General features: G+C 52.4%; 52 protein-coding genes and 5 tRNA genes (2 of these 57 cut by a window edge). 32 read left to right on the forward strand and 25 right to left on the reverse strand.

Annotation, left to right across the window (positions count from 1 at the left end; all coding sequences use genetic code 11):
* The 4 genes from iroB to J4650_RS06250 all read left to right on the forward strand — a co-directional run.
* Positions 1-21 carry the 3' end of a salmochelin biosynthesis C-glycosyltransferase IroB gene (gene iroB / locus J4650_RS06235; protein WP_023993720.1) on the forward strand. Its footprint begins 1,095 nt before the window's first position, so the window shows 21 of its 1,116 coding nt (coding positions 1,096-1,116); the start codon falls outside the window, past its left edge; its stop codon occupies positions 19-21.
* A gap of 80 nt (positions 22-101) precedes the next feature.
* Positions 102-3,758: a salmochelin/enterobactin export ABC transporter IroC gene (gene iroC, locus J4650_RS06240; protein WP_023993719.1), complete on the forward strand. Its 3,657-nt coding sequence runs from the start codon at positions 102-104 to the stop codon at positions 3,756-3,758.
* Positions 3,759-3,867: 109 nt separating this feature from the next.
* Positions 3,868-5,112, forward strand: coding sequence for an esterase family protein (locus tag J4650_RS06245; protein WP_023993718.1), 1,245 nt, complete (start codon positions 3,868-3,870; stop codon positions 5,110-5,112).
* A 31-nt stretch (positions 5,113-5,143) separates the two neighbouring features.
* The gene (locus J4650_RS06250) at positions 5,144-6,079 is read left to right on the forward strand and encodes an alpha/beta hydrolase (RefSeq protein ID WP_023993717.1); all 936 of its coding nucleotides are present in this window, start codon (positions 5,144-5,146) and stop codon (positions 6,077-6,079) included.
* A 41-nt stretch (positions 6,080-6,120) separates the two neighbouring features.
* Here J4650_RS06250 and J4650_RS06255 read toward each other — a convergent pair whose 3' ends face one another.
* The 3 genes from J4650_RS06255 to pipB2 form a co-directional block, all read right to left on the reverse strand.
* Entirely contained in the window at positions 6,121-8,295 is a 2,175-nt protein-coding gene (locus J4650_RS06255; protein WP_001747679.1) for a TonB-dependent siderophore receptor, read from the reverse strand.
* Positions 8,296-8,826: 531 nt separating this feature from the next.
* Positions 8,827-9,159 carry a hypothetical protein gene (locus tag J4650_RS06260; RefSeq protein WP_077463764.1) on the reverse strand — a complete coding sequence of 111 codons (333 nt, stop codon included), beginning with the start codon at positions 9,157-9,159 and terminating at the stop codon, positions 8,827-8,829.
* A 174-nt stretch (positions 9,160-9,333) separates the two neighbouring features.
* Positions 9,334-10,386: an SPI-2 type III secretion system effector PipB2 gene (pipB2, locus tag J4650_RS06265; protein WP_001667622.1), complete on the reverse strand. Its 1,053-nt coding sequence runs from the start codon at positions 10,384-10,386 to the stop codon at positions 9,334-9,336.
* Between the two features lie 518 nt (positions 10,387-10,904).
* Here pipB2 and J4650_RS06270 point away from each other — a divergent pair.
* Both J4650_RS06270 and J4650_RS06275 read left to right on the forward strand, forming a co-directional pair.
* Positions 10,905-11,834, forward strand: a complete 930-nt coding sequence (locus tag J4650_RS06270) for a VirK family antimicrobial peptide resistance protein (RefSeq protein WP_000178732.1) — start codon at positions 10,905-10,907, stop codon at positions 11,832-11,834.
* 293 nt (positions 11,835-12,127) lie between these two features.
* Positions 12,128-13,024, forward strand: a complete 897-nt coding sequence (locus J4650_RS06275; RefSeq protein WP_000701511.1) for an antimicrobial resistance protein Mig-14 — start codon at positions 12,128-12,130, stop codon at positions 13,022-13,024.
* 720 nt (positions 13,025-13,744) lie between these two features.
* On the opposite strand, the gene J4650_RS06280 is transcribed toward J4650_RS06275, so the two are convergent.
* The 3 genes from J4650_RS06280 to tctD all read right to left on the reverse strand — a co-directional run bounded on the left by J4650_RS06280 (position 13,745) and on the right by tctD (position 16,967).
* The gene (locus J4650_RS06280) at positions 13,745-14,758 is read right to left on the reverse strand and encodes a HoxN/HupN/NixA family nickel/cobalt transporter (protein WP_001059351.1); all 1,014 of its coding nucleotides are present in this window, start codon (positions 14,756-14,758) and stop codon (positions 13,745-13,747) included.
* Positions 14,759-14,890: 132 nt separating this feature from the next.
* Positions 14,891-16,306, reverse strand: coding sequence for a sensor histidine kinase (locus tag J4650_RS06285; protein WP_000872338.1), 1,416 nt, complete (start codon positions 16,304-16,306; stop codon positions 14,891-14,893).
* The gene (gene tctD, locus J4650_RS06290; protein ID WP_001237934.1) at positions 16,293-16,967 is read right to left on the reverse strand and encodes a transcriptional regulator TctD; all 675 of its coding nucleotides are present in this window, start codon (positions 16,965-16,967) and stop codon (positions 16,293-16,295) included. The genes J4650_RS06285 and tctD overlap by 14 nt, the downstream gene beginning before the upstream one ends.
* A 154-nt stretch (positions 16,968-17,121) precedes the next feature.
* Between tctD and J4650_RS06295 the strand changes: the two genes are divergently transcribed.
* From J4650_RS06295 to csiR, 9 genes are all read left to right on the forward strand, one after another.
* Positions 17,122-18,099, forward strand: coding sequence for a tripartite tricarboxylate transporter substrate binding protein (locus tag J4650_RS06295; protein ID WP_000744413.1), 978 nt, complete (start codon positions 17,122-17,124; stop codon positions 18,097-18,099).
* Positions 18,100-18,110: 11 nt separating this feature from the next.
* Positions 18,111-18,545 carry a tripartite tricarboxylate transporter TctB family protein gene (locus J4650_RS06300; protein WP_001574835.1) on the forward strand — a complete coding sequence of 145 codons (435 nt, stop codon included), beginning with the start codon at positions 18,111-18,113 and terminating at the stop codon, positions 18,543-18,545.
* A gap of 10 nt (positions 18,546-18,555) precedes the next feature.
* Positions 18,556-20,070 carry a tripartite tricarboxylate transporter permease gene (locus J4650_RS06305; protein WP_000382034.1) on the forward strand — a complete coding sequence of 505 codons (1,515 nt, stop codon included), beginning with the start codon at positions 18,556-18,558 and terminating at the stop codon, positions 20,068-20,070.
* A gap of 303 nt (positions 20,071-20,373) precedes the next feature.
* Complete coding sequence (gene glaH, locus J4650_RS06310) at positions 20,374-21,351, forward strand: glutarate dioxygenase GlaH (RefSeq protein WP_000993100.1); 978 nt, start codon at positions 20,374-20,376, stop codon at positions 21,349-21,351.
* Between the two features lie 25 nt (positions 21,352-21,376).
* On the forward strand, positions 21,377-22,645 hold the full coding sequence (lhgO, locus tag J4650_RS06315; RefSeq protein ID WP_023993716.1) for an L-2-hydroxyglutarate oxidase: 1,269 nt from the start codon (positions 21,377-21,379) through the stop codon (positions 22,643-22,645).
* Between the two features lie 21 nt (positions 22,646-22,666).
* Positions 22,667-24,115, forward strand: a complete 1,449-nt coding sequence (gene gabD, locus J4650_RS06320; protein ID WP_038989120.1) for an NADP-dependent succinate-semialdehyde dehydrogenase — start codon at positions 22,667-22,669, stop codon at positions 24,113-24,115.
* Between the two features lie 14 nt (positions 24,116-24,129).
* Positions 24,130-25,413: a 4-aminobutyrate--2-oxoglutarate transaminase gene (gene gabT / locus J4650_RS06325; protein WP_023993714.1), complete on the forward strand. Its 1,284-nt coding sequence runs from the start codon at positions 24,130-24,132 to the stop codon at positions 25,411-25,413.
* Between the two features lie 129 nt (positions 25,414-25,542).
* Positions 25,543-26,943: a GABA permease gene (gabP, locus tag J4650_RS06330; protein ID WP_020899122.1), complete on the forward strand. Its 1,401-nt coding sequence runs from the start codon at positions 25,543-25,545 to the stop codon at positions 26,941-26,943.
* Positions 26,944-26,984: 41 nt separating this feature from the next.
* Positions 26,985-27,662 (forward strand): DNA-binding transcriptional regulator CsiR, encoded by a 678-nt coding sequence (gene csiR, locus J4650_RS06335; protein WP_023993713.1) that lies wholly within the window; start codon positions 26,985-26,987, stop codon positions 27,660-27,662.
* Between the two features lie 21 nt (positions 27,663-27,683).
* Here the strand turns inward: csiR and lysM are convergent, their stop codons facing one another.
* Both lysM and J4650_RS06345 read right to left on the reverse strand, forming a co-directional pair.
* Positions 27,684-28,133: a peptidoglycan-binding protein LysM gene (lysM, locus tag J4650_RS06340; protein ID WP_000522406.1), complete on the reverse strand. Its 450-nt coding sequence runs from the start codon at positions 28,131-28,133 to the stop codon at positions 27,684-27,686.
* 99 nt (positions 28,134-28,232) lie between these two features.
* Positions 28,233-28,391 carry a YqaE/Pmp3 family membrane protein gene (locus tag J4650_RS06345; RefSeq protein WP_000508175.1) on the reverse strand — a complete coding sequence of 53 codons (159 nt, stop codon included), beginning with the start codon at positions 28,389-28,391 and terminating at the stop codon, positions 28,233-28,235.
* 182 nt (positions 28,392-28,573) lie between these two features.
* On the opposite strand from J4650_RS06345, the gene J4650_RS06350 reads away from it, so the two are divergent.
* The 3 genes from J4650_RS06350 (at position 28,574) to J4650_RS06360 (ending at position 29,668) form a co-directional block, all read left to right on the forward strand.
* Entirely contained in the window at positions 28,574-28,873 is a 300-nt protein-coding gene (locus J4650_RS06350) for a metalloregulator ArsR/SmtB family transcription factor (RefSeq protein WP_000137432.1), read from the forward strand.
* 9 nt (positions 28,874-28,882) lie between these two features.
* A complete protein-coding gene (locus tag J4650_RS06355; RefSeq protein WP_001607345.1) occupies positions 28,883-29,410 on the forward strand; it encodes a rhodanese family protein in 528 nt (175 codons plus the stop codon).
* Positions 29,411-29,488: 78 nt separating this feature from the next.
* Complete coding sequence (locus J4650_RS06360) at positions 29,489-29,668, forward strand: hypothetical protein (RefSeq protein WP_023993712.1); 180 nt, start codon at positions 29,489-29,491, stop codon at positions 29,666-29,668.
* An 89-nt stretch (positions 29,669-29,757) separates the two neighbouring features.
* On the opposite strand, the gene stpA is transcribed toward J4650_RS06360, so the two are convergent.
* On the reverse strand, positions 29,758-30,159 hold the full coding sequence (gene stpA, locus J4650_RS06365) for a DNA-binding protein StpA (protein ID WP_001051100.1): 402 nt from the start codon (positions 30,157-30,159) through the stop codon (positions 29,758-29,760).
* Positions 30,160-31,057: 898 nt separating this feature from the next.
* Between stpA and alaE the strand changes: the two genes are divergently transcribed.
* The gene (alaE, locus tag J4650_RS06370) at positions 31,058-31,507 is read left to right on the forward strand and encodes an L-alanine exporter AlaE (RefSeq protein WP_000492669.1); all 450 of its coding nucleotides are present in this window, start codon (positions 31,058-31,060) and stop codon (positions 31,505-31,507) included.
* Positions 31,508-31,541: 34 nt separating this feature from the next.
* Here the strand turns inward: alaE and J4650_RS06375 are convergent, their stop codons facing one another.
* Positions 31,542-31,892 carry a DUF2002 family protein gene (locus J4650_RS06375; RefSeq protein ID WP_000281305.1) on the reverse strand — a complete coding sequence of 117 codons (351 nt, stop codon included), beginning with the start codon at positions 31,890-31,892 and terminating at the stop codon, positions 31,542-31,544.
* Between the two features lie 161 nt (positions 31,893-32,053).
* Here J4650_RS06375 and J4650_RS06380 point away from each other — a divergent pair, with 161 nt between their 5' ends.
* On the forward strand, positions 32,054-32,380 hold the full coding sequence (locus J4650_RS06380) for a DUF883 domain-containing protein (protein ID WP_001650455.1): 327 nt from the start codon (positions 32,054-32,056) through the stop codon (positions 32,378-32,380).
* Between the two features lie 83 nt (positions 32,381-32,463).
* On the opposite strand, the gene J4650_RS06385 is transcribed toward J4650_RS06380, so the two are convergent.
* Positions 32,464-33,798: a PLP-dependent aminotransferase family protein gene (locus tag J4650_RS06385; protein WP_001138466.1), complete on the reverse strand. Its 1,335-nt coding sequence runs from the start codon at positions 33,796-33,798 to the stop codon at positions 32,464-32,466.
* A gap of 88 nt (positions 33,799-33,886) precedes the next feature.
* Between J4650_RS06385 and J4650_RS06390 the strand changes: the two genes are divergently transcribed.
* The 12 genes from J4650_RS06390 (at position 33,887) to emrB (ending at position 47,238) form a co-directional block, all read left to right on the forward strand.
* Entirely contained in the window at positions 33,887-34,318 is a 432-nt protein-coding gene (locus J4650_RS06390; protein WP_023993711.1) for a carboxymuconolactone decarboxylase family protein, read from the forward strand.
* Positions 34,319-34,589: 271 nt separating this feature from the next.
* Positions 34,590-34,835, forward strand: a complete 246-nt coding sequence (gene nrdH, locus J4650_RS06395) for a glutaredoxin-like protein NrdH (protein ID WP_000028870.1) — start codon at positions 34,590-34,592, stop codon at positions 34,833-34,835.
* Complete coding sequence (gene nrdI, locus J4650_RS06400) at positions 34,832-35,242, forward strand: class Ib ribonucleoside-diphosphate reductase assembly flavoprotein NrdI (RefSeq protein WP_001275402.1); 411 nt, start codon at positions 34,832-34,834, stop codon at positions 35,240-35,242. The genes nrdH and nrdI overlap by 4 nt, the downstream gene beginning before the upstream one ends.
* Entirely contained in the window at positions 35,215-37,359 is a 2,145-nt protein-coding gene (nrdE, locus tag J4650_RS06405; protein ID WP_023994245.1) for a class 1b ribonucleoside-diphosphate reductase subunit alpha, read from the forward strand. Before nrdI ends, nrdE begins: the two co-directional genes overlap by 28 nt.
* Positions 37,360-37,369: 10 nt before the next feature.
* On the forward strand, positions 37,370-38,329 hold the full coding sequence (nrdF, locus tag J4650_RS06410) for a class 1b ribonucleoside-diphosphate reductase subunit beta (RefSeq protein WP_000777903.1): 960 nt from the start codon (positions 37,370-37,372) through the stop codon (positions 38,327-38,329).
* Between the two features lie 354 nt (positions 38,330-38,683).
* Positions 38,684-39,886: a glycine betaine/L-proline ABC transporter ATP-binding protein ProV gene (gene proV / locus J4650_RS06415; RefSeq protein WP_000985529.1), complete on the forward strand. Its 1,203-nt coding sequence runs from the start codon at positions 38,684-38,686 to the stop codon at positions 39,884-39,886.
* On the forward strand, positions 39,879-40,943 hold the full coding sequence (gene proW / locus J4650_RS06420; RefSeq protein WP_023993709.1) for a glycine betaine/L-proline ABC transporter permease ProW: 1,065 nt from the start codon (positions 39,879-39,881) through the stop codon (positions 40,941-40,943). Before proV ends, proW begins: the two co-directional genes overlap by 8 nt.
* Positions 40,944-41,012: 69 nt before the next feature.
* Complete coding sequence (gene proX, locus J4650_RS06425) at positions 41,013-42,008, forward strand: glycine betaine/L-proline ABC transporter substrate-binding protein ProX (protein WP_001216618.1); 996 nt, start codon at positions 41,013-41,015, stop codon at positions 42,006-42,008.
* A gap of 164 nt (positions 42,009-42,172) precedes the next feature.
* Entirely contained in the window at positions 42,173-43,357 is a 1,185-nt protein-coding gene (locus tag J4650_RS06430; RefSeq protein WP_000165758.1) for an MFS transporter, read from the forward strand.
* A 496-nt stretch (positions 43,358-43,853) separates the two neighbouring features.
* Positions 43,854-44,384 (forward strand): transcriptional repressor MprA, encoded by a 531-nt coding sequence (gene mprA / locus J4650_RS06435; protein WP_000378431.1) that lies wholly within the window; start codon positions 43,854-43,856, stop codon positions 44,382-44,384.
* 126 nt (positions 44,385-44,510) lie between these two features.
* A complete protein-coding gene (gene emrA / locus J4650_RS06440; RefSeq protein ID WP_001275603.1) occupies positions 44,511-45,683 on the forward strand; it encodes a multidrug efflux MFS transporter periplasmic adaptor subunit EmrA in 1,173 nt (390 codons plus the stop codon).
* Between the two features lie 16 nt (positions 45,684-45,699).
* Complete coding sequence (gene emrB / locus J4650_RS06445; RefSeq protein WP_001187298.1) at positions 45,700-47,238, forward strand: multidrug efflux MFS transporter permease subunit EmrB; 1,539 nt, start codon at positions 45,700-45,702, stop codon at positions 47,236-47,238.
* 48 nt (positions 47,239-47,286) lie between these two features.
* On the opposite strand, the gene J4650_RS06450 is transcribed toward emrB, so the two are convergent.
* From J4650_RS06450 to recA, 14 genes are all read right to left on the reverse strand, one after another.
* Entirely contained in the window at positions 47,287-48,657 is a 1,371-nt protein-coding gene (locus J4650_RS06450) for a carbohydrate porin (protein ID WP_000645137.1), read from the reverse strand.
* A 345-nt stretch (positions 48,658-49,002) separates the two neighbouring features.
* Positions 49,003-49,518, reverse strand: a complete 516-nt coding sequence (luxS, locus tag J4650_RS06455) for an S-ribosylhomocysteine lyase (protein ID WP_001130193.1) — start codon at positions 49,516-49,518, stop codon at positions 49,003-49,005.
* Between the two features lie 149 nt (positions 49,519-49,667).
* Positions 49,668-51,224, reverse strand: coding sequence for a glutamate--cysteine ligase (gene gshA / locus J4650_RS06460; protein WP_000611821.1), 1,557 nt, complete (start codon positions 51,222-51,224; stop codon positions 49,668-49,670).
* Positions 51,225-51,300: 76 nt separating this feature from the next.
* Positions 51,301-51,726 (reverse strand): YqaA family protein, encoded by a 426-nt coding sequence (locus J4650_RS06465; RefSeq protein ID WP_001279499.1) that lies wholly within the window; start codon positions 51,724-51,726, stop codon positions 51,301-51,303.
* On the reverse strand, positions 51,723-52,289 hold the full coding sequence (gene yqaB, locus J4650_RS06470; RefSeq protein WP_000271296.1) for a fructose-1-phosphate/6-phosphogluconate phosphatase: 567 nt from the start codon (positions 52,287-52,289) through the stop codon (positions 51,723-51,725). Before yqaB ends, J4650_RS06465 begins: the two co-directional genes overlap by 4 nt.
* 249 nt (positions 52,290-52,538) lie before the next feature.
* Positions 52,539-52,615: transfer RNA gene (locus J4650_RS06475), tRNA-Arg, on the reverse strand.
* A gap of 61 nt (positions 52,616-52,676) precedes the next feature.
* Positions 52,677-52,753, reverse strand: a tRNA-Arg gene (locus tag J4650_RS06480).
* Positions 52,754-52,815: 62 nt separating this feature from the next.
* A tRNA-Arg gene (locus J4650_RS06485) sits at positions 52,816-52,892 on the reverse strand.
* A gap of 61 nt (positions 52,893-52,953) precedes the next feature.
* A tRNA-Arg gene (locus J4650_RS06490) sits at positions 52,954-53,030 on the reverse strand.
* A 3-nt stretch (positions 53,031-53,033) separates the two neighbouring features.
* Positions 53,034-53,126 (reverse strand) — tRNA-Ser (locus J4650_RS06495).
* Positions 53,127-53,429: 303 nt separating this feature from the next.
* The gene (gene csrA / locus J4650_RS06500) at positions 53,430-53,615 is read right to left on the reverse strand and encodes a carbon storage regulator CsrA (RefSeq protein ID WP_000906486.1); all 186 of its coding nucleotides are present in this window, start codon (positions 53,613-53,615) and stop codon (positions 53,430-53,432) included.
* A 234-nt stretch (positions 53,616-53,849) separates the two neighbouring features.
* Positions 53,850-56,480, reverse strand: coding sequence for an alanine--tRNA ligase (alaS, locus tag J4650_RS06505; protein WP_023994246.1), 2,631 nt, complete (start codon positions 56,478-56,480; stop codon positions 53,850-53,852).
* A gap of 235 nt (positions 56,481-56,715) precedes the next feature.
* Positions 56,716-57,216, reverse strand: coding sequence for a recombination regulator RecX (recX, locus tag J4650_RS06510; protein ID WP_001294863.1), 501 nt, complete (start codon positions 57,214-57,216; stop codon positions 56,716-56,718).
* Positions 57,217-57,332: 116 nt separating this feature from the next.
* On the reverse strand, positions 57,333-57,671 hold the final stretch of the coding sequence (gene recA, locus J4650_RS06515) for a recombinase RecA (protein ID WP_000963150.1). 723 nt of this gene lie beyond the right edge of the window; only the last 339 of its 1,062 coding nucleotides appear in the window; its start codon lies off the right edge, out of view; the stop codon is at positions 57,333-57,335.

Consider the following 57,671-nt stretch of genomic DNA (forward strand, 5'->3'; position numbering starts at 1 on the left):
GCCATGCTGCAACACGGCTAACCGCGGCAGCGCAATGACAATATGGCGGCTGAGCCCAGACTGTGTCGCCATAACTCATCTTTCACCGATAAGGAGGCTTAATGCCCGCGACTCATTCCCCCATGCCCGCTCGTGCCTGGATAGCTCGCCTTGCCCGCGTGTGTTGGGAACGTAAAACACTGAGCATCATTGTCATCGTAGCATCAGTATCGACCATTTTACTGGCTGCGCTGACGCCGCTAATAACGCGTCAGGCCGTCAATGACGCGATAGCAGGCGATACGACCCACCTGCCGTTACTTGCCTGCGGCCTGCTGTTAATTGCCCTTTTTGATTTTATCGGGAATTACGTGCGCCGCGGCTATGCCGGGGAACTCTCGCTGTGGGTTCAGCATACGTTACGTAGCCGTGCGTTCGACAGTATTCAGAAACTGGACGGCGCAGGCCAGGACGCCTTGCGTACCGGGCAGGTCATTTCGCGTACCAACAGCGATCTTCAACAGGTACACACCTTGCTACAGATGTGTCCGGTGCCGCTGGCGGTGCTCACTTACTATGTGGCCGGTATCGCGGTGATGCTATGGATGTCGCCATCCATGACGCTTATCGTGATTTGCGTACTGGCCGCCCTTGCTATTACCGCCCTGCGCGCCCGTCGCCGTGTTTTCGCGCAAACGGGGCTTGCCTCAGACCGGCTGGCGCACATGACGGAGCATATGCGCGAAGTATTGGAACAGATCTCAGTGGTGAAGTCCTGCGTGGCGGAGTTGCGCGAAACGCGTTGGCTCGATGGTCAGTCGCGGCAGATGGTGCGGGTACGCATCGGCGCCGCTATCTCGCAGGCGATGCCGGGCGCAACCATGCTGGCGCTACCGGTGATAGGGCAGATCGTCCTGCTGTGCTATGGCGGCTGGTCGGTAATGAATGGGCGCATCGATCTGGGAACCTTCGTTGCGTTCGCGAGTTTTCTCGCTATGCTGACCGGCCCTACCCGCGTACTGGCATCGTTTTTGGTTATCGCACAGCGCACACAGGCGTCGGTAGAGCGCGTCTTCGCGCTTATCGACACGCGTTCTCGCATGGAAGACGGTACTGAGTCGGTTGAAGGTCAGATTATCGGGCTGGACGTGGAGAAGATGAGTTTCCACTACGACAACGGTAACCGTATCCTCAATGAGATCTCGTTTTCCATTCACGCCGGTGAAACCGTGGCAGTGGTTGGCGCCTCCGGCTCCGGAAAATCAACATTGCTGATGTTGCTGGCGCGCTTTTACGATCCTACCTCCGGCGGGGTGTGGCTCAACACCACTGCGGGCCAACAGAATATTCGCGACCTGAAACTGACGGCGCTTCGTCGTCGCGTTGGCTTAGTTTTTGAAGACGCGTTTCTGTTTGCCGGTACGGTGGCGGAAAACATCGCCTATGGGCACCCGCAAGCGACTCAGGACGACATTCGACGCGCCGCCGATGCCGCAGGCGCCAGCGGGTTCATCAATGCGCTACCGCAGGGGTTCAACACCCGACTGACCGAACGCGGAAGCAACCTCTCCGGCGGCCAACGCCAGCGTATTGCGCTAGCCCGGGCACTGATTACCGCGCCGGAACTGCTGATTCTCGATGACACCACCTCGGCGGTCGATGCCGGTACTGAAGCGGAAATTAATACGGCTCTTGGTCGTTATGCCGATAATGAGCATATGCTGCTGGTGATTGCACGCCGCCGTTCAACACTGCAGTTAGCCGATCGGATCGTCGTACTGGATAAAGGCCGCGTCGTGGATATCGGTACCCAGGCGGAGCTGGATGCAAGGTGTCCGACGTTTCGCTCGCTGATGAGCGGCGAGGGGGATTTTCTCGCCCTCGCCCCGGCGGAACAACGTGAGCTATGGCCAACAACGCAGGCGGTAAAATCCGACGACGCGCATGAGCGCCAGACACCCGCTGGAAAAGGTTTTGTCGACCGAATGACGCGCGTTCCGGAACGCGCCGTACAGATGGCGCTGGCAGGCCACGGGCGTCAAGTCTCATCGCTGCTGACGCCAGTAGCCTGGATGTTCGTCATCGCCGCCCTGCTTATCGCGCTTGATTCCGCCGCAGGCGTTGGCGTGCTGGTGCTTTTGCAGCGCGGTATTGACTCAGGCGTTGCCGCAGGGGATATGTCGACTATTGGCATATGCGCTCTGCTCGCGCTGTGTCTGGTGGCGATTGGTTGGTGCTGCTATGCGCTGCAAACGATCTTCGCCGCCCGCGCGGCAGAGTCGGTACAGCATACGGTACGCTTACGCAGCTTCAGCCACCTGCTACGCCTGAGTCTTCCCTGGCACGAGAAGCACATCGACTCGCGTCTTACTCGCATGACCGTCGACGTTGATTCACTCGCCCGATTTCTGCAAAACGGTCTTGCCAGCGCGGCCACCAGCATCGTGACGATGGTCGCTATCGCCGCGGCAATGTTCTGGCTTGACCCCATTCTTGCATTAACGGCATTAAGCGCCGTGCCTGTAGTGGTGCTGGCGACGTGGATTTACCGCCGTTTGAGCTCGCCTGCTTACGCCCAGGCTCGGCTGGAAATTGGTAAGGTGAACAGTACGCTTCAGGAAAAGGTCTCCGGTATGCGGGTAGTGCAGTCACACGGCCAACAGAAGCAGGAAGCCGCCAGGCTACGGGCGTTATCAGACAACTTCCGCGCCACCCGCGTGCGGGCGCAAAAATACCTTGCTGTCTATTTTCCGTTCCTGACCCTCTGCACCGAGGCCGCCTATGCCGCCGTGCTTTTAATCGGGGCGACCCGGGTCGCCGGAGGCGAAATGACGCCCGGGATACTGGCGGCGTTCTTCCTGCTACTGGGACAATTTTATGGCCCGGTACAGCAGTTGTCAGGCATTGTTGATTCCTGGCAGCAGGCGACCGCCAGCGGCAAACATATCAATGCGCTATTGGCGACTGAGGAAACGGAGAATATTGAACCGTCCTCCATAACGCCTGGCACTGGCGGCGCGCTACGTCTGGAGGCATTGACATTCCGCTATCCCGAAAAAACGCAACCTGTGCTTGATAATCTCTCGCTCACCATTCCGCCAGGAACGGTAGTCGCGGTGGTCGGACGTAGCGGCGCCGGCAAATCGACGCTGATCAAGCTGCTGGCCGGGCTCTACTCTCCCGGCAGCGGGCAAATCCGTGTCGGTGAGCGCCTAATTGATGCCGCGTCGCTTAGTGATTATCGTCGCCAGACGGGGCTGGTCACTCAGGATGTCGCATTATTTAGCGGCGATATTGCCGAAAATATCCGCTATTCGCGGCCAAACAGCAGCGACACGGAGGTGGAGATCGCGGCGCGACAGGCGGGACTCTTTGAAACTGTGCAACATCTGCCGCTGGGGTTTCGTACTCCGGTCAATAACGGCGGCACGGATCTGTCCGCGGGCCAGCGTCAGTTGATTGCCCTCGCCCGCGCCCAACTGGCCCAGGCGCACATTCTGCTGCTCGACGAGGCGACAGCACGTATCGACCGCAGCGCCGAGGAGCGCTTAATAACCTCGCTTACCGGAGTGACGCATACCGAGAAACGCATCGCGCTTATCGTCGCGCACCGACTGACCACCGCTCGCCGCTGCGATGTTATTGTCGTAATCGATAAAGGATGTATCGCTGAATATGGCAGCCATGAGCAGTTGATAGCGGCTCATGGCCTGTATGCTCGTCTGTGGCGGGACAGCATCGGCCAGACACGCGATACGCAAGGAGAGGTCATAGGATAGTTTTTATCGCCACGATTTACGCAAAAGAAAGCCCGCAAGCGGCTGTTCCTGTAACAGCCGCTTTAGCTATTGATACTGACCGAAATATAAACGAGATGGAATACAAAGAATGAGACTGAGCCCGCCCGTCGCTCCTGTCGCTATACAGACCGCTACGCGCCTTCGCCGCCAACTCGCCGCCGGAAGACAGGTTGACGCTTCTCACTTCTGGCGAGAAGTAAACTCGCTCGCGCTGCCGCTGGTGACAGCCATTAACGGCGCAGACGATGAACGGGAAGTCACCTTCCTGTGGCGTGCCGCCTCTCCTCTGCGGGGGGTTTATGTTCGCCTGAACCGTGTCACCGATAAAGATAACGTGGCGAAAGGTATGATGACGCAACTGCCCACAACGGATATCTGGCATCTGACGCTTCGCTTACCGGCGTCCTACTGCGGTTCCTATACGATGGTCGAAATACCACCGAAAACCCCGGACGAGACGGTGTTGCAGCTTGGAAGCCGTTTCGCCTCCCTTGTCGGGAAGGCGGACCCGCTGAACAGCACGCCGGGAATAAATGTTCGGAGTAATGCGCAGGAGTCCGTTCTGGCGTTGGATCATGCCCCGGCACAGGAGGAGTGGTCAGGCTGTCGCGCTTACGCCGGGCAGCTTTTCACCTCAGAACATCGGCTCGCCGGACAACGTCGCCGTGTGCGGCTGTATCTTCCTGACGTTCCTGTCGTACAACCGCTGGGCTTACTGGTACTCACGGATGGCGAGATCTGGTTCGACCATCTTGGGGTAAGCGCCGCCATTGACGCCGCCATCCGCAGCGGACGCATCGCGCCGGTGGCCGTACTCGGCATTGATAACATCAACGCGGGTGAACGCGTCGCAATCCTCGGCGGTCGCCGCGAGCTGGTGCTCGACATTGCCGAACGCCTGCTGCCAACCCTTCGCGCCAAATACCCGGAACGACAGTGGGCGGACCGTACACAAACGGTGCTGGCTGGGCAAAGCCTCGGCGGCGTGACCGCGCTGATGGCGGCCCGCCACGCGCCAGAGAGCTTCGGCCTGGTACTGAGCCACTCCCCCTCAATGTGGTGGACGCCGGACAACCGCAATCGCCCGGGCCATTTCAGCGCAGAAGAGCGCTCATGGGTCAGCGAACATGTGTTATCCGCGCCCTCGCCAGCCGTACGTACGCATCTGTGCGTGGGATCGCTGGAAGGTTCGACGGTCCCGCAGGTCAAACAGTTGCATGAAAAATTGCGCGCCGCCGGCGTTGAAAGCCATTGCAGCGTGTACACCGGCGGTCACGATTATGCCTGGTGGCGCGGCGCGCTGATTGACGGATTACGTCTACTGCCCCGATAAAACTTCACCTGCCAAAAAGGAATCACATCCGATGTATGGTCGCCAGTACCACAACAAGTGCTATCGCATGGCGCTATTTTTAGTGAGTTTTTGTTTTAGCGCGCTGAGTTATGCGCAGCCGGATATGCAGCCATTAGGGCCGAATATCGCTGATAAAGGTTCGGGATATTACCATCTTAGGGTCAATGACTTTCAATCTACCGATGGCGCAAGACATTACCGGGTATGGACCGCTATTCCCAATAAAGCCGCCCCGCCGTCGGGTTATCCTGTTTTATATATGCTGGACGGCAACGCAGTGATGGACAGGCTGCCGGAGGCGCTGCTCAAACAACTGGCAGACCGCTCGCCGCCGGTGATTGTGGCGATTGGCTATCAGACTAACCTGCCGTTTGATCTTAACGGCAGAGCTTATGACTATACGCCGGCGCCGGGAATCGATCGCGAAGGCAGTGAAAATAACCCGCGTTTTCATCGTAAAACCGGCGGCGGGCCAGCGTTCCGCCAGCTACTGGAGAGACATATCGCGCCGCAGGTGGAACAAGGAATAACCATCAACCCCGAACGGCGCGGGGTATGGGGACATTCTTATGGCGGCCTGTTCGTTTTAGACTCCTGGCTGTCGTCATCCTTCTTTCATATCTATTACAGCGCCAGCCCGTCACTCAGCAGGGATAACTTTGTCCTGTTGAATCGCCTTACGACAGTGAAGCCGTCGCTGTTCTGCCATAAAAAACTCATCATAATGGAAGGTTCAGCGTCGAATGGGGATAGCAGGCAACGCCAGATGGCCGAGCTCCTACAAAAAGTTCAGGAGACCGTGAGAACGCTTGAGAACAACGGCGTTAACGCGGCCCTGCAGCATTACCCGGGCCTGGGCCACGGGCCCATGTTTAACGCCTCTTTTCGCAGTGCATTGCTGGATATCAGTCGCGAACCGGCAAGCCAAAAACCACGCTGCCATTAACCCGCCGCCAGAATATGCCCGCCAGCGGCGGGCATAATCCATCAAAACGAGGCCGTCACACCGGCATAATAAGCCCGCCCCGGTTCGTTATAGGTATTTGCCCCTTCGGCGGAGCGATAGATCTGTTTATCGAAGATATTGCTGATACCGACATTAAGACGCAGGTTCTTATTGATATCGTAGTTAACGTTAGCGCCGACCAGTGAGTAAGCCCCCAGCGCTTTCCCGGACAATCCTTTGGTCTCTTCACTACGCGACTCCGCATGTGTTCGCGGTTTTTGCTTGCCGTATAACGTCCAGTTGACGTTAGCGGAGAGCGCGCTGGTGATAGTCCAGTCGAGGAAGGTATTCACCGTATATTTCGGGATTATCGATAAGGGATTGCCGGTATCTTTTTGCTCAGACGCGATCATATAAGTCGCATTGGTATTCCAGTTCAGACGGTCCGGCATCAGCGGAACAGCCATGCTGGCTTCAATACCTTCAATCAGCGCTTTACCGCCGTTCTGCCATTGCAATACATAAGCGCCAGATGCGCTTCTGCCAATAATTTTATCACCTGCGACAATCTTATTCTGATAATCGTTACGGAAATACGTGACGCTTGCGTGGTAATCGTCTACGGTAAATTCCAGCCCAATCTCTTTATTGATGCTAATTTCAGGATCGAGGTTCTTATTACCGACCAGGTAACAGCCGCCTGACGTAATATCTTTTGGACAACCGTTGCCTTTCGAATAGAGTAAATATCCCTCACTGGTTTGATACAAGTTCGGTGCCTTAAAGGCACGGGCAATACCGGCTTTCACCTTGACGTATTCACCTAACTCCTGGGAAAGGTTAAGACTGGGACTAAAATTACTCCCGGATTCGCTTAAATAGTCAAAACGCAGACCCGGAATAATATTGGTACCGGCCATGGGTTCGATATTATCTTCAACGTACAGCGCACTGATTTCCGATTTATTTTTGCTGCTACGGTTAGCCGCCGAACCGGAAATCCCGGCGATATTGCTATCCTTAACCGTCAGACTGGTAGAGGAAGGATCGTTCAGCTCATCGCGGTTCCACTCCGCGCCGACGGTGAGCGTTTGCTCAAATAGCCATATCACCGGAACATTCACCTCGCCGCTGGTGCGATACGAGGTCAGGCGGTTAGTGGTGAACGTCTGGTCGTTGGTAATACGCCCCTCGCCGCCGCCGGAGAGCCCCTCATTCATGCGGGTGTTATCGGTTTTTTCATAGTAGAACCCCAGGCGGCTTTGCCCCCAGTCCCAGATGCCGTTATGAGTTAGACCGTAATTCTGCCGGTACAGGCGATTGGTCTCCCGCCCGGACTGCGCCAGACTTTTGGTAACCGCGTTTGAAGTACTGTTTTGCGTATCGCCGGCATAGATATTCCCCTGCCGACTGTATCCCGCTTCAAAATCAAGGATTTGCTGCGGGGTCATTTTCCATGAGAAGACGCTATTAATATCTTTATTGGTGACCCCCTCCCGTCCGGCGGCATTTTTGGTACCGGCGGAGGAGTTAATATCCCAGCTGTCGGCATCGGTTCTGTTGAGATTACCGTACAGGCGCATCGTCAACGTATCTCCAGCCAACGGGCCGCTAAGGCTAAAGTTACCCCGCCGGGTGTCACCTTCTTTGCTGCTTTCCGGCTGGTTGGTATAGAGCGACAGCGAACCGTGCCAGTCATTAGTGGGGCGTTTGGTGATGATATTCACCACCCCGCCTGCGGCACCGGAGCCATAGCGCGCGGCGGCGGGCCCACGGATCACTTCAATACGTTCTACCATCTCCGGCGGCACCCAGTTCGTATCGCCACGGGTGTCGCGTTCTCCGCGCCAGCTATAGCGAACCGAATTTCGCGACGTCACCGGCACGCCGTCAATCAGCACTAAGGTATTTTCCGGCCCCATACCACGAATATCAATTTGTCGGTTATTTCCGCGCGTCCCCGAGGCGCTATTGCCGGTAAGATTAACCCCAGGCATCTTACGAATAATATCGGCAAGATCGTTAACGGGAGGATTCTTTTGAATATCGTCACGAGTAATAATCGAAACGCCCGGCTGTTGCTTTAATACTTGCTCGGCGGTGGATTCAACCACCATCGTTTCGCCGTTGTCGTCAGTAGATTCTGCTGCTGATAATGGACTATTAACCCCTGTAGAAACCACGGTTATTAACCAGATGAACTTCTTAACTCTCATACCCATTCCCTAAATAATGTCTAAAGTAGCGCTGTTGCCCTCAAGCTCACATCCTTGCCAGGTTACGGCTATATAGTAATTATTATCATATGCTAATGATAATAATTATCATTCAATTAAGGAAAAGGCAATCTTTCGACCACAAAAATCTGGTAATAAAAAAACGGAAACGGGATTTTGCAATATGACTCTCTGTCCGGGCTCCGCTTTGCCAGTAAATCCGGGAAGGGGGGCAGAATGCGCCTACTGAACGGAGGTTTTACAAAACAGAAATAGATAAAATAAAACTATTTTTCAGATCGTTAATCACAAGAAACACCCAGGTAAGATGGTATAGCACGGTTCAGGGTTCACCGCCGCTTCCCTGCCGACGGCGAACCGTTCTTACAGTTTGCCAGCGACTTTCCGTCTGGGTAATGGTGGGATCGGATACGATTGTAGTCATTCGATATATGACGATGAAAGTGATGTTGGCGCCAAAATACAAAGCGCCTGGTAATATTTATCAGGCGCTTTGCAGACTGAAAACCATCAAACATCGGTTTCTCGTTCCCCAGGATCTACCGGGAAAAATGGCAACCCACAGTTAGTGGATTTTACTGTCGGGTCTTGCCAGGGATGTTGTGTTACCCCCAGATCTTTTAAAAGACCTCGTAACAGCACTAACTCGCTGGGTGTCATTTTTTGCTTTGATTCACCCCCTTTAGGTGGACGAATATCCTCCTGACTAGTACATGTAACACAATAACCTTTTAACTCTATCCATTTAGGCGCGGGGGGGCCCTTAGGATCGGGAGGCGTCGGGCTGGCAACGCACGAACAGGCACTTATACATCCAGGCATAACGTTTTCCTTTTCAAACAATTCGCTTTAGTTGGAAGTTCTACTTGAGAAAATAGGAATGGTTATTCAGATATTTTTACCGTCGCATACTCCTGTAATAATAAAAGATACTGTAAATAATTTACTCTCAGCTACTATTCAGTAGCAGATTGTTATTCTTACATTGCTTTTATTTCAGGTTTACGTCAAAAAGGGCTAAATATTTTCACTATAAAATTCGTTAAAGAGTGTTTGTGTACTTGTAGACATTGTGGCGTCTTCGGTACGCAAATGGGTTAGTGTACAATCTTTAAAACAGGTATTGTTTAAATTAGCCTCAGCCAAATCAGCCCCGTCCAGGTTCGTAGAAATGAAACTCGCCTTTCGCAGATTTGCCCGGGTTAAGACAGCGTCTTCCATAATTGCAGCCATTATAGTAGCACCCTGTAATGTCGCACCGCTCATATCAGCACGTATAAGGGTTGCGCCTGAAAGATTAGTGTGATCCATATTTGCACCGGAGCAATTACATTCTATCATGCTACAGCCTAACAGACTCGCGTGTTGTAAATTGGCGCCAGTAAGATTAGCGTGATCGAGGGTAGCGCCACACATAATGCTATCTTCCAGACAGGCGTTCTTGAAATTACTGTCGCCTAGTGATGTTCCCGATAGATTTGCGCCCTTAAAATTTGCACCTTCACAATCCGCCATAAACAGCACTGCCCCCTCTAAATTTGCGCCGCTTAAGTCTGCGTCACATAAATTTTCTGACGTCAGATTTGCTCCGGTAAGGACAGCGCCTTTAAGATTCATGCCTCCCTGGGCAGTTAATATTACAGAATCCTGAGGGAGAGAAAATTCGCATCTGAATAGTAAAGCTCGACATATTTTTTCAAAAGAGACAAGCGGAATTTCTCTTGTCTCAGAATGGTCGCCTTTACTGACTCGTACAATAACTTGTCCAGCTTCGTTATTCTCACCAGGAAGATTAAATTCGACACGACACCCATCCATATCATCCAGGATGATGTTTTCTGGCAACGGAGCACCTCTGTCAGGCATTGTACTTTTCAATGTCTCAGCCATAGTCTCTATCAATTCCTGATATTGTGTTTCATTTCTCCGACGTATCCCACCACAGGTAAAAAAGTTAATGATATATTCCAGAATGGTTTTGGGCGAGGTAGCTTGCCGCATAGCAGCAGAAGTCCCCGCGCCAAAAGCAGATTTAGCCATACCAGCCAGACTATCGAGTGAACGCTCCATATATTTTCTCCCAGAGACAGCAACACAGTGCATGATAAAATTTATCATATAGATTTGCATTTAGAGATAAGGTGAATACCCCCTTTACGTCTGGTTACATAATAACGTATCACGACGCGTTGCTGTCTGGCTTACACAATACCAGCCAAATAAATATATTGGCTTATACTCGTCATACTTCAAGTTGCATGTGCTGCGGCCGCGTTCCCTCACCCCAGTCACTTACTTTAGTAAGCTCCTGGGGATTCGCTCGCTTGCCGCCTTCCTGCAACTCGAATTATTTAGAGTATATAACATCATTTAAAATAATAAACACGGCATTCGTTTTAATACTACGTTCTGGACTCATCCCACTCATTAGCAGAAAACCTATTAAAAAGCGTGTTCAGGCGTTTTATTACCGCCATTGATAAACTGTTTAACAACATCGTCTGTACAGACCTTCTTCGTTGCCTTTACGTTTAACTCAATCAGGCTACCGTCTCGGTTATAAGTCTATCGAGTAGTAGAGCCGTAGTATGACGATGCAGCAAAGTGATATGGAAAGATATAATCCATTATTAATGTTAAAAGAAGTCATGGCGCAGACGCCTTATCGCCATAAACGCTGGGGAGAGCGTAAGTTTCGCTATAAATTTTTATTACGTTGCCTTATTAACCCCGTAACGACAATTAAATACTTCAATGAATTATGCCATCTGTCTCAGCCCAGAACGCTGATTATTCATCGTCCACTGTTGCCGGCAAAAATCCAGCGGCCCTATTTGTATACCGGGCTTAGCATACGTTGCCGGGCAAAAGCTATTCTGGAACACTACCAGTTCGTTCAGTCCTTTCCGGAAAGTAAAATTAAAAAGATCCTCCTGTCCGAGGAACAAATCTTACTCGCTCACTTGGAAGGAAAAAACGACGCTCTGGTAGATATCTACTGCGGTCCCTGTGGCTATGACAGAGAAGGTGAGCTGACATTAACGCTGTGTTTCAATGATACGCCGTTGGCACGTTTATCATTTTCCTTTATCCGCCATGAAGGGAAGCAAATAGCGCTGGTTGCCGGGTTACAAGGGCCCAGTAAACATGTCGGCCCACAAGTCATACGTAACGCCACCAAAGATTGTTACGGTCTCTTTCCTAAACGGATGCTGTATGAAGCTTTTGCAACATTGATGCAGGCCTGTAATGTCGACGAGATTTATGCGGTAAGTGAAAACAACCATGTTTATCGTCAACTCCGGTACTTATTCCAGAAGAAAAAAACTTTTGTGGCCAGCTATAGTGAATTCTGGGAGTCGCTAAACGGCGTTAAGAAAGGTGCCTTATATCATCTGCCATCACAGGTGATGCGTAAAGCGCCTGAAAGTATCCCCAGCAAAAAACGCGCAGAGTATCGGAAACGCTATCATATTCTGGATACAATAATACAAGAGGTTAACAGCCTCTCCCGGTAGAACTATTTCATACGCGGATGTGCAGATCCTGCTACCGTTCAGCGGATCTCTTTGAAATCTGTATCGCTACTGGATGGTTAAATACAGAATGGCTTGCGAGTGAAAAGCGCGGTATTAAACCGTCGCTTTCACTCATGTTATGATCAACATCTTAATCTTATTCCCTTCACCATAACGTCATCGATTAGCATGTTAACCATTAAATACAAGCTAAACATTTGTCACATTTTTATTTGGTTAAGCAAAAAAATAATACAAAATAGCATTTTCAGTAAGCTAAGTCAGGAGTTTTGGTGAAAATACAAGAAGTTAAGCGTATATTAACCCGCTGGCAGCCGTCTTCCTTTACCCTATACCGGGAGGTGTTTACGCAATACGGCGGTAGTATCAATATGCACCCAGATATTGTTGATTATTTTATGAAGCGCCATAACTGGCATTTTAAATTCTTCCACTATAAAGAAGATGATAAGATTAAAGGCGCCTACTTTATCTGTAATGATCAGAATATTGGCATCCTGACGCGCAGAACCTTCCCGCTATCGTCAGATGAGATACTTATTCCGATGGCGCCAGATTTACGCTGCTTCTTGCCCGATCGTACTAACCGACTTTCGGCGTTGCATCAGCCACAAATACGCAATGCCATATGGAAACTCGCCAGAAAGAAACAAAATTGTCTGGTCAAAGAAACGTTCTCTTCTAAGTTTGAAAAAACACGCCGTAATGAATATCAGCGGTTTCTTAAAAAAGGCGGAAGTGTAAAAAGCGTTGCTGATTGTTCTTCTGATGAACTGACTCATATTTTTATCGAGTTATTTCGGTCTCGTTTCGGCAATACTTCATCCTGCTATCCCGCTGATAACCTTACCAACTTTTTTAGTCAACTGCATCACCTTCTGTTTGGGCATATTCTTTATATTGAAGGGATACCCTGTGCATTTGATATCGTACTGAAATCTGAAAGCCAGATGAACGTCTACTTTGACGTATCTAATGGTGCAATTAAAAATGAGTGCAGGCCACTCAGTCCCGGCAGCATACTAATGTGGCTAAATATTAGCCGTGCCAGACATTACTGCCAGGAAAGACAAAAAAAATTGCTTTTTTCCATCGGCATACTAAAGCCTGAATGGGAATATAAGCGCATGTGGTCGACCCCCTATTTTACCGGAAAATCGATTTGCTAAAAAGAAAGCCTGGACGTAAATATGTTTTTTACGTCCAGATTTTTCATAAATCCTGATGAACTGATAAAAAACGAAAATTTAATCAGAATTTAAAAAATAAGTTAACCACCATATAATCATAATGACAATTACTCGAAATTCACTTACACTATACTCGGTTTTATGGAATTGATTAACACGGTATGTTACAGATAACGTGCTAAAAAGCGTGCAGCGGTTATACATTTTCATATGTGTGTGTCATTAACCTGGCGTCAGGAACAGATGATGATGACAACTACCCTTTTATCTCTTCTGGCCTGGCATACCGTCAGTAGATTAAAGGAGTAGCCTTGCTTTATGGCATTACAAAAATGCGGGTGGGGTCTATGCTCAATGTATACGTTATTTGTAACAACGCTCTTGTGCATAAACAATACGTTATTGCCAACAGCACTGAACGGGTACAGTGGTTCTTGCTGACAACAGGCTTAAAGATCCCTTAACACGGGATACCTGATAACTGGATTATATTATGACACATGCAGACTGGCTGATTCTTGGGTATACAACTGTTATTATTATTTTTGGTATTGTATGTTATATCGGATTGCTTAAATTGATAACGAAAGGCAAGCATGAAAAATAACGCACTTACCGGGAAGAATATACTCTCAGGAGATAAAATGCTTCGGCAATGATATGACACCACTGCCGAAATGCTATTTTTAAAGAAATCAATCAGGTATTGAGGGTGATTTTATCATAGCCGCGCCAGCGATAATTCAACAACGAGAGCAGCCAGAATAGCACAAAAGCACCCACTACCCAGAAGCCCACATTCCCCATATGATCGTTAAGCGTGCTGACGGTCTGCCAAAATGTTCCGCTTAACTGTAACGCATCATCAATCAACCCCAGCGCCTCAAGTCCGCCAATCGCCAGCGCGACAATGACGGATGCGGCGGTAATGGTCATATTATAATAAAGCTTACGTAATGGATGCGAGAAAGCCCAACCGTAAGCGCCGACCATGACAAAGTTATCCAGGGAATCTACCAGCGCCATCCCGGCGGTAAACAGCACAGGAAAAATCATCATTGACCAGAGAGATAGCCCCTGGTTAGCTGCTGAAGCGGAAATGCCCAGCAACCCAACCTCGGTTGCGGTATCAAATCCCAGACCAAACAGAAAACCGACAAAATACATATGCCAACTGGAAGTGACCAAACGAAACGTACGCTGAAATATACGCGTCATCAGCCCGCCAGGTATGGCCTCGTCATGCGCCCTCACTGACTCGCCGCGGGTAACCGAGCGAAATTGCCGCCAGACGTTGAACAAAATAAACAGGTTAAGCAGGGCCATCGCCAGCAGAAAAAAAGCGGAAACAGCCGTACCAATCAACGAACCATATTGATGCAAAACATCAATACGATCGCGAAATGCCATCGACGTCACAACAATCGCCAGACATGCCAGAACGACAATGGTCGAATGACCCAATGAAAAAAACGCCCCCACGCCTAAAGGCGTTTTACCCTGCTGCATCAGTTTACGGGTGACGGTATCGATGGCTGCGATATGATCGGCATCAACCGCATGACGCAGCCCAAAGCTATACGCCAGTATGGCTGCGCTTAGCATGACTGCATGGTGATGAAAAACACAGAACGCCCAAATCCAGGCCAGGATGTTAACCCCAACAAGAAAGACGGTTAATGCTATTCCCCGTCGTTTAGTATGATTATTCATGCCCCTGCACCCACTATATTTTTAATTAACGCTACGGTTTGTACGGGGAATGTATGATCATTTGATTAAAACGTCACACCTCAAGATGCGACTTTTTGTAAACGTGCTTTACCGCTGACACATTTGTGCGCATTACTGCGGAACAAGGCTTAAAAAGCGTATCCGAACGTATAACCCTCCCAACGCTTCACTACGGGAAAAATGGGGATGAGTACGGTGCAGGCGTGCGATATCATTGACCAAAGCCAGACCAATGCCCGCCCCGGCCACATTTCCTACGTTATCGAGCCGGTGGAACGGCTGTAGCGCCAGATGGATATGTTCATCATCAATGCCGGGGCCGCTATCTTCGACAACCAGCGTCACGGCATCGCCATCCCGTTCAAGCCGCGCGGTGACGATGCCTTGCTCAGGCGTGTATTTCAGCGCATTATCCAGCAAGTTTCCGCACAGCTCGCTAAGCAGTACCTCATCCCCCTCGATCCACATCGCTTCCTGTTCGCCTTCGTAGCCCAGGTCGATATGTTTACTCCGTGCCTGCGCCAGGCGGGTAAAACAGCCGCTCTGTACGATATCGTACAGATTCACCGGGGAAAAACGCCGCTCGCCCTGCTCTTTATGCTTTACCGCAGAAAGTTGCAACAATCTTTCCGTGAGCTGAATGGTGCTATCCAGCGTTACGCTCATCGCCTGCAGACTTTCGTACCAGTGATGAGGGTGCTGGCTGGCTAACGCCACCGCCGCCTGCGTTTTTAACACCGCCAGCGGCGTTTTTAACTGGTGAGAAGCATCGGCGCTAAAGCGTTCCTGCCGGGAGAGGATGCCGCGGAGCCTGTCAATGTAGCGATTAAACGCCACGATTAACAAGCGTGTTTCCGACCACGGCAGCAGTTCCGGCAGCGGCGTTAACAGACCCGGTTCGCGGCGTACCATTAATGACGAAAGTTGACGCATAGGGCGCAGGATCCGGCGTAATAACCAGCCAACCAGCACCAGGGTTAGCAGCACCAGCAGACCCTGTGAGATCCAGGAAGAGAACAGCAGTTGGCCCGCCAGATAACGACGGGACTGCAGCGTCTCTGCGACATAAATCTCCGCCATGCCGATAATGCCGCCTTCGTTGACCGGCTGTAGCAAACGCGCCACGCGGATCGCCTCGCCGCGATACTCGGTATGATAGAACCACGCCAGCGCCGGATAAAGCCGGGTACGGGGCGTAGCGGGCGGCATGGCAGGCAGATCGTCATAACCGGAAATGACCTTTCCGGAAGGGTCGACGACTTTGTAATAGAGTCGATCATTCATATTAAGCTCGAAGCTATCCAGCACCACCCAGGGCACGTTAACTTCCAGATGGTTATTGCGCACCACCAGCCGTTCCGATACCGTTCGCGCCGAGGAGAGCAATGTACGATCATAAGCCTGAGTGGCGGCCTGTAGCGCATTGACATAACTGTTAAACGCCGACAGCCCCCATAGCAGAATCAGCGGCAACCCCAGGAACAGTAAGAGTTGCAGGTACAACGATTGCGGCTTAACCCACTTCATCGCCGCGCTCCAGCACATAACCCAGGCCGCGCAGCGTCGTAATTCGTACATCGCTTCCCTGGAGTTTTTTACGCAGTCGATGAATATAAAGTTCGATGCTTTCAGGGCTTACCTCATCGTTCAGGCTGAACACCTGTTCAAAAAGCTGCTGACGCGAGACCGGCCGCGTTCGTCGGTACATCAATACGGTTAAGAGCGCCTGCTCACGCGGCGTCAGCGCTAACGGCTGCCCCTGTAACAGAAAATACCCTTCATCATGAAAGATCAATTCCCCCAGTTGCTGAACTTCATGAACCTGCCCAGCGCTGCGTCGCAGCAAGGCCCGTAAACGGGCATCCAGCTCTTCCAGTTCAAAGGGTTTCGGCAGATAGTCATCCGCGCCGACGTTGAGACCTTTTACGCGATCCGCCACCGCGCTTCGCGCCGTGAGCAGCAAAACGGGCAAGGTCTGACCGCGTTTACGCAGCCGTTGCACCACCTCCAGTCCATCCATTCCCGGCATATTGATATCCAGCACCGCCAGCGCGTACATTTCACTGTGCAGAAGATGGTCAGCCGCCAGGCCGTCAAATACGCAGTCCACGGCAAAGCCGTTTTGCACCAGCGCTTTTTCCAGCCAGTGAGCCAGCTCACGGTTATCTTCCGCCAATAAGAGACGCATATCACATCCTGTAAAGTTTCTGCCGCATTGAAAGGGAATTGAAAGGTTATTGTTTTAACAATCACGCAACCGAACTGCTACATGTCGGCTCACATAATCACAAAAATCTTCTTCCGAACCTGAAAAATCCGGACGTCCGGCGTGAGGATAAAAAATGAAAAAACAATTACTTCGTACCCTTACTGCAAGCATTTTATTAATGAGTACCTCTGTTCTGGCGCAGGAGGCGCCGTCGCGAACGGAATGTATCGCGCCAGCCAAACCTGGCGGCGGTTTCGACCTCACCTGTAAGCTGATTCAGGTGAGTTTGCTGGAGACTGGCGCTATCGAGAAACCCATGCGGGTAACGTATATGCCCGGCGGCGTCGGCGCTGTGGCCTATAACGCGATAGTCGCCCAACGCCCTGGCGAACCCGGGACTGTGGTCGCCTTTTCCGGCGGTTCGCTGCTCAACCTGTCGCAGGGGAAATTTGGTCGCTACGGCGTGGATGATGTGCGCTGGCTGGCAAGCGTGGGCACTGATTACGGCATGATCGCCGTGCGTGCGGATTCCCCGTGGAAAACGCTGAAAGATCTGATGACGGCGATGGAAAAAGATCCCAACAGCGTGGTCATTGGCGCTGGCGCCTCTATTGGCAGCCAGGACTGGATGAAGTCGGCGTTGCTGGCGCAAAAGGCGAACGTCGACCCGCACAAGATGCGCTACGTTGCCTTTGAGGGCGGCGGCGAGCCGGTGACGGCATTAATGGGCAACCATGTTCAGGTTGTCTCCGGCGATCTCAGTGAAATGGTGCCTTATCTGGGCGGCGACAAAATCCGCGTGCTTGCCGTCTTTTCAGAAAATCGTCTGCCGGGCCAGCTTGCCAATATCCCTACCGCTAAAGAACAGGGCTACGACCTGGTGTGGCCGATTATTCGCGGCTTCTACGTCGGGCCCAAAGTCAGCGATGCCGATTACCAGTGGTGGGTGGATACCTTCAAGAAGCTTCAGCAAACCGACGAGTTTAAAAAGCAGCGCGATCTGCGCGGCCTGTTTGAGTTCGACATGACCGGCCAGCAGCTCGATGACTACGTGAAAAAACAGGTTACTGATTACCGTGAACAGGCGAAAGCCTTCGGACTCGCGAAATAATCGCGGAGGCAATGATGAGCGATCGTATCTTTGCGGGTATCTGGCTGTTGCTCTGTATCGCCGGGCTATTCATCGCCTGGCAGATCCAAAGCGAATACAGCTATGAACCCGTCGGCCCCCGCCCTTTTCCGCTGGGGATTATCGGCCTGATGGCGCTCTGCGCGCTAGCGCTGTTATTACGCCATCCCGACACGGTTAGCTGGCCGCGCCGCCATGTTCTGCAAAAGCTAATTACCATGATCATCATCCTGTTGATGTATGCCTGGGGATTCGAATGGCTGGGTTTTCCCATCGCCACCGCGCTTCTCACCATGGTTATCGGGATGCTGTTCGGCGCCACGATTCCGGCGGCGGGTATCTCCGGCGCGGTATTGGGCATTCTGCTGTGGTATGCCTTTGACCGGCTGCTTGATGTCACCTTACCTCTCGGCGCCTGGCTGAGTTAACGGAGCAACGATGGATACCTGGATATATCTTTCTCAGGGCTTTGCGGTGGCGATGACGCCGGAAAACCTGGTTATCGCGTTGATTGGCTGCTTCGTGGGCACGATTGTCGGTCTGCTGCCGGGCCTGGGACCGATCAACGGCGTGGCAATCTTACTGCCGCTGGCCTTTGCGTTGCATCTGCCTGCGGAGTCGGCGCTAATTCTGCTGGCGACGGTGTACATTGGCTGTGAGTATGGCGGCAGGATCTCCTCCATATTGCTCAACGTCCCCGGCGATGCGGCGGCGATCATGACGGCGCTGGACGGTTACCCGATGGCGCAGCAAGGGAAAGGCGGCGTAGCGCTGTCGATTTCCGCAGTCAGCTCGTTTTTCGGTTCATTAATCGCTATCGGCGGCATCATTCTGTTCGCCCCTTTACTGGCGCAATGGTCGCTGGCCTTCGGTCCGGCGGAATATTTCGCCTTAATGGTTTTTGCCATCGCCTGTCTTGGCAGCATGATGGCGCAAAACCCGCTTAAATCATTTCTGGCAGCGCTGATCGGTCTTGGCCTTGCGACCGTCGGCGTCGACGCCAACACCGGGGTTTATCGCTTTACCTTTGACAGCGTTCATCTTTCCGACGGCGTACAGTTTATCGTCGTGGTGATCGGCCTGTTCTCGGTATCAGAAATACTTTTAATGCTGGAACATACCAGCAGCGGGCAAACAATGGTCCGCAAAACGGGTCGAATGTTATTCAACCTGAAAGAAGGCGCGCAGTGTATCGGCACTACCCTGCGTTCTTCGGTAATCGGCTTTTTTGTCGGCGTATTGCCCGGCGCCGGGGCGACCATCGCCAGCGCCATTACCTATATGACCGAGAAAAAACTCAGCGGCAACAGCGATAGCTTCGGCAAAGGGGATATTCGCGGCGTCGCGGCGCCGGAGGCGGCAAACAACGCCTCTGCCTGCGGCTCCTTCATCCCGATGCTGACGCTGGGCGTTCCCGGTTCCGGCACTACGGCAGTGATGATGGGGGCGCTGACGCTGTACAACATCACGCCAGGCCCGGCGATGTTCACCGAACAGCCGGATATCGTCTGGGGACTCATCGCTGCGCTGCTGATTGCGAACGTGATGCTGCTGATCATGAATATCCCGTTGATCGGTCTGTTCACCCGTATGCTCACCATTCCGCTGTGGTTCCTGGTACCCGCCATCGCTGCCGTATCGGCGGTAGGGGTATATGCGGTACACAGCACCACCTTCGATCTGGTGCTGATGGTCGCGCTCGGCGTGTTAGGGTACATTTTACGTAAAATGCACTTCCCCATGTCACCGCTGATCCTGGGATTCGTACTGGGGGAAATGCTGGAGCAGAACCTGCGTCGCGCACTCTCCATCAGTAACGGCAATATGGCGATTTTGTGGCAAAGCGGCGTTGCCAAAGCCCTGCTGATCATGGCGATCATGGTCATTGTCGTACCGCCAGTGTTACGTCTGATCCGTAAACACAGCCGTAAACCGCAGGTTGACGCCGGTTAATTGACTGCTGAAATACGTTGTACTTGTCCGGCCTACGCGCTCATGTGTCAGGCCGGGCAACCCCGCCAGCATCACTTTCCCCATAACGCTCTCATTTTACACCCCTTCTTGCCGTTGTCAGGCTCGTGGCGCCGTTAACCTCACCCTTTGCATTGTTAAATATTTGTTGTTTTTGATCACAATAATTAAACAAAAGCGGTTATTTCATACGCGTTCCTGGAAAATGTCGATATTTTTAATTTATGGCTACGAAATGAGCATCGCCATGTCTCCCTGACCATCTTACCGAGAGGAATGATTCTGATGAATGCACTGACTGCCGTAAAAGCGAACACAGATGATTTAGCCCAACGCCATACTGGTTTCACCCTTGCCCCTTCGGCGCAGTCGCCGCGTCTGCTGGCGTTAACGTTTACGGCGGATACCACAAGACAATTTCTCCATCAGGTTGCGCAGTGGCCGGTGCAGGCGCTGGAATACAAATCTTTCTTACGTTTCAAAATCGGCAAGATCCTCGACGATCTGTGCGGCAATCAGCTACAACCGCTGTTGATCAAAACGCTCCTCAACCGTGCACAAGGCGCGCTGTTGATCAGCGCCGAAGGGATCGATGATGTCGCACAGGCAGAAGAGATGGTCAAACTGGCGACGGCGGTGGCGCATCTTATTGGTCGCTCCAACTACGATGCGATGAGCGGCCAGTATTACGCGCGTTTCGTGGTCAAAAACGTCGACAACTCCGACAGTTATCTGCGCCAGCCCCACCGCGTAATGGAACTGCACAATGACGGTACCTATGTTGAGGAGGTGACCGACTACGTATTGATGATGAAAATCGACGAACAAAATATGGAAGGCGGTAACTCGCTGCTGCTGCACCTTGATGACTGGGAACATCTGGAGTCGTTTTTTACCCATCCGCTGGCGCGTCGCGTCATGCGCTGGGCGGCGCCGCCAAGCAAGAATGTTAGCCATGACGTCTGGCACCCGGTGTTTGATGTCGACCAACAAGGCCGCCCGGTCATGCGTTATATCGACCAGTTCGTCCAGCCAAAAGACTTTGAAGAAGGCGTCTGGCTCAGCGAGCTTTCAGACGCGCTGGAAACCAGTCAAAACATCCTCTCCGTGCCGGTACCGGTCGGCAAATTCCTGCTGATTAACAATCTATTCTGGCTACATGGACGCGATCGTTTTACGCCGCATCCTGACTTGCGTCGCGAGCTGATGCGCCAGCGCGGTTACTTCGCCTACGCCGCCAGCCATTATCAAACTCACCAATAAGCGCCACGGCGAAGGAATTACGCGGATGTATGATTTTGTGATTATCGGCGGCGGCATTATCGGCATGTCGACCGCCATGCAACTTATTGATGTCTACCCGGATGCGCGCATCGCGTTGCTGGAAAAAGAGTCCGCGCCAGCCTGCCACCAGACCGGGCATAACAGCGGCGTGATCCATGCCGGGGTGTACTACACGCCCGGCAGCCTCAAAGCGCGGTTTTGTCTGGCGGGCAATCAGGCGACCAAAACCTTTTGCGATCAAAACAACATCCGCTACGACACCTGCGGCAAAATGTTGGTCGCCACCTCGGAGCTGGAAATGGCGCGGATGCGTGCGCTATGGGAGCGGACGGCGGCCAACGGCTTAGAGCGCGAGTGGTTAAGCGCGGCGGAGCTGCGTGAACGCGAACCCAATATCATTGGCCTGGGCGGGATTTTTGTCCCTTCCAGCGGGATTGTCAGCTATCGCGATGTCGCGACGGCCATGGCGAACCGCTTTCAGGCCAAAGGCGGCGAGATCATCTACCATGCCGAGGTCAGCGCGCTAACAGAACGTGCCGCTGGCGTTGTCATTCGCACCTCGCAAGGTCGGGAAATCGAAACCGCTACGCTTATCGGCTGTGCAGGGCTGATGGCGGATCGGCTGGTCAAAATGCTGGGCGTGGAGCCCGGTTTTATTATCTGCCCTTTCCGCGGCGAGTACTTTCGTCTGGCCCCGCGGCACAACCGGATCGTTAACCATTTGATCTACCCGATCCCCGATCCGGCAATGCCGTTTCTCGGCGTCCATCTTACCCGCATGATCGATGGCAGCGTTACGGTCGGGCCGAATGCGGTGCTGGCGCTTAAACGCGAAGGCTACCGTAAGCGCGACGTTTCCTTCACCGACACCCTGGAGATTTTCCGCTCCGCCGGCATTCGCCGCGTACTGCAAAACCATCTGCTTTCCGGACTAGGCGAGATGAAAAACTCGCTGTGCAAAAGCGGCTATTTGCGGCGAGTACAAAAGTATTGCCCCAGCCTGACCGTCAACGATCTCCAGCCCTGGCCGGCAGGCGTGCGGGCGCAGGCGGTTTCACCGGACGGCAAACTAATTGATGATTTTCTGTTTGTCACGACGCCGCGTTCCATTCACACCTGTAACGCCCCCTCCCCGGCGGCGACATCCGCGATACCTATCGGCGCGCATATCGTCAGCAAAGTTCAGGCGCTACGCGAAAGCCAGAGCAACCCCGGACGTACGCTGCGTGCGGCACGCAGCGTGGACGCACTACACGCCGCATTTACCCGTTAACCCCTCAGACAGGAAGCAATTATGCAACTTAACGACTCTACCCTGTTCCGCCAGCAGGCCTTTATCGATGGCGACTGGCGCGACGCGCGCGGCGGCGATGTCATCCCCGTGAACAACCCCGCCAACGGGAAACCGCTCGGCAATGTGCCCAAAATGGGGGCGGAAGAGACGCGCGACGCCATCAACGCCGCCAATCGCGCCCTGCCCGCCTGGCGCGCGCTCACCGCCAAAGAGCGAGCCAATATCCTGCGTCGCTGGTTCAATCTGATGATGGAACATCAGGACGATTTGGCGCGTCTGATGACGCTGGAACAGGGTAAACCGCTGGCGGAAGCGAAAGGCGAAATTAGCTACGCCGCCTCGTTTATTGAATGGTTCGCCGAAGAGGGGAAGCGTATCTATGGCGACACGATTCCAGGCCATCAGGCCGATAAACGGCTGCTGGTGATTAAACAGCCCATCGGCGTCACCGCCGCGATTACCCCGTGGAACTTTCCCTCGGCAATGATCACCCGTAAAGCCGGCCCCGCGCTGGCCGCAGGCTGCACAATGGTACTCAAACCCGCCAGCCAGACGCCGTTTTCCGCGCTGGCGCTGGCGGAACTGGCCCAGCGCGCCGGAATTCCCGCAGGCGTATTTAACGTCGTTACCGGTTCGGCAGGCGATATCGGCGGCGAGCTGACCAGCAACCCGCTGGTACGCAAACTGTCGTTTACCGGCTCGACGGAGATTGGCCGCCAGCTAATGGAACAATGCGCCAAAGACATTAAAAAAGTGTCGCTGGAGTTGGGCGGCAATGCGCCGTTTATCGTCTTTGACGATGCCGATCTGGATAAAGCCGTCGAAGGCGCGCTGGCTTCGAAGTTTCGCAACGCCGGGCAGACCTGTGTCTGCGCCAATAGATTGTATGTTCAGGACGGCGTTTACGATCGTTTTGCGGAAAAACTCAACCAGGCGGTAAATAAGCTCGCGGTCGGCGACGGCCTGCAAGCCGACGTCGCTATCGGGCCGCTGATTGATGAAAAAGCCGTGGCGAAAGTCCAGGAGCATATCGCCGACGCGCTGGAAAAAGGCGCCCGCGTCATTACGGGCGGTGAAGCGCACAAATTAGGCGGCAACTTCTTTCAACCGACCATTCTGGCGGATGTTCCTGATAACGCGAAAGTCGCCAAAGAAGAGACATTCGGGCCGCTCGCGCCTCTGTTCTGCTTCAGCGACGAGGCGGATGTCATCAGGCAGGCTAACGATACCGAGTTCGGCCTGGCAGCCTATTTTTATGCACGCGATTTAAGCCGCGTTTTCCGCGTCGGCGAAGCGCTGGAATACGGCATCGTCGGTATTAATACCGGCATTATCTCCAACGAAGTCGCGCCTTTCGGCGGTATTAAGGCCTCCGGATTAGGCCGTGAAGGTTCCAAATACGGCATCGAAGATTATTTAGAAATCAAATATATGTGCATCGGCCTTTAACAGGAGAGTCGCTAATGAATACCAATAACACTTTAATGCAGCGCCGTCATAACGCCGTTCCTCGCGGCGTGGGGCAGATTCACCCGATTTTCGCCGAGCGGGCGGAAAATTGTCGGGTCTGGGATGTCGAAGGCCGTGAGTATCTCGATTTCGCGGGCGGCATTGCCGTCCTGAACACCGGTCATTTACATCCGGGCATTGTTTCAGCGGTGGAAGCGCAACTGAAGAAATTGTCGCATACCTGTTTTCAGGTGCTGGCCTATGAACCGTACCTGGCGTTGTGCGAACGCATGAACCAGAAGGTACCGGGCGATTTCGCCAAAAAAACGTTGCTGGTCACGACCGGTTCAGAAGCGGTTGAAAACGCCGTGAAAATCGCCCGCGCGGCGACAAAACGCAGCGGCGCTATCGCGTTTAGCGGCGCTTACCACGGTCGTACCCACTACACGCTCTCTCTGACCGGGAAAGTACACCCGTACTCTGCTGGTATGGGATTGATGCCAGGCCATGTCTACCGCGCGCTTTATCCTTGCCCGCTACACAACATCAGCGACGACGACGCGATCGCCAGCATTGAACGCATCTTTAAAAATGATGCCGCGCCGGAAGATATCGCCGCCATTATTATTGAGCCGGTACAGGGCGAAGGCGGATTTTACGCCGCCTATCCCGCGTTTATGCAGCGACTGCGCGCGCTATGCGACCAACACGGCATTATGTTGATTGCCGACGAAGTGCAAAGCGGCGCGGGCCGGACCGGTACGCTGTTCGCCATGGAACAGATGGGCGTTGCGGCAGATATTACCACGTTTGCGAAATCGATCGCCGGCGGCTTTCCGCTGGCAGGCGTTACCGGCCGGGCAGACGTGATGGACGCTATCGCGCCGGGCGGGCTGGGCGGCACCTACGCCGGAAACCCGATTGCCTGCGCCGCCGCGCTGGCGGTACTGGACATTTTCGAGCAGGAAAATTTACTGCAAAAGGCGAATACGCTTGGCAACACGCTGCGCGATGGCCTGATGGAGATAGCGGAAACGCACCGTGAGATTGGCGACGTGCGCGGACTGGGCGCCATGATCGCCATTGAGTTATTTGAAAATGGCGACCCCGGCAAACCGAACGCGGCTCTGACCGCCGACATTGTGACCCGCGCCCGCGAGAAAGGGTTAATTCTGCTCTCCTGCGGTCCTTACTACAACATCTTGCGCATCCTCGTTCCACTCACTATTGAGGCCTCGCAGATTCGGCAAGGCCTGGAGATTATCGCCCAGTGCTTTGATGAGGCGAAACAAGCGTAATGTCCAATAAGCAGCGTCGGGTGGCGACGTAACTGTCTTATCCGGCCTACAAAAACCGTTTCGATTGTAGGCCGAATAAGCCAGGCGCCATCCGGTAAACGAGCGCAATAACAATAAAGAGGTTTTAGGATGGGGCAATTGTCAGAATCACATGCATTAGGGGGCGGGCTGAAATCACGCCACGTCACCATGTTATCGATCGCCGGCGTCATCGGCGCCAGCCTGTTTGTCGGTTCCAGCGTGGCGATTGCGGAGGCCGGCCCTGCGGTACTGCTGGCCTATCTGTTCGCAGGACTTTTAGTCGTCATGATTATGCGAATGCTGGCTGAAATGGCCGTCGCCACGCCGGATACCGGTTCTTTTTCCACCTATGCGGATAAAGCGATCGGCCCCTGGGCCGGGTATACCATCGGCTGGTTATACTGGTGGTTTTGGGTGCTGGTTATTCCGCTGGAGGCCAATATTGCCGCCATTATTCTGAATTCATGGATACCGGGTATTCCGGTGTGGCTATTTTCATTAGTGATTACGCTTGCCTTAACCGGAAGCAATTTATTGAGCGTCAAAAATTACGGCGAATTCGAATTCTGGCTGGCGCTATGTAAAGTAATTGCCATTCTGGCGTTTATCGCGCTGGGCGCGGCGGCGATTAGCGGTTTTTATCCGTATGCCGAGGTAAGCGGTATCTCCCGGCTCTGGGATCACGGCGGTTTTATGCCTAACGGCTTCGGCGCGGTGTTAAGCGCCATGTTGATCACCATGTTCTCTTTTATGGGCGCGGAAATCGTCACTATTGCTGCCGCGGAATCCGATACGCCGGATAAACATATCGTACGCGCCACCAATTCTGTTATCTGGCGAATTTCCATCTTTTACCTGTGTTCCATTTTTGTGGTGGTGGCGCTGATCCCGTGGAATATGCCGGGTCTGAAAAGCGTAGGTTCGTACCGTTCGGTACTGGAGCTGCTTCATATTCCGCACGCAAAATTCATTATGGACTGCGTGATTTTATTGTCGGTGACCAGTTGTCTGAACTCCGCATTATATACCGCCTCCCGGATGCTCTATTCCCTTAGCCGCCGCGGCGATGCGCCTGCGATAATGGGAAAAACTAACCGTAGCAAAACGCCCTGGGTGGCGGTTCTCCTCTCTACCGGCGCGGCGTTTTTAACCGTTATCGTCAATTATTATGCCCCGGCAAAAGTGTTTAAATTTCTTATCGACAGTTCCGGCGCCATCGCGCTGTTGGTCTATCTGGTGATTGCGATTTCGCAATTGCGGATGCGTAAAATTCTGCTGGCGCAGGGCGGAGAAATTAAGTTGAAAATGTGGCTTTATCCGTGGCTCACCTGGCTGGTTATCGGCTTTATCTGCTTTGTCCTGGTGGTGATGCTGTTTCGACCGGCACAGCAACTAGAAGTCATTTCGACCGGGCTGTTAGGGCTGGGCATAATAGGTACTGTCCCCATTATGTCTCGCTGGAAAAAACTGATAAGGTGGCAAAAAGCCCCCCTGCAAAACCTACGTTAGTTATTCCCGGCGTCAGCCGGGAAGCTTCTCAGGAGTAAAAGATGACCGCCCTTTCCCAACCGACGGCCATAGATGGCTATCGCTGGCTTAAAAATGACATTATTCGCGGCACTTATCAGCCGGATGAGAAACTGCGGATGAGTTTATTAACCGCCCGCTATGCGCTTGGCGTAGGGCCGCTGCGCGAGGCGCTGTCACAACTGGTGGCGGAACGGCTGGTCACCGTGGTGAATCAAAAAGGCTATCGCGTGGCGTCCATGTCAGAGGCGGAACTCCTCGATATTTTTGACGCGCGCGCCAATATGGAAGCGATGCTGGTACGCCTGGCGATTGAACGCGGCGATGATGCGTGGGAGGCGGAGATCCTGGCGCGAGCGCATATGCTCAGTAAACTAGAAGCCAGCGATGCCAGTGAACATATGCTCGATGAATGGGATCAGCGCCACCAGGCGTTTCATTCCGCCATTGTCGCCGGGTGCGGCTCCCATTACTTGCTACAGATGCGCGAACGCTTATTTGACCTGGCGGCCCGCTACCGCTTTATTTGGTTACGTGAAACCGTTCTGTCCGTCGAGATGCTGGAAGATAAACATATCCAGCATCACACGCTAACCGAAGCGATACTGGCGCGCGAGGCGGCACGCGCCAGCGAATTAATGTGTCAGCATTTGCTGACGCCGATTCCCATTATTCGCCAGGCGATGGCAGGAAAAATGTAGCCTGGCGCGGCCTGATAGCCATTATTCTTCAGGAATACGCAACACTTGTCCCGGATATATTTTTTCCGGGCTTTTCAGCATCGGTTTATTTGCCTCGAAGATTTTATTATACAGATTGGCGTTACCATACACTTGCTTTGAAATAGCGCTCAGGGTGTCGCCTGATTTTACGGTATAAAACTGACTTTCAGCCGCCGGCGTCGTGGTTTTAACCTGATCGTCAACGCTGCTAATCCCGGCGATATTCCCCACGGCAACCAGAATTTTTTCTTTTGCCTCCTGACTCAGCCCATCACCCGTCACTGTCGCTTTTCCATCAGCTATTTGCACATTCACTTTGTCAGCGTCGGGTATTCCCGTTTTATTTAAATGTTCCTGGACTTTTTTCGCCTGATCGTCCTTATCATGATTAGCGGTTACCGCGTCCCAGAGTTTTTCACCTGCATCTTTTACAAAATTGAAAAGTCCCATATTCACCTCGCTTGTCAAAAATACACACAAAGAAAAGTGTAGCAGAGGGAATGAGGTTATCCTGATAAGCGGCGCTTATGCGCCGCCGGTGGCCGGTAATTAATGACGCATCTGAACCCAAAATGCGTGGATAAGCCCCGGAATATATCCGAGTAATGTCAGCAGGATATTAAGGATAAATGCCCAACCGAACCCTTTTCCTAAAAGTACGCCGAGCGGAGGCAAAATAATCGTAAATACAATTCTCCAGAAACCCATATACACTCCATACAAGCAAAATTAGTCATTGTTTAAAAAGAGATTTTATCTCTAAGCATAGTCAGTTTACCTGAGCCTGCCAGTCACGCGCCGCGCTTTTACCCTCCTTTACGCTCTTTACGCTGGCATTAGGTTGACGTTTATTTTAGAATTAACTAAATTTAGAAAATGCTTAAATAACTATGACAGAGCTTGAACAACTTCAGGCCAGCGCAGAACAGGCGGCGGCCCTGCTCAAAGCGATGAGCCACCCAAAAAGATTACTGATTTTATGTATGCTTTGCGGTTCGCCAAAAACCAGCGCAGGCGAACTGGCGCGCATTACCGGGCTAAGCCCCTCCGCGACGTCGCAACATCTGGCGCGGATGCGGGAAGAAGGACTGATTGATAGTCAACGCGATGCCCAGCGCATTCACTATTTCATTAAAAATGAGGCGGTTAATACGATTATCGCCACGTTAAAGAATCTCTATTGTCCATAAGGAGGCACGATGTCCATTGGGATAGTTTCCCCCCGTGAGGCGCAAGCGCTGATAGCGCAAGGCGCGAAACTGATTGATGTGCGCGACGCCGATGAATATCTGCGCGAGCATATTCCACATGCGCAACTGGCGCCTCTCTCCCGGCTTGAACAGGGCGATTTGCCCGCCAACCTGCGAGCGGAACAGATTATTTTTCACTGTCAGTCAGGTAAACGAACCAGCAGCAATGCAGCAAAACTACAGGCCATTGCCGCCCCAGCTCAGGTCAGTCTACTGGAAGGCGGTATCGACGGATGGAAAGCGGCAGGATTGCCCGTCACAGAAGACAAATCGCAACCGTTGCCGCTGATGCGTCAGGTGCAAATCGCCGCCGGCGGGTTGACGTTGCTTGGGGTGATTCTGGGCTATACGGTCCACGGCGGCTTTTTCCTCATTAGTGGTTTTGTCGGGGCCGGGTTAATGCTGGCAGGCATGACCGGCTTCTGCGGAATGGCGCGACTACTGGAAAAAATGCCCTGGAATAGCCGTACTCATTAAGCGATACCTTCACCACGCGTCGGTAAGTGTGTAGTAGACTGAAGGCGGGTTTATAGCATTGTTCAACAGGAGGGCGTGATGTTCACACCAGGCGATATCGTACAGCCCCGAATGGGTGGGCCGAAACTGAAAGTGATTGAAGTCAACGAGGATCATATTGTCGCGGTACAGGTCGGTAATGAGCAGGGCGAAAAATTGCTCCTCAAAGCGGCAGATGTCACCCCCTATTGCGAAGAGGGCGATTTTGGCGTGTGCTGATTTATCAAAATGAGCATGGCGCAACGTTCCCTGAGTCCCGGTTAATAGAGACAGGAAACGCAGCGCCATCTGTTAAAGGTTATCCGTGATTAGATTAAGAAATCATCCAGAGATTTCCCCGCCGCCAGCGCCTGGGCAATCGGTTTAGGCGTACGACCTTGTCCGGTCCAGGTTTTTTCTTCGCCATTGAAATCAGTAAAACGATATTTTGCCGGACGCGGCTGGCGCTTTTTAGCAGAACGCGGCATTGCTGAATCCATGGCAAATAACTCTTCCGGGTTAATACCGTCTGCTTTCATCAGCTCCAGAAAGGCATTAATTTTCTCCTGCTTCTCGGCAAGCTGGCGTTGCTGCAATTCTTCTTCTTCGCGTCTTTCTTTAGTGACAACCCTGAATTTTTCGAGCATTTCTTCAAGAACGTCAATGGAGAATTCGCGAGCCATAGCGCGCAGCGTGCGGATATTATTTAAGTTCTGTAACATCAAATTCATATCAATAAAAACCTTTTAACGCAGAAAACAAAAACTATTACAGGCGGTATTGTATGCGATTATTGATTATATTTCCAGATCCTAAAGTTCATACAGATATACTCAGTATAACTCGATTAATTATATTAATCTGTTAACCAGAAGGTTATATTCATTACCCCCTGTGTGTTTCAGGTTATTCTGCCTACGGTATATCTGTAGGTTTCCCGTTCGGCTGTTTATACCCTTCATTCTTCAAGTTGCTTATGTGTTGGCTACGGATTACCCGGCTCATCCATGGGCCTCGCCCTGACGGGTCGTCGCACGCGACGTTCAAATCTGCTCCCGGCAGATTTGTCGCTCCCCACAGTCACATCGTTATCTATACTCCTGGGGACTCACTCCCTTGCCGCCTTTAAGCAACTCGAAATCCATAGCGTATATAGCGTATTGCGTATCTCAGTAACCACGGTGACCCTCACGGTGGCTGACCTTATACAGAAGTGAATATTTCAGCACAATAAGAGATTAACCATTCAAAAATCATCATCAGAGCTTTATGCTAAAAATCAGCCTGCAATAGCTATAATTATGCTGAGAAAAGTAGAGCGCGTGCCGTTAGCCGAGAATATATCGCATCTGACAACATTTGGAATGTGGCTGAAAATCGCCAGAAAAACAATGCATTATAATACATTGATTTAAAAGTAATTAATGACTAACAACAACGAAAATCTCGCCGCGAGCAAAAAACACACAATCACAGAGTATTTTATCGACAAAAAGCCTATAAATAAAAATATTACACTAGTTGATAGTTATTATATAGGGATATACTCTATGCAAAGATAAAAGTGCTTTATGATTTCACTACCAACCATCACCTCATTCTGATCGATACGCTACAAGGAGCATTAACATGTTCTCTCCACAGTCACGCTTGCGTCATGCCGTAGCAGACACGTTTGCGATGGTTGTTTACTGTTCTGTTGTGAACATGTTGATCGAGATATTCCTCTCCGGAATGAGCTTTGAGCAGTCGCTTTCTTCCAGGCTGGTGGCGATACCTGTCAACATTTTGATTGCATGGCCATACGGCGTTTACCGCGATCTGATTATGCGCGTCGCGCGTAAGGCAAGCCCGGCTGGATGGGCCAAAAACCTGGCGGATGTATTGGCTTATGTCACCTTTCAGTCACCCGTTTATATTATCATCTTGCTGACCGTCGGCGCTGGCTGGCATCAGATAGTGGCCGCCGTGAGTTCAAACATTGTTGTTTCAATGTTAATGGGCGCGGTTTATGGCTACTTCCTGGATTATTGTCGCCGCCTGTTTAAAGTGAGCAGCTATCATCAGGCTAAGGCGTAAGTTAACGTCGCGACTGGCATTGCCAGTCGCGCTTTTAGTCGGTTTTTTCGTCGCCAAAAAGCCCATTCAGATAACGTTCTAACGCTATTCGGGAGCTAAAGCCGTGGGGAATACCGTAATGTTCGTGGGTCTCGCCGCCTAAATAGAGCGGAAAATTTTGGTAGTGATCGCAGGTTTTAATATCCGAAGCCGGGTCAGCCAGTGATGAGCTACGGTCTTTTAATCTGGGATGAATGATCAGCGCGGTACGCCCCATACGCGCCTCGCGGTTAACATAAACATAATTCTCGCCGCGTCGATAACCATACGTCTTATTCGTCACCACATCGACGGTAAACCCTGCCTTTTCCAGTACCCGCGCCACCTCGTCAGGTCGTAAATACATATTTTATCCTCATTCTCTTTTACTGCGGGCTTACCTTACCCGATAGCGCGTTATCAACGCTTTCAGAAAAGTCCAGAAACGCATGATATCGCCGTAACAAGCCTCAGCAGGTAAAAATATGAACTACACTGAAAGCTACATCGAAATCAATGGAGGATCATATGCTTAACAAACCGAACCGAAACGACGTCGATGATGGTGTTCAGGATATTCAGAATGATGTCAATCGATTAGCCGACAGTCTGGAAGATGTCCTTAAATCCTGGGGAAGCGATGCGAAAGACGAAGCCGAGGCTGCGCGACGTAAAGCACAGGCGTTGCTGAAAGAGACCCGGGCGCGGATGCATGGACGTACTCGCGTAAAACAAGCCGCCTGTGATGCGATGGGGTGCGCGGATACGTTTGTGCGTGAAAAACCCTGGTGTAGCGTAGGAACCGCCGCAGCGGTAGGAATTTTTATCGGGGCGCTGCTTAGCCTGCGTCGCTAACGACGTGCGCAGCCGGATGGCGACATACTTTATTGGGCCTGCATCATTGCCGCAGGCCCAGGTCGCGCCATTCGGCGAAACGGTTACTGTATCGCCTGTCGAAGCTGCCATGCGACCTGTTTCGCCATGCCAGCGGAAGTAATATTGGTAAACGACAGTAAAATGCCCCCCTTTCCTGACGAAACCACTCGCCAACGGCTTAGCGCCTGTACCGCCAGTCCGGCCTGATTCGCTTTTGCTACCTGCGCTTTATCATCACCTTCAACCTCAATAACCAATTGAATACCGCCTTTCTGTAATGTCACGACAAATCCCTGTTCTGCCAGCGCCTCTTCAATCCATAACCGTCGCTGAGCATAATGTTGACGCATCTTTTTCAGATGCCGCCAGAAATGGCCATCACGGATAAAATCAGCCAGCGTGTGCTGCCATAACAACGGTACGCTACAGGGCATCAGCGACGCCTGCTGGCGGAAATGCTCAATCTGCTTTATCGGCACCACCAGCCAGGCGGTACGTAATGCCGGAAAGAGCGACTTACTGAACGTTCCGGCGTAAATCACTCGCTGCGGGGCATCCAGACTCTTGAGCGGCGGAAGCGGTTTACCGTGATAACGAAATTCGCTGTCGTAGTCATCTTCAATAATCCAGGCCTGCACATTCGCCGCCCATGCCAGAAGTTGCCGTCGGCGAGTTAACGACAGCGCCACCCCCAACGGACTTTGATGGGCGGGCGTCACCAATGCAAAGCGTCCCTGCGGGCAATCCCGCATCCCCGCCGCGACATTCAGCCCATCGGCATCGACCGGAATCGGCGCCAGCGTAATCCCCTCCTGCGTTATCACCGGGCGAATTAACGGAAAGCCGGGATCTTCCACCCACATGCTGTCTCCCGGCACAGACAATGTACGCAGGATTAGCCGCATAGAATCCGCATAACCGGAGGTAATAAATACCTGTTCCGGCAGACATTCAATGCTACGCGAAACCCGCAGGTAATCGACTATCGCCTGGCGCAAAATCGCCTCGCCGCAGACGTCGCCTAATGCCAGATCGAAGCGTGTCTGCGTGCGCAACCGACGCCCCATCACTCGCGCCCACTTCTCGCGTGGAAAGAGATCCAGCGCCGGTAACCCCATCTGAAAGGGTTTCGGCTCCGGACTTTCTCCGGCAAAAACAGCGGGTATCGGCGGCGCCGTCTCAAACCGTAGAGCGTTGCTCACAAACGTGCCTGCCTGGCCACGTCGCTCCAGCCAGCCCTGCGCCACCAGCTCGCCATAGGCATTTTCCACCGTGGCGCGAGAAACGCCCAGTTCCTGCGCCCACGTCCGACTGGAAGGCAAACGCGTTCCGGGCGCGAGTTCTCCTTGCTCAATGGCCGTTTTTAACTGACGAGCGATGTGCTGATAGCGCGGCATATGGTCTGCTTTTTCTGTAAAAATATGGCCCTCTTTTACAGACCATTATAGTGCTACAGTGCTCGTCATCAACACGAGGAGAAACATGATGACGACGTTACGCCAACCCTATTATGAACTGAGCCCGGAGGTTTATAGCGCTCTGGTGCAGGCGAAAAACGCGCTGGAAAAGAGCACGCTTGACCTCACTCTGATGGAGCTGATTTACCTACGTGTTTCGCAAATAAATGGTTGTGCATTTTGCCTGGAGATGCACAGTAAAGCGCTGCGTAAGGCTGGCGTGAATCAAGCTAAATTAGATGCGCTGGCAGGATGGCGGGTAAGTCACCATTTCAGCGAGCAAGAGTGCGCGGCGTTAGCCTGGGCGGAATCGGTGACGCACATTGCTGAAACCCACGCCGAAGATAATGTTTACCTGCCGCTGCTCGATCATTTCAGCGCGCGTGAAATCAGCGATCTGACCTTCTCCATCGGTTTAATGAACTGCTTTAACCGTCTGGCGATCGGTATGCGAATGTGACGCATTGTTGCCGGATGGCGCTGATGTCAGCCAACTCTGTTATGCGTGAACCTGCAGGCCGGATCGGGCGTTCACGCCGCCATCCGGCAAAAATTAGCCATGCCTCCCCTACCCCGCTGCGTTCATCAGCGGCGTTAAAATCAATCGAAAATTCCCATATCTTGTATGGTTGAATCTTAATTCAACTACATCTAGTATTTCCTGTATCAACACACGACAATCCGACGCGTTTCATCGCGCCGTTTTCTCATTTTAAATGGAAATACGAATCATGAGCATTACTATTTACACTCGCAATAACTGTGTTCAGTGCCACGCCACAAAGCGGGCGATGGAAAGCCGTGGATTTGAATTTGAGATGGTGAACGTCGATCTGGTGCCGGATGCAGCGGATACGCTCCGGGCGCAAGGGTTTCGTCAATTACCGGTGGTGATGGCGGGCGATTTGAGCTGGTCTGGCTTCCGTCCGGACATGATTAACCGTCTGCACCCGACACCCCACGCGGCAAACGCATGAGCGCGCTCGTCTACTTCTCCAGCAGCTCTGAAAATACGCACCGTTTTATGCAGCGTCTGGGGCTGCCCGCCACGCGTATTCCGCTCAATGAACGGGAGCGAATTCAGGTAGACGAACCGTACATTCTGGTTGTGCCGTCATACGGCGGCGGCGGGATGGCCGGTGCGGTGCCGCGACAGGTGATCCGCTTTTTAAATGATGAACACAACCGGGCGCGCATTCGCGGCGTCATCGCCTCCGGTAACCGCAATTTCGGCGATGCCTGGGGATGCGCTGGCGATGTGATAGCACAAAAATGCGGCGTCCCCTGGCTGTACCGCTTTGAGCTCATGGGCACACAACGCGACATCGATAACGTCCGAAAAGGAGTAAATGAATTTTGGCAACAACTATCCCGGAGCGCGTAATGCAGGAAACCATGGATTACCACGCCCTGAACGCGATGCTGAATCTTTATGATAAAGCAGGCCATATTCAGTTCGACAAGGACCAGCAGGCGATCGACGCCTTCTTTGCCGCCCACGTCCGCCCGCATTCCGTGACGTTTGCCAGCCAGCATGAACGTCTGGAGACGCTGGTTCGGGAAGGGTATTACGATGACGCTGTCCTCGCGCGTTACGACCGCGCCTTCGTCCTCCGCCTGTTCGAGCACGCCCACGCCAGCGGCTTTCGCTTCCAGACGTTTCTTGGCGCCTGGAAGTTCTATACCAGTTACACGCTGAAAACCTTCGACGGCAAACGTTATCTGGAACACTTTGAAGATCGGGTGACAATGGTGGCGTTGACGCTGGCGCAGGGTGACGAAACGCTGGCCACCCAACTGACCGATGAAATGCTTTCTGGTCGCTTTCAGCCCGCCACCCCGACTTTTTTAAATTGCGGTAAACAGCAGCGTGGGGAACTGGTCTCCTGCTTCCTGCTCCGTATCGAAGACAACATGGAGTCGATCGGGCGGGCGGTGAATTCGGCGCTGCAACTCTCCAAACGAGGCGGCGGCGTCGCGTTTTTACTCTCCAATCTGCGCGAGGCGGGCGCGCCGATCAAACGCATTGAGAATCAGTCTTCCGGCGTGATCCCGGTGATGAAAATGCTGGAAGACGCGTTTTCGTATGCCAACCAGCTTGGCGCGCGCCAGGGGGCCGGCGCGGTTTATCTCCATGCGCACCACCCGGATATTCTGCGTTTTCTGGATACCAAACGGGAAAATGCCGACGAAAAAATCCGGATCAAAACGCTCTCTCTCGGCGTGGTGATCCCGGATATCACCTTCCGGCTGGCGAAAGAAAACGCGCAAATGGCGCTCTTTTCGCCCTATGACGTACAACGACGCTACGGCAGACCGTTTGGCGATATCGCCATTAGCGAACGGTACGATGAATTAATTGCCGATCCGCACGTGCGTAAAACCTATATTAACGCCCGTGACTTTTTTCAAACACTGGCGGAGATTCAGTTCGAATCCGGGTATCCCTACATCATGTTTGAAGATACGGTAAACCGCGCGAATCCCATTGCTGGTCGCATTAATATGAGCAACCTGTGCTCGGAAATTTTACAGGTCAATAGCGCTTCCCGTTACGACGATAACCTTGACTATACCCACATCGGGCATGACATCTCCTGCAATCTCGGCTCGCTGAATATCGCTCACGTCATGGATTCACCGGACATTGGTCGTACCGTAGAAACCGCTATTCGCGGCCTGACGGCGGTGTCGGACATGAGCCATATACGCAGCGTACCCTCAATAGCCGCCGGTAATGCCGCCTCTCATGCCATCGGTCTGGGCCAGATGAATCTGCATGGCTATCTGGCGAGAGAAGGCATTGCCTACGGTTCGCCGGAGGCGTTGGATTTCACCAATCTCTATTTTTACACCATTACCTGGCATGCCGTGCATACTTCAATGCGGCTGGCCCGCGAACGCGGCAAAACCTTCGCCGGATTTGCGCAGTCGCGCTATGCCAGCGGCGACTATTTTACGCAGTATTTACAGGACGACTGGCAACCGAAAACAGCGAAAGTCAGGGCGCTATTTGCCCGCAGCGGCATTACCCTGCCCACACGAGAAATGTGGCTAAAGCTGCGCGACGATGTGATGCGCTATGGCATCTATAACCAAAATTTGCAGGCGGTGCCGCCGACCGGTTCGATTTCTTACATTAATCATGCGACCTCCAGCATTCATCCGATTGTAGCCAAAATTGAGATTCGCAAAGAGGGCAAAACCGGGCGTGTGTATTACCCCGCGCCGTTTATGACCAATGAAAACCTGGACATGTATCAGGATGCTTACGATATCGGTCCGGAAAAAATTATTGATACCTATGCCGAGGCCACGCGCCACGTCGATCAAGGACTGTCGCTCACCCTGTTTTTCCCCGATACCGCCACGACCCGCGATATCAACAAAGCGCAGATCTATGCCTGGCGAAAAGGTATTAAGTCACTGTATTACATCCGGCTTCGCCAGTTGGCGCTGGAAGGTACTGAAATTGAAGGCTGCGTATCCTGCGCGCTATAAGGAAAGCCATATGAAATTATCTCGTATTAGCGCCATCAACTGGAACAAGATCCAGGACGACAAAGATCTGGAGGTGTGGAACCGGCTGACCAGTAACTTCTGGCTGCCGGAAAAAGTGCCGTTATCGAATGATATTCCGGCCTGGCAGACGCTGAGCGCCGCCGAACAGCAGCTCACCATTCGCGTGTTTACGGGACTTACGCTGCTCGACACTATCCAGAACATCGCAGGCGCGCCGTCGTTAATGGCAGATGCCATCACGCCGCATGAAGAGGCAGTGCTGTCGAACATCAGCTTTATGGAAGCGGTACACGCCCGCTCTTACAGTTCTATTTTTTCCACGCTGTGCCAGACGAAAGAGGTTGATGCCGCCTACGCCTGGAGCGAAGAAAACCCGCCGCTTCAGCGTAAGGCGCAGATTATTTTGGCTCATTACGTCAGCGATGAACCGCTAAAGAAAAAAATTGCCAGCGTCTTTTTAGAGTCTTTTCTGTTCTATTCCGGCTTCTGGCTGCCAATGTATTTCTCCAGCCGCGGTAAGCTCACGAACACTGCCGACCTGATTCGTTTAATCATTCGCGATGAAGCGGTTCACGGTTATTATATTGGCTATAAGTATCAGATAGCGCTACAAAAACTATCGGCAATCGAGCGTGAAGAGTTAAAGCTTTTCGCGCTGGATTTGTTGATGGAACTGTACGACAACGAAATCCGCTACACAGAAGCATTATATGCGGAAACCGGCTGGGTTAACGACGTCAAAGCCTTCTTGTGCTACAACGCCAATAAAGCCTTAATGAACCTGGGTTATGAGGCGTTATTTCCGCCGGAGATGGCAGACGTGAATCCCGCAATCCTTGCTGCGCTCTCGCCGAATGCCGACGAAAATCATGATTTCTTTTCCGGATCAGGTTCATCTTATGTGATGGGGAAAACAGTCGAAACCGAAGACGAAGACTGGAATTTTTAACCTTGCGGGCATGGGAAATAACGTTACATTTTCCATGCCTTTATTTCAAGCAATAGGGAGTCAAATCGCGCAAATATTACAACATGTCCTACACTCAATACGAGTGACATTATTCACCTGGATTCCCCCAATTCAGGTGGATTTTTGCTGGTTGTTCCAAAAAATATCTCTTCCTCCCCATTCGCGTTCAGCCCTTATATCATGGGAAATCACAGCCAATAGCACCTCGCAATATTCATGCCAGAAGCAAATTCAGGGTTGTCTCAGATTCTGAGTATGTTAGGGTAGAAAAAGGTAACTATTTCTATCAGGTAACATATCGACATAAGTAAATAACAGGAATCATTCTATTGCATGGCAATTAAATTAGAAGTGAAGAATCTGTATAAAATATTTGGAGAGCATCCGCAGCGTGCCTTCAAATATATTGAAAAGGGACTATCGAAAGAGCAAATACTGGAAAAAACGGGGCTATCGCTTGGCGTTAAAGACGCCAGTCTGGCCATTGAAGAAGGCGAGATATTTGTCATCATGGGATTATCCGGTTCGGGTAAATCCACAATGGTACGCCTTCTCAATCGCCTGATTGAACCCACCCGCGGACAGGTACTGATCGACGGCGTTGATATTGCCAAAATATCAGACGCTGAGCTTCGCGAGGTGCGCAGGAAAAAGATTGCGATGGTCTTCCAGTCATTTGCGCTCATGCCGCATATGACCGTGCTGGATAATACGGCATTCGGTATGGAATTAGCGGGCATCGCGGCGCAAGAGCGTCGCGAAAAAGCGCTGGACGCCTTGCGTCAGGTGGGGCTTGAGAATTACGCTCACGCCTACCCGGATGAACTTTCCGGTGGGATGCGTCAGCGTGTTGGGCTTGCCCGCGCGCTGGCAATCAACCCTGATATCTTATTAATGGATGAAGCGTTTTCCGCCCTCGATCCATTAATTCGTACCGAAATGCAGGATGAGCTGGTGAAATTACAGGCGAAACATCAGCGCACCATTGTCTTTATTTCCCACGATCTTGATGAGGCTATGCGTATTGGCGACAGGATTGCCATTATGCAAAATGGCGAGGTCGTACAGGTTGGTACGCCGGATGAGATCCTGAATAATCCGGCAAATGATTATGTCCGCACGTTCTTCCGTGGCGTGGATATTAGTCAGGTCTTTAGCGCCAAAGATATTGCCCGTCGCAGTCCGGTCGGATTAATTCGTAAAACGCCAGGTTTTGGTCCCCGTTCGGCACTGAAATTATTACAGGACGAAGACCGTGAATATGGTTACGTCATTGAGCGTGGCAATAAATTCGTGGGCGTCGTGTCCATCGACTCATTAAAAGCGGCATTAAGCCAGGCGCAAGGGATTGAAGCGGCGCTTATCGACGACCCTTTAGTCGTTGATGCGCAAACCCCACTCAGCGAGTTGCTCTCTCACGTCGGCCAGGCGCCCTGCGCGGTGCCGGTTGTCGATGAAGAACACCAGTATGTTGGCATTATTTCAAAACGTATGTTGCTACAGGCTTTAGATCGCGAGGGGGGTAACAATGGCTGATCAAACGAATCCGTGGGATACCGCACAGGTGGCCGATACTACGACGCAAACGGCTGATGCCTGGGGAACACCGGCAGGCGTAGCCACGGACGGCGGCAGTACCGACTGGTTGAACAGCGCGCCCGCGCCAGCCCCTGAACACTTTTCTCTTCTGGCCCCGTTCCATAAAACGCTGATCCCACTGGATAGCTGGGTCACAGAGGGAATCGACTGGGTCGTCACCCATTTCCGTCCCCTTTTTCAGGGGATTCGTGTGCCGGTGGATTACATCCTTAACGGCTTTCAGCAACTGCTGCTGGGAATGCCCGCCCCTGTGGCGATTATTCTCTTTGCGCTGATTGCCTGGCAGGTTTCCGGTGTGGGCATGGGGATCGCGGCGCTGATATCGCTGATCGCCATCGGCGCGATCGGCGCCTGGTCGCAGGCGATGATTACCCTGGCGCTGGTGCTGACCGCCCTGTTGTTCTGCGTCGTGATCGGATTACCGATGGGAATCTGGCTGGCGCGCAGCCCGCGCGCGGCCAAAATAGTTCGTCCGCTGCTGGATGCGATGCAGACCACGCCCGCGTTTGTCTATCTGGTGCCGATTGTCATGTTATTCGGCATCGGTAACGTGCCGGGCGTGGTGGTGACGATTATTTTTGCTCTACCGCCGATTGTACGCCTGACGATCCTGGGTATTAACCAGGTGCCTGCCGACTTAATTGAAGCGTCGCGCTCGTTCGGCGCCAGCCCGCGCCAAATGTTGTTCAAAGTGCAACTACCGCTGGCGATGCCCACCATTATGGCAGGCGTTAATCAGACGCTGATGCTGGCTCTCTCAATGGTCGTCATCGCCTCGATGATTGCGGTCGGTGGGCTTGGCCAGATGGTACTACGCGGCATTGGTCGTCTTGATATGGGGCTGGCAACCGTCGGCGGCGTCGGCATTGTGATTCTCGCCATCATTCTGGACCGTCTGACGCAGGCCGTCGGGCGCGACTCGCGTAGCCGCGGTAACCGTCGCTGGTATACCACCGGTCCTGTTGGGCTAATCACCCGCCCTTTCGTTAAGTAACTCTCCTGACGCCCGGTGACATTGCGCTTACCGGGCTTACAACTCCCTACCATAATTAAAGGAACAACGATGCGACATACCGTGATATTTGCCTCAGCGTTTGCCACCCTTGTCACCGCCAGCGCTTTCGCTGCCGACCTGCCTGGCAAAGGCATTACCGTTCAACCTATCCAAAGCACGATTTCTGAAGAGTCCTTCCAGACGTTACTGGTCAGCCGGGCGCTGGAAAAGTTGGGTTATACCGTAAATAAGCCGAGTGAAGTCGATTACAACGTAGGCTATACCTCCATCGCCTCTGGCGATGCGACGTTTACCGCCGTGAACTGGCAGCCGCTGCATGATGATATGTATGCCGCAGCAGGCGGAGACAACAAGTTTTACCGCGAGGGCGTCTTCGTCTCCGGCGCTGCGCAGGGCTATCTGATCGATAAAAAAACCGCCGAGCAGTACAACATCACCAATATCGCTCAGCTAAAAGATCCGAAAATCGCCAAAATCTTCGATACCAATGGCGACGGAAAAGCGGACATGATGGGCTGCTCGCCGGGCTGGGGCTGCGAAGCCGTGATCAATCACCAGAATAAAGCGTTTGATCTGCAAAAAACCGTTGAGGTCAGCCACGGTAACTATGCGGCGATGATGGCTGATACCATTACCCGTTTTAAAGAAGGCAAGCCGGTGCTGTATTACACCTGGACCCCGTACTGGGTGAGCGACGTAATGAAGCCGGGTAAAGATGTCGTCTGGCTACAGGTGCCGTTCTCCTCCCTGCCGGGCGAACAGAAAAATATTGATACTAAACTGCCGAACGGCGCGAACTATGGGTTCCCGGTTAATACTATGCATATTGTCGCCAATAAGGCATGGGCGGAGAAAAACCCGGCGGCGGCGAAACTGTTCGCCATCATGAAGCTGCCGCTGGCGGATATCAACGCGCAGAACGCCATGATGCATGCCGGTAAATCGTCTGAAGCCGATGTTCAGGGCCACGTGGACGGCTGGATCAACGCCCACCAGCAGCAGTTTGACGGCTGGGTGAAAGAAGCGCTGGCCGCGCAGAAATAAGATCGTTTTTTATGCCGGATAAAGCGCAGTTCATGCGCCGCTATCCGGCCTATTCAATCTCTCCTCAAAGCGCACGATTCATCACGTCACCGTTCCCCTTTATTCATCAACATCCGCTATGATTGTTTTCCCAGGAAATAATTATCTGAATCACGATTACCATAATGACGAAACCCACTCATGAGCTTAGCCCGGCGCTGATCGTTTTAATGTCTGTGGCCACGGGTCTGGCGGTCGCCAGCAACTACTATGCCCAGCCGCTGCTTGATACCATCGCGCATCACTTTTCGCTTTCCGCCAGCTCCGCAGGGTTTATCGTTACCGCCGCGCAGTTGGGCTATGCCGCTGGCCTGTTGTTTCTGGTGCCGCTCGGCGACATGTTTGAACGCCGAACGCTGATTGTCTCCATGACGTTGCTGGCGGCTGGCGGAATGCTGATCACCGCCAGCAGTCAGTCGCTTAGCATGATGATACTCGGAACGGCCTTAACCGGACTGTTCTCCGTGGTGGCGCAGATTCTGGTTCCGCTGGCCGCCACACTTGCGACGCCCGCCACCCGCGGTAAAGTGGTCGGCACCATTATGAGCGGCCTGTTGCTGGGGATCCTGCTGGCGCGAACGGTCGCCGGACTGCTGGCAAACCTCGGCGGTTGGCGCACCGTATTTTGGGTAGCGTCGGCGCTGATGGCGCTGATGGCCGTCGCGTTATGGCGCGGACTGCCAAAGCTCAAATCCGACACCCATCTTAACTACCCGCAACTGTTGGGTTCTGTATTCAGCCTGTTTATTCACGATAAGCTGCTGCGTACCCGCGCACTGCTGGGCTGTCTGACCTTTGCTAATTTCAGCATCCTCTGGACATCAATGGCCTTTTTGCTCGCCGCGCCGCCGTTTAGCTACTCCGAGGGGATGATTGGCCTGTTTGGCCTGGCGGGGGCCGCCGGCGCTTTAGGCGCGCGTCCGGCTGGCGGATTTGCCGATAAAGGTAAATCTCACCTCACCACCACGTTCGGCTTACTGCTGCTGTTACTCTCCTGGCTGGCTATCTGGCTTGGGCACACCTCGGTACTGGCGCTGATTATTGGCATTCTGGTACTGGACCTCACCGTTCAGGGGGTACATATCACCAATCAGACGGTCATCTATCGTTTGCATCCGGATGCGCGTAACCGGCTCACCGCCGGCTATATGACCAGCTACTTTATCGGTGGCGCCGCGGGGTCGCTGATTTCCGCCTCCGCCTGGCAACATGCCGGCTGGGCCGGCGTTTGTCTGGCGGGTGTCACGGTAGCCTTACTTAATTTACTGGTCTGGTGGCGAGGTTTTCACCGACAGGAAGCCGTAAATTAAGCGGATAGTGAGCGTTTACCTTTGTTTAAGCTCCTTAGGGTGTTAAGGAGCTCCCCAGTCTGTTAAGGTTATGCTATTCATTTATCATGGTTATTTTTATACCGGTGAAGAATAATATAATTCTATGGAAAGCCCTGCATCCCCATCTGCTCCCAGGCCAATAGCGCCCGTTCAAGGATTCGAAGGTCGTTCACCGATAGCTATCCGTGATATTCCGGTGGCTTTTGCATCGGGTTGTAAGGCCGTTTACCCGGCTTTCGCCCCTCCCGCTTATCGTTCTCTCCTGATTTTTTCATGCAGGCACTCACGCTTTTCTCGTCATTCCTGGATTTGCCGCAGGCGGCGCTTTACCGGGCCCAATGTTCCCGCTGGCGTCTCAGTCTGCGTATCATTGGTTGCTTTATAGCCTGAAAGAATGATTTTGTATTAATAATACATTTACTTTATTTGTCACTGTCGTTACTATATCGGCTGAAATTAATGAGGTCATGCCCAAATGGATAGTTCGTTTACGCCCATTGAACAAATGCTAAAATTTCGCGCCAGCCGTCACGAAGACTTTCCTTACCAGGAAATTCTTTTGACTCGTCTTTGTATGCACATGCAAGGCAAGCTCCTGGAAAACCGCAATAAAATGCTGAAGGCTCAAGGGATTAACGAGACGTTGTTTATGGCGTTGATTACGCTGGAGTCTCAGGAAAACCACAGTATTCAGCCGTCTGAATTAAGCTGCGCGCTGGGTTCATCTCGCACCAATGCGACACGCATTGCAGATGAGCTGGAAAAACGCGGCTGGATTGAGCGTCGTGAGAGCGATAACGACCGCCGTTGCCTGCATCTGCAATTAACGGAGAAAGGTCAGGCATTTTTGCAAGAAGTGCTTCCGCCTCAGCATCATTGTCTGCATCAACTCTGGTCATCACTTAGCACAGCCGAAAAAGATCAACTTGAGCACATCACTCGTAAACTCCTGACGCGTCTTGATCAAATGGAGCAGGAAGGCACTGTTCTTGAGGCGCTGCGCTAAAGCGCCGACCCGCTCAAAAATCCAGATTAATAACAGGAAAGCGGACAGGCCGGCACGCATTACTGCTGGCCTTTCTGACAACAGGTCGGCTCAGCCGATGTGAATAATAAGATCGTGGAGAACAACATGAGCGCAAATGCGGAGATCCAAACCCCGCAGCAACCGGCTAAGAAGAAAGGCAAGCGCAAAACAGCGCTGCTACTTCTTACCTTGCTCTTTGTTATTATTGCCGTGGCATATGGAATTTATTGGTTTTTAGTATTGCGTCATATTGAAGAGACAGATGATGCTTACGTGGCAGGGAACCAGGTTCAAATCATGGCGCAGGTGTCAGGCAGCGTGACGAAAGTCTGGGCTGATAACACCGACTTTGTAAAAGAGGGCGATGTTCTGGTCACGCTCGATCAGACTGACGCCAAACAAGCGTTTGAAAAAGCCAAAACGGCGCTGGCCTCCAGCGTGCGCCAGACGCACCAGTTGATGATTAACAGCAAGCAGTTGCAGGCGAATATCGACGTGCAAAAAACCGCCCTGGCGCAAGCGCAAAGCGACCTTAACCGTCGTGTGCCGCTGGGTAACGCCAATCTTATTGGCCGTGAAGAGCTGCAACACGCCCGCGATGCCGTCGCCAGCGCGCAGGCACAGCTGGATGTCGCCATTCAACAGTACAATGCCAACCAGGCAATGATACTCAACAGTAATCTGGAAGATCAGCCTGCGGTTCAACAAGCGGCGACCGAAGTGCGTAACGCCTGGCTGGCGCTGGAGCGTACTCGCATCGTCAGTCCAATGACCGGTTATGTTTCCCGCCGCGCCGTCCAGCCTGGCGCGCAAATCAGTCCCACCACGCCGCTGATGGCCGTGGTGCCTGCAACCGATCTGTGGGTGGACGCTAACTTTAAAGAGACCCAATTAGCGAATATGCGCATTGGGCAGCCAGTGACGGTGATTACTGATATTTATGGCGACGACGTAAAATACACCGGTAAAGTCGTCGGTCTGGATATGGGAACAGGCAGCGCCTTCTCCCTGCTGCCCGCGCAAAATGCGACGGGTAACTGGATTAAAGTGGTTCAACGTCTGCCGGTACGCGTCGAACTTGACGCCCGCCAGTTAGAACAACATCCGCTGCGTATTGGTTTATCGACGCTGGTCACCGTGGATACCGCTAATCGCGACGGTCAGGTACTGGCCAGCCAGGTACGAACGACGCCGGTTGCCGAAAGTAACGCACGCGAAATTAATCTCGCGCCGGTCAATAAACTGATCGACGACATCGTACAGGCTAACGCGGGTTAATCCTGAGGTGCGTGTGATGCAACAGCAAAAACCGCTGGAAGGCGCGCAGCTCGTCATCATGACGATCGCACTGTCGCTGGCGACATTCATGCAGGTGCTGGACTCCACCATTGCCAACGTGGCGATTCCGACCATCGCCGGGAACCTGGGTTCTTCCCTAAGCCAGGGGACATGGGTTATCACCTCTTTCGGGGTGGCGAACGCTATCTCGATTCCCTTAACCGGCTGGCTGGCGAAACGTTTTGGCGAAGTCAAACTGTTCATGTGGTCGACGGTCGCCTTTGCCGCGGCTTCCTGGGCCTGTGGCGTATCCAGCAGTCTGAATATGCTTATCTTCTTCCGCGTGGTGCAGGGCGTGGTCGCCGGGCCGCTGATTCCGCTCTCGCAAAGCCTGTTGCTGAATAACTATCCGCCTGCAAAGCGCTCCATTGCGCTGGCGCTCTGGTCAATGACCGTCATTGTCGCGCCGATTTGCGGCCCGATTCTGGGGGGCTATATCAGTGATAATTACCACTGGGGATGGATTTTCTTCATCAACGTGCCGATTGGCATCGCCGTCGTCCTGATGACGTTACACACGCTGCGTGGACGTGAAACGCATACCGAACGGCGACGTATTGACGCCGTCGGGCTGGCGCTACTGGTGATTGGCATCGGCAGCCTGCAAATTATGCTCGATCGCGGTAAAGAGCTGGACTGGTTCTCCTCGCAGGAAATTATCATCCTGACCGTGGTCGCCGTCATCGCCATCAGTTTCCTGATCGTCTGGGAACTGACCGACGATCACCCTATCGTCGATCTTTCTCTTTTTAAATCGCGTAACTTCACGATTGGCTGCTTGTGCATCAGCCTTGCCTATATGCTCTATTTCGGCGCCATTGTTCTACTGCCGCAGCTTTTGCAAGAGGTGTACGGCTATACCGCAACGTGGGCAGGTCTGGCGTCGGCGCCAGTCGGCATTATTCCGGTAATTTTGTCGCCGATTATCGGACGCTTCGCGCATAAACTGGATATGCGCAGGCTGGTCACGTTCAGCTTCATTATGTACGCCGTCTGTTTTTACTGGCGCGCCTGGACGTTCGAACCGGGTATGGATTTCGGCGCTTCCGCATGGCCGCAGTTTATTCAGGGATTTGCCGTCGCCTGCTTCTTTATGCCGCTGACCACCATTACGCTCTCCGGGTTACCGCCAGAACGGCTGGCAGCGGCATCAAGCCTGTCGAACTTCACGCGAACGCTGGCAGGTTCAATTGGCACCTCGATTACCACCACTATGTGGACCGATCGTGAGTCGCTACACCATGCTCAGCTCACGGAGTCGGTTACGGCGTATAATCCAAACGCTCAGGCTATGTACGATAAACTGGAAGGCTTAGGGATGACGCACCAACAGGCGTCAGGCTGGATAGCCCAGCAAATCACGAATCAGGGGCTGATTATTTCCGCCAACGAAATCTTCTGGATGTCGGCGGGGATCTTCCTGGTGCTGCTCGGCCTGGTGTGGTTCGCCAAACCGCCCTTCGGTGCGGGCGGCGGCGGTGGCGGCGCGCACTAACTATCTGATAAAAGGGATCTGCGGATCCCTTTTTTAGTAGACCAACAATCAGAAGAAATATTTGAATCTCAGACGCCCGCCGTAACGCGCATCTTCACTGTTATCGCCATTATTCGGATTGGCCTCTACCCATGAAGCATAGGCACCGAGGTAGATGTTAAAGTTTTTCATATCCATCACGTTGGGGAATAAATATGAGGCATGAATAGTGTGAATGTCATAATTGCCGGGATCGGTGATCCAACAATCGTCCTCACAAACGGCATCAATATTGGTAGCATTGAAGGCTTCGATTTTGTTATGCGCATAGATATAACCCAGTTCAAATCGATGCCACAGCGCATTCACCCCAGCGGTAAAATCTGTCTCATCGGTCGCATCCATATAGGCGGTATTCAGGTTAATCACTGCGCCATCTTCCGGGTCAGTTTTTTGACCATTCCAGGTCATGGTAAAACCATAGCCCGTACGATCTGACTGATCGATCCACTTCCCATTCTCATAATAGCCATAGGCGTTGTTAACGACGTTACTTTCCATCGCTATCGCCGTTGAAAAACGCCCGTTTTGCCAGGCGATAACCGGACGGACGTAAGCCACGTTTTTATCGTTGGTTAAATCCATTCCGTGGTACTGCTTCTCTGTATATAACGTACTGCCATTTTCCAGCAATGTGTTAACTTCGAAATACCAGTTGTCGATGGTTTTGCTCAGCAGGAAGTTACCCCCACTGTCGCTACGTCCCCGTCCTTCTTTCATCATATAGATATAGCCGTAACCGTCACTGTAAAGATCGTTCGCTGTATTCCCCGAATATTCAATAAACGTATCCTGATTCAGCGGGAACATATCGTAGGCTTCAAAACGACCAACCTTAATTTTCCAGTCATTCTCACGACCAAAGAAGAAAACGGCATCATCAAGGTTCATTTTTCCGGTCAGGTCCGCCAGAGGCTGTACAGAGAATCCGGCAAAATTACCGTTGTCCAGTCGCTGGTAGCCATCAAAGCCCAGCAACAAGCGCCCGTTAATATCCCAGCGTTCATTGGTTCCTGATGCCCAATCTTTATTCGCTGACGTTCTCATCGAGGTCAGGCTACCGGAACGGCTTGCCGCATCCATATTAAATTCGACATCGCCATAGAACTTAATATCGCTGAATCCGGATAAGGTCAGCTTCGGCGGCGTTTTATCTGCTGCAATGGGCTCGGCGGACTGGACATTCACCGTCGGCGTAGCGGCGACCTGCTGCTGTTTCAACGAGCGAATTTGCGCCTCGGCATCGGATGCCCGTTTTTCAGCATTAACAACACGTTGCTCCAGTTCAGCCAGACGCTGCTCAATAGTGATATTATTCGCTGCCCAAAGGTTATGAGAAAAGCAAGCACCGATCATCAGCGCCAAATATTTAGCCTTCATTTTTTATCCCTTAAGTTTGATGTATACCAGATAAGATTTGCTAAAAACCCCATCGACCGGCTATTAGTAGAGTCTTGTTATTACCTGGATATCTGGCGCATTCCATTATGTTTTTCTATTAATTATTTATGATTTTTAGTTTATGTGATCAATACACTCTGGCATCGTGAGTTATCCGCCTTTTCTGTTTACCAGATCACATTTTATTATTTAACAGGCCAGGCATTACTTAATTTAAAATGTATTCTCGCCGCAAATATAATAAACGCAAATTATATTAAGCAATAAAAAACCCCGGCCATAGACCGAGGTTAATTTAAATACTGGAAACGCTTACCAATAAGACTAAATATGCAGTTCCTGCAGTTTTTCTTTCGGCAGCGCCAGCTCTTTATTGCTGTTCACGCGCACATCACACTCCAGAATATGACGGGCAATGTCCTGCGCTTCACTGAGCGAGTGCATCTGATACGTACCGCACTGGTAAACGTTCAGCTCCGGGATCTGGTTTTGATCCTGCACTTTCAGCACATCCGCCATCGCCGCTTTCCAGGCGTCGGCAACACGCTGCTCGTCCGGCGTGCCAATCAGGCTCATGTAAAAGCCGGTGCGGCAGCCCATCGGCGAGATATCGATAATCTCAACGCCGTTACCGTTGAGGTGGTCGCGCATAAAGCCAGCAAACAGATGCTCAAGCGTATGAATCCCTTTTTCCGGCATCACTTCTTTGTTCGGAATGCAAAAACGCAGATCAAACACGGTGATTGCGTCGCCATGCGGGGTGTTCATCGTTTTTGCAACCCGGACCGCCGGCGCTTGCATCCGGGTATGATCGACTGCGAAGCTATCTAATAATGGCATTTAGTCACCTCCGATAATTTTTTAAAAATAAACTGAACTCTTTGTTCCGGGGCGAGTCTGAGTATATGAAAGACGCGCATTTGTTATCATCATCCCTGTTTTCAGCGATGAAATTTTGGCCACTCCGTGAGTGGCCTTTTTCTTTTGGGTCAGGCGTGTTTCGCAAGCCACGCGGCAAACGGCTCGGTATCCGCCGCCTCAATCTCCTGCTGACGACGTACTGAAGCGTCACGTTCAGCAATAAACTCTTCTTCCTGTAAAATCTCCAGCGGCTCTTCGCGTAACAGATTACGGTAAGCCTCACCGAACGCTTTCCCGGTGCCGCCAATGCCTTCATCAATCATAGACCGTAGGATCCGGGCGGAGAATGTCAGTTCAGGATTATCAAAGCAGGCGACCAACTCATCACACACCTTTTGATACTCTTCTCCCCCGTGGATACTGTCCAGCGTTTGCGCCACGCGTTTCAGATCGCGGAAGAGATCTTTCCCTACTTTGGGCAGCGGGAACTGCGCAGTTTCACAGCCAATGCCTAACGTCAGGCCCGGCTTACGCCCTTCCAGAATAACGCGATTCCAGTTAGTACGCGTACATAACAGCTCATCGCTACTCATTTCCGGCGCATCGGCCAATACGCACCAGACCATAAACAGATCGAGGAAGCGCACCTGTTGCTCGTCTACGCCGATCGGTGAGAACGGGTTAATATCGAGAGAACGAACTTCAATATACTCAATACCACCACGCAGAAGCGCGTCAGAAGGCGATTCGCCGCTGCGCGTCACGCGCTTGGGACGAATGGGTGCGTACAGCTCATTTTCAATTTGCAGAACGTTGCTGTTAATCTGTAGCCGCTTACCGTCTTTTTCCACACCAATCCGCGCGTACTCCTCGGAAGGGGTTTTAATCGCCCGCTTCAGACCTGCCACATACTCATGCAAATCGTTAAACGTAATTCCGAGATTGCTTTGCGACTTATTGGTATAGCCCAAATCACTCAAACGCAGCGACGTCGCATACGGCAGGTAGTACATACCGCAGTCCGTTTTTTCAAACGGTAATGTGGTTGGCTTTCCTTGCAGGAAAGAGGAACAAATGGCCGGAGACGCGCCAAACAGATAGGGGATGACCCAGCCAAAACGGTAATAGTTGCGAATCAGACGAAAATAGCCGGCAGAAATTTTTTCTTTTGCCGCTTCGCCTTCCGTAACGCCGCATTTCGCCTGCCAGAACGCCATCGGTAATGAAAAATTGTAATGTACGCCGGAGATGGTTTGCATCAAGGCGCCATAACGATTTTTCAGCCCTTCGCGATAGAGCGTCTTAAAGCGCCCGGTATTGGATGTGCCGTACTGCGCCAGCTCTATGTCCTGCCCTTCCGCAATATAGCAGGGCATACTTAATGGCCACATCCGCTCATCGCCCAGTTTCCTGGCCGTATACCGATGGAGATCGCGCATAAAGGTGAGCATATGCTGGATATCGCCATCGACTGGCGTAATAAACTCCAGTAGGGCTTCCGCAAAATCCGTGGTAATCCATTTATGGGTCAGCGCTGAACCTAACGCTTCAGGATGACCTGTTGTCGCCAGCGTGCCATCAGCATTGACACGCAGCGTTTCGCGCTCTAACCCGCGCTGTATCCCCTTTAACGCCTGAGGATGTTTTTCCAGCCAGGCCAGAGCCTGTGATACGTCCGGGATCAAATTGACCTCCCGCCTGTCCAAATCGTTTTAATAAGCATAACTGTAATGGCGGCCATACATGCCAAACCTACAATTATTACCACCACATCATGCCCTGAACCGTCGCCGCTGCGAGCGCAACATAGCGCAGCGCCTTACCAAGACACAAAAAAAAGATCGTCCGCCCCCACGGGATGCGCATCCATCCCGCTAACAGGCACAACAAATCACCGATAACCGGCATCCAGCTTAATAATAGTGTGGCTGCGCCATAACGCTTTAGCCAGCCAGTCGCTTTTTCCTGCCAGCGCGACGTTTTGCGCAGTGGAAAGAAACGCCCAAGAATAACGTTAGTTACCCCTCCAAGGCTATTACCCATTGTTGCTGTTAAGACTAAGACCCAGGGATGACTGACGCCGGAGACCAGCATAGCAACCAAAACCACCTCAGAATTACCGGGTAACAGCGTCGCGCTGAGAAAACTACTGGCAAACAGAGACAGGAGCGACAGTCCGTCACTCACAATAGTCGGACATCCACGGCATCCATTCCCGCCGCCCGCGCCGCCTGTAAACCAAAATCGGCATCTTCAAATACCACGCACTGCGTCGGCATGACGCCCATCCGCTGGGCGCACAGTAGGAAGGTGTCAGGCGCAGGTTTGTGATGCTGTACGTGATCTGCCGCCACAACCGCATCAAAATAACGACGCAGCCCCAGATGCGCTAACAGGGCTTCCGCGATAGCGCTTTCGCTACCGGTACCGACCGACATGGGACGCCGCCCATGCCACGCTTTAACCACCTCAACCAGCGGCAGCGGTTCTACGCAGTCCAGCAGGATGCTTTTTACCGCGTCGGTTTTCTCACGCGCCAGTGACAGGGGATCAAGATCGGCATGGTTAAGCTCAATGATTGACTGGGCGATAAGCCAGGTTGGCGAACCGTTAAGCGCGACCATTGCCTGTTCATCAAAACGAAGACCATAGCGCCCCAAAACCTCACGCCACGCTTTGCGATGCGTGGGTTCGGTATCCAGGAGAGTACCGTCCATATCAAAAATCAAACCAGCATAACGTGCGTACATCGTGTTCTCGCAAACCGAATAACCAGACAGTACTTTATCGCAATTGGTTGATTTTGTCGCTAATAGAGATGAAGAGGTATATTCAGGATAAGGGGAAAAGCGATTGCAGGGCAGTGACGTATCCGGGAGGATTATTCACCTTATGGGCCGTTGCTGACGCAACGTTATCCTTCTGATACCAGCGGTGATTACCGCTATCTTATCTGCATCTTCATCGCTGAAAGTATGGAGAATAAAGTATGGAGAATATGGTGCATCCGGGAGGATTCGAACCTCCGACCGCTCGGTTCGTAGCCGAGTACTCTATCCAGCTGAGCTACGGATGCATCGGGAAACTTACTTTACTGCAGATTTTGATACCGCGGGAAAGCCGTATCAAGTAAGGGATGGTGCATCCGGGAGGATTCGAACCTCCGACCGCTCGGTTCGTAGCCGAGTACTCTATCCAGCTGAGCTACGGATGCATCGGAAAACTTGCTTTACTGCCGATATTGATACCGCGGTGAAAGCCGTATCAAGTAAGAGATGGTGCATCCGGGAGGATTCGAACCTCCGACCGCTCGGTTCGTAGCCGAGTACTCTATCCAGCTGAGCTACGGATGCATCGGGAAACTTACTTTACTGCAGATTTTGATACCGCGGGAAAGCCGTATCAAGTAAGAGATGGTGCATCCGGGAGGATTCGAACCTCCGACCGCTCGGTTCGTAGCCGAGTACTCTATCCAGCTGAGCTACGGATGCAAATGGCGGTGAGGCGGGGATTCGAACCCCGGATGCAGCTTTTGACCGCATACTCCCTTAGCAGGGGAGCGCCTTCAGCCTCTCGGCCACCTCACCACACGCCTCTTACGAGTGCTTCGAAGAACTTGTTCTGCTCATCGTCGCTGCGTGGCGCACATATTACTTTCTGGGACTTATAAGTCAAACAATTTTTCCAGAGCTTTTATCGTTTGCACACTTCACGCTCAATTAGTCTGTAAAAAAGCCAAAAAGAGTGTTTTATCAACAGATAATTTGATGACACGCTGGCCGCCAAAAGCGCACCATATCAACAATGAGGTTGAAAAAAGTCATGAAGGGACAACGCGGGCGAGCGAGAAGAGAGGCTGCGTCTCACCCGAAAAGTGAGACGCGAAAACCTTAGTAACTGGACTGCTGGGATTTTTCAGCCTGGATACGCTGGTAGATCTCTTCACGATGGACAGAAACTTCTTTCGGGGCGTTCACGCCAATACGCACCTGGTTGCCCTTCACCCCTAAAACTGTCACGGTGACCTCATCGCCAATCATGAGGGTCTCACCAACTCGACGAGTCAGAATCAGCATTCTTTGCTCCTTGAAAGATTAAAAGAGTCGGGTCTCTCTGTATCCCGGCATTATCCATCATATAACGCCAAAAAGTAAGCGATGACAAACACCTTAGGTGTAAGCAGTCATGGCATTACATTCTGTTAAACCTAAGTTTAGCCGATATACAAAACTTCAACCTGACTTTATCGTTGTCGATAGCGTTGACGTAAACGCCGCAGCACGGGCTGCGGCGCCAACGAACGCTTATAATTATTGCAATTTTGCGCTGACCCAGCCTTGTACACTGGCTAACGCTGCAGGCAGAGCTGCCGCATCCGTACCACCGGCTTGCGCCATGTCCGGACGACCGCCACCCTTACCGCCCACCTGCTGAGCGACCATACCAATCAATTCCCCTGCTTTAACCCGGTCGGTCACATCCTTCGACACGCCCGCAATCAGAGAAACCTTACCTTCAACAACCGTTGCCAGTACGATAACGGTAGACCCCAGTTGATTTTTCAGATCATCAACCATGGTTCGCAGCATTTTCGGCTCAATACCAGCAAGCTCGCTGACCAGGAGCTTCACGCCGTTGAGATTGACCGCTTTACTGGAAAGATTTGCACTCTCCTGCGCTGCGGCCTGGTCCTTCAACTGCTGCAACTCTTTTTCCAGCTGACGTGTACGTTCCAGTACGGCACGCACTTTGTCGCCCAGATTCTGGCTGTCGCCCTTCAGCAGATGCGCAATATCGTTTAAGCGATCGCTTTGCGCGTGAACGGTGGCCATAGCGCCTTCACCGGTTACCGCCTCAATACGACGAATGCCCGCTGCGGTGCCGGACTCAGAGATAATACGGAATAGACCGATATCACCGGTACGACTGGCGTGAGTACCGCCGCACAGTTCGGTAGAGAAATCGCCCATGCTCAGAACGCGTACACGTTCGTCATATTTCTCGCCAAACAGCGCCATGGCGCCTTTCGCCTTCGCCGCTTCGAGATCCATGATGTTCGTTTCAATCGGCAGGTTGCGACGGATTTGCGCATTCACCAAATCTTCAACCTGACGAATCTCCGACGGCTTCATCGCTTCATTGTGCGAGAAGTCGAAGCGCAGCACTTTATCGCTAACCAGCGAGCCTTTCTGCGCAACGTGTGTCCCAAGCACCTGGCGCAACGCCGCGTGCATCAGGTGCGTGGCGGAGTGGTTCAGACGGATACGTGCGCGGCGCGCTTCATCTACGTCAGCCTGTACCGCATCGCCCACTTTCAGAGCGCCCGCAGACAATTTGCCGAGGTGACCAATCGCCTGACCATATTTTTGCGTGTCGTCCACAGCGAAAGTAAATCCAGCGCCTTTCAGCTCGCCTTTATCACCAACCTGACCGCCTGATTCCGCATAGAATGGGGTCTGATCCAGCACGACAACTGCTTCCTGTCCCGCGTTAATCGCTTCAACCGCTTTACCATCGACAAACAGCGCGGTCACTTTGCCGTTCAGTTCCAGATGGTCATAACCTTTAAATTCAGAAGCGCTATCAACGCGGATCATCGCGTTGTAGTCCGCGCCAAAACCGCTAGCTTCGCGCGCGCGACGGCGTTGCTCTTCCATAGCGGCTTCAAAACCGGCTTCATCGACTTTGATGTTGCGCTCACGGCAGACGTCCGCCGTTAAATCGACCGGGAAACCATAAGTATCATACAGACGGAAAGCGGTTTCGCCGTCCAGGGTATCACCCTGCAATTTCGCCAGTTCTTCATCCAGCAGCGCCAGACCGCGCTCCAGCGTACGGGCGAACTGCTCTTCTTCCGTTTTCAGAACCTGCTCGACCTGCGCCTGCTGACGTTTCAACTCTTCGCCTGCGGAGCCCATTACCTCAATCAGCGGCCCAACCAGCTTGTAGAAGAAGGTCTCTTTCGCGCCCAGCATGTTGCCGTGACGCACCGCGCGACGAATAATGCGACGCAGCACATAGCCACGGTTTTCATTCGACGGCAGCACGCCATCGGCAACCAGGAATGCGCAGGAACGGATGTGGTCGGCGATAACGCGCAGCGATTTATTACCCAGATCGGTGGCGCCGGTGACTTTCGCTACCGCTTCAATCAACGTGCGGAACAGGTCGATGTCATAGTTAGAGTTAACGTGTTGCAGTACCGCGGCAATACGCTCCAGCCCCATACCGGTATCTACAGACGGTTTCGGCAATGGTTCCATCGTCCCGTCAGCCTGACGGTTGAACTGCATAAAGACGATGTTCCAGATCTCAATATAGCGATCGCCGTCTTCTTCCGGGCTTCCCGGAGGGCCGCCCCAGATGTGGTCGCCATGATCGTAGAAGATTTCGGTGCACGGACCGCAGGGACCGGTGTCGCCCATCTGCCAGAAGTTATCCGATGCGTATGGCGCGCCTTTATTGTCGCCGATACGGATGATACGCTCGCGCGGGATGCCGACTTCTTTTTCCCAGATCTCATAGGCTTCGTCGTCGGTTTCATAGACGGTGACCCATAAACGCTCTTTTGGCAGAGCAAACCAGTTTTCACCGGTCAGTAATTCCCATGCGAACTGAATGGCGTCGTGTTTGAAGTAATCGCCGAAGCTGAAGTTGCCCAGCATTTCGAAGAAAGTATGGTGACGTGCAGTGTATCCGACGTTTTCCAGGTCGTTGTGTTTACCCCCCGCGCGTACGCAACGCTGGGAAGTGGTTGCACGGGAATAATTACGTTTATCGAGCCCAAGGAAAACATCCTTGAACTGGTTCATCCCGGCATTGGTAAACAACAGAGTGGGGTCATTGTTAGGCACCAAGGAACTGCTGGCAACTACCTGATGCCCTTTACTATGGAAAAAGTCGAGAAACGCCTGACGGATCTCAGCGGTGCTCTTGCTCATAATTATCCTGAAATCAAGCTACACTTCATCCTTCAGGCCGCCTCTGCGTTGGCTGCGAGTTTCCCGGTCACGCGTTCCCGAGGCTCACTTGCCGCTTTGATGCGGCTTGAATGATTTTGTGTATTTAAGGAATATTCGTCGCAGACGCTGTTCGCCGTTAAGCAACCCGCGTCCAGACGGAAAAAGTGGGAATAAGATAAGTTTTCTTTACCGGGAAGTAAAATCCCGTATGCGCTCAATCTGCAAAATTTCGCCATATTTGCTGGATATCGTCCATCAGATACCCGCGATAGAGCAAAAAGCGCTGTACCTTAACCTTTTCTGAAAAGTTTGAAGGGAGCGGCTCGCCATATTTGCGAACGGCCTGTTCACGTGCCATTTCACTCCAGTCAATTTCACATTCTCGCATCGCTTTTTCAGTCGATTCACGGGAAATGCCTTTCTGATTCAACTCCTGGCGAATACGCGCCGGGCCATAGCCTTTGCGGCTACGACTGGCGATAAAGCGCATCACGAAACGCTCGTCATCAAGATAGTGATGTTCGTGGCACCAGGCGATCACGCGTTCATAATCGTCTGCCGTCGCATCAATCTCTTCCGGCCCATTTTTGCCCATCACCGGCGCGGAGAGTTTACGCCGTAATTCCTGCTCGCTGTGATCGCGGACAGCAAGAATACGTACCGCACGATCAAGGAGACGAGCATAAGCGGGACGGCGCGATGTGGGTTCACTCATAAAAAACCTTAACAAGGAGAAATGCCAAAAGGGCCGCATAAATGCAGCCCTTGATGGTAATTTAACGTTTTGCTGAATGGCGGCTTCGTTTTGCCCGACCCACCATCACCTGATGATTAAAAATCTTCGTTGGTTTCTGCAACGCCTTCGCTATCGTCAACGGCGAAATCGGGCGTGGCATTCTGATTACTCAACAGTAATTCACGAACCCTTTTCTCGATCTCTTTCGCTGTCGCCGGGTTCTCTTTCAGCCAGGTAGTCGCGTTCGCTTTACCCTGGCCAATCTTCTCGCCGTTGTAGCTGTACCATGCGCCCGCTTTCTCGATCAGCTTCTCTTTCACGCCCAGGTCAACCAGTTCGCCATAGAAGTTGATGCCTTCACCGTAGAGGATCTGGAACTCGGCCTGCTTAAACGGCGCGGCGATTTTGTTTTTCACCACTTTCACACGCGTTTC

This window comes from Salmonella sp. 32120201201600049SM, from assembly GCF_017572835.1.
Taxonomy (GTDB): domain Bacteria; phylum Pseudomonadota; class Gammaproteobacteria; order Enterobacterales; family Enterobacteriaceae; genus Salmonella; species Salmonella enterica.

Bases quoted from the DNA above. Each gene is read 5' to 3' on its own strand.
- J4650_RS06450 (WP_000645137.1), bottom strand. From the start codon at position 48,657: ATGAAGGCTAAATATTTGGCGCTGATGATCGGTGCTTGCTTTTCTCAT.
- J4650_RS06360 (WP_023993712.1), top strand. From the start codon at position 29,489: ATGTTCACACCAGGCGATATCGTACAGCCCCGAATGGGTGGGCCGAAA.
- tctD (WP_001237934.1), bottom strand. From the start codon at position 16,967: ATGCGTCTCTTATTGGCGGAAGATAACCGTGAGCTGGCTCACTGGCTG.
- J4650_RS06430 (WP_000165758.1), top strand. From the start codon at position 42,173: ATGACGAAACCCACTCATGAGCTTAGCCCGGCGCTGATCGTTTTAATG.
- csiR (WP_023993713.1), top strand. From the start codon at position 26,985: ATGACCGCCCTTTCCCAACCGACGGCCATAGATGGCTATCGCTGGCTT.
- alaS (WP_023994246.1), bottom strand. From the start codon at position 56,480: ATGAGCAAGAGCACCGCTGAGATCCGTCAGGCGTTTCTCGACTTTTTC.
- emrB (WP_001187298.1), top strand. From the start codon at position 45,700: ATGCAACAGCAAAAACCGCTGGAAGGCGCGCAGCTCGTCATCATGACG.
- emrA (WP_001275603.1), top strand. From the start codon at position 44,511: ATGAGCGCAAATGCGGAGATCCAAACCCCGCAGCAACCGGCTAAGAAG.
- lhgO (WP_023993716.1), top strand. From the start codon at position 21,377: ATGTATGATTTTGTGATTATCGGCGGCGGCATTATCGGCATGTCGACC.
- proV (WP_000985529.1), top strand. From the start codon at position 38,684: ATGGCAATTAAATTAGAAGTGAAGAATCTGTATAAAATATTTGGAGAG.
- J4650_RS06245 (WP_023993718.1), top strand. From the start codon at position 3,868: ATGAGACTGAGCCCGCCCGTCGCTCCTGTCGCTATACAGACCGCTACG.
- J4650_RS06305 (WP_000382034.1), top strand. From the start codon at position 18,556: ATGGATACCTGGATATATCTTTCTCAGGGCTTTGCGGTGGCGATGACG.
- J4650_RS06390 (WP_023993711.1), top strand. From the start codon at position 33,887: ATGACGACGTTACGCCAACCCTATTATGAACTGAGCCCGGAGGTTTAT.
- stpA (WP_001051100.1), bottom strand. From the start codon at position 30,159: ATGAATTTGATGTTACAGAACTTAAATAATATCCGCACGCTGCGCGCT.
- J4650_RS06250 (WP_023993717.1), top strand. From the start codon at position 5,144: ATGTATGGTCGCCAGTACCACAACAAGTGCTATCGCATGGCGCTATTT.
- J4650_RS06345 (WP_000508175.1), bottom strand. From the start codon at position 28,391: ATGGGTTTCTGGAGAATTGTATTTACGATTATTTTGCCTCCGCTCGGC.
- J4650_RS06375 (WP_000281305.1), bottom strand. From the start codon at position 31,892: ATGTATTTACGACCTGACGAGGTGGCGCGGGTACTGGAAAAGGCAGGG.
- J4650_RS06355 (WP_001607345.1), top strand. From the start codon at position 28,883: ATGTCCATTGGGATAGTTTCCCCCCGTGAGGCGCAAGCGCTGATAGCG.
- J4650_RS06270 (WP_000178732.1), top strand. From the start codon at position 10,905: ATGACGATGCAGCAAAGTGATATGGAAAGATATAATCCATTATTAATG.
- J4650_RS06285 (WP_000872338.1), bottom strand. From the start codon at position 16,306: ATGAAGTGGGTTAAGCCGCAATCGTTGTACCTGCAACTCTTACTGTTC.
- pipB2 (WP_001667622.1), bottom strand. From the start codon at position 10,386: ATGGAGCGTTCACTCGATAGTCTGGCTGGTATGGCTAAATCTGCTTTT.
- alaE (WP_000492669.1), top strand. From the start codon at position 31,058: ATGTTCTCTCCACAGTCACGCTTGCGTCATGCCGTAGCAGACACGTTT.
- J4650_RS06295 (WP_000744413.1), top strand. From the start codon at position 17,122: ATGAAAAAACAATTACTTCGTACCCTTACTGCAAGCATTTTATTAATG.
- csrA (WP_000906486.1), bottom strand. From the start codon at position 53,615: ATGCTGATTCTGACTCGTCGAGTTGGTGAGACCCTCATGATTGGCGAT.
- yqaB (WP_000271296.1), bottom strand. From the start codon at position 52,289: ATGTACGCACGTTATGCTGGTTTGATTTTTGATATGGACGGTACTCTC.
- gabD (WP_038989120.1), top strand. From the start codon at position 22,667: ATGCAACTTAACGACTCTACCCTGTTCCGCCAGCAGGCCTTTATCGAT.
- nrdI (WP_001275402.1), top strand. From the start codon at position 34,832: ATGAGCGCGCTCGTCTACTTCTCCAGCAGCTCTGAAAATACGCACCGT.
- recX (WP_001294863.1), bottom strand. From the start codon at position 57,216: ATGAGTGAACCCACATCGCGCCGTCCCGCTTATGCTCGTCTCCTTGAT.
- gabP (WP_020899122.1), top strand. From the start codon at position 25,543: ATGGGGCAATTGTCAGAATCACATGCATTAGGGGGCGGGCTGAAATCA.
- gabT (WP_023993714.1), top strand. From the start codon at position 24,130: ATGAATACCAATAACACTTTAATGCAGCGCCGTCATAACGCCGTTCCT.
- mprA (WP_000378431.1), top strand. From the start codon at position 43,854: ATGGATAGTTCGTTTACGCCCATTGAACAAATGCTAAAATTTCGCGCC.
- nrdH (WP_000028870.1), top strand. From the start codon at position 34,590: ATGAGCATTACTATTTACACTCGCAATAACTGTGTTCAGTGCCACGCC.
- nrdF (WP_000777903.1), top strand. From the start codon at position 37,370: ATGAAATTATCTCGTATTAGCGCCATCAACTGGAACAAGATCCAGGAC.
- J4650_RS06300 (WP_001574835.1), top strand. From the start codon at position 18,111: ATGATGAGCGATCGTATCTTTGCGGGTATCTGGCTGTTGCTCTGTATC.
- proX (WP_001216618.1), top strand. From the start codon at position 41,013: ATGCGACATACCGTGATATTTGCCTCAGCGTTTGCCACCCTTGTCACC.
- luxS (WP_001130193.1), bottom strand. From the start codon at position 49,518: ATGCCATTATTAGATAGCTTCGCAGTCGATCATACCCGGATGCAAGCG.
- lysM (WP_000522406.1), bottom strand. From the start codon at position 28,133: ATGGGACTTTTCAATTTTGTAAAAGATGCAGGTGAAAAACTCTGGGAC.
- J4650_RS06350 (WP_000137432.1), top strand. From the start codon at position 28,574: ATGACAGAGCTTGAACAACTTCAGGCCAGCGCAGAACAGGCGGCGGCC.
- J4650_RS06380 (WP_001650455.1), top strand. From the start codon at position 32,054: ATGCTTAACAAACCGAACCGAAACGACGTCGATGATGGTGTTCAGGAT.
- glaH (WP_000993100.1), top strand. From the start codon at position 20,374: ATGAATGCACTGACTGCCGTAAAAGCGAACACAGATGATTTAGCCCAA.
- iroC (WP_023993719.1), top strand. From the start codon at position 102: ATGCCCGCGACTCATTCCCCCATGCCCGCTCGTGCCTGGATAGCTCGC.
- proW (WP_023993709.1), top strand. From the start codon at position 39,879: ATGGCTGATCAAACGAATCCGTGGGATACCGCACAGGTGGCCGATACT.
- J4650_RS06255 (WP_001747679.1), bottom strand. From the start codon at position 8,295: ATGAGAGTTAAGAAGTTCATCTGGTTAATAACCGTGGTTTCTACAGGG.
- J4650_RS06385 (WP_001138466.1), bottom strand. From the start codon at position 33,798: ATGCCGCGCTATCAGCACATCGCTCGTCAGTTAAAAACGGCCATTGAG.
- J4650_RS06280 (WP_001059351.1), bottom strand. From the start codon at position 14,758: ATGAATAATCATACTAAACGACGGGGAATAGCATTAACCGTCTTTCTT.